This window comes from Stenotrophomonas sp. (assembly GCF_050737075.1).
Classification (GTDB): Bacteria; Pseudomonadota; Gammaproteobacteria; order Xanthomonadales; family Xanthomonadaceae; genus Stenotrophomonas.
Window position 1 is genome coordinate 1 of sequence record NZ_JBOHXV010000025.1, and the last position, 53245, is coordinate 53245.

General features: G+C 65.2%; 37 protein-coding genes. 12 read left to right on the forward strand and 25 right to left on the reverse strand.

Annotated features, from left to right (window positions below; translation table 11 throughout):
* Positions 1-103: 103 nt before the first annotated feature.
* From ACREPD_RS08390 to ACREPD_RS08400, 3 genes are all read right to left on the reverse strand, one after another.
* Positions 104-1930, reverse strand: coding sequence for a hypothetical protein (locus tag ACREPD_RS08390; protein ID WP_431598889.1), 1827 nt, complete (start codon positions 1928-1930; stop codon positions 104-106).
* Positions 1931-1948: 18 nt separating this feature from the next.
* Positions 1949-3238: a hypothetical protein gene (locus tag ACREPD_RS08395; protein WP_431598890.1), complete on the reverse strand. Its 1290-nt coding sequence runs from the start codon at positions 3236-3238 to the stop codon at positions 1949-1951.
* A 204-nt stretch (positions 3239-3442) separates the two neighbouring features.
* Positions 3443-3739, reverse strand: coding sequence for a topoisomerase DNA-binding C4 zinc finger domain-containing protein (locus ACREPD_RS08400; protein WP_431598891.1), 297 nt, complete (start codon positions 3737-3739; stop codon positions 3443-3445).
* Between the two features lie 266 nt (positions 3740-4005).
* Between ACREPD_RS08400 and ACREPD_RS08405 the strand changes: the two genes are divergently transcribed.
* Positions 4006-5169, forward strand: a complete 1164-nt coding sequence (locus ACREPD_RS08405) for an AlbA family DNA-binding domain-containing protein (RefSeq protein ID WP_431598892.1) — start codon at positions 4006-4008, stop codon at positions 5167-5169.
* Positions 5170-6121: 952 nt separating this feature from the next.
* Here the strand turns inward: ACREPD_RS08405 and ACREPD_RS08410 are convergent.
* On the reverse strand, positions 6122-9106 hold the full coding sequence (locus ACREPD_RS08410; protein WP_431598893.1) for a TonB-dependent receptor domain-containing protein: 2985 nt from the start codon (positions 9104-9106) through the stop codon (positions 6122-6124).
* A 359-nt stretch (positions 9107-9465) separates the two neighbouring features.
* Positions 9466-9873: a DUF4124 domain-containing protein gene (locus tag ACREPD_RS08415; protein WP_431598894.1), complete on the reverse strand. Its 408-nt coding sequence runs from the start codon at positions 9871-9873 to the stop codon at positions 9466-9468.
* Between the two features lie 710 nt (positions 9874-10583).
* On the opposite strand from ACREPD_RS08415, the gene ACREPD_RS08420 reads away from it, so the two are divergent.
* Complete coding sequence (locus tag ACREPD_RS08420; RefSeq protein ID WP_431598895.1) at positions 10584-12260, forward strand: serine hydrolase domain-containing protein; 1677 nt, start codon at positions 10584-10586, stop codon at positions 12258-12260.
* A 17-nt stretch (positions 12261-12277) separates the two neighbouring features.
* Here ACREPD_RS08420 and ACREPD_RS08425 read toward each other — a convergent pair whose 3' ends face one another.
* Together ACREPD_RS08425 and ACREPD_RS08430 are read right to left on the reverse strand one after the other, a co-directional pair.
* The gene (locus tag ACREPD_RS08425) at positions 12278-13153 is read right to left on the reverse strand and encodes a MipA/OmpV family protein (RefSeq protein WP_431598896.1); all 876 of its coding nucleotides are present in this window, start codon (positions 13151-13153) and stop codon (positions 12278-12280) included.
* Between the two features lie 99 nt (positions 13154-13252).
* On the reverse strand, positions 13253-13654 hold the full coding sequence (locus ACREPD_RS08430) for a hypothetical protein (RefSeq protein WP_431598897.1): 402 nt from the start codon (positions 13652-13654) through the stop codon (positions 13253-13255).
* A 244-nt stretch (positions 13655-13898) separates the two neighbouring features.
* Between ACREPD_RS08430 and ACREPD_RS08435 the strand changes: the two genes are divergently transcribed.
* A complete protein-coding gene (locus ACREPD_RS08435) occupies positions 13899-14273 on the forward strand; it encodes a hypothetical protein (protein WP_421566944.1) in 375 nt (124 codons plus the stop codon).
* Here ACREPD_RS08435 and ACREPD_RS08440 read toward each other — a convergent pair whose 3' ends face one another.
* The 4 genes from ACREPD_RS08440 to ACREPD_RS08455 form a co-directional block, all read right to left on the reverse strand.
* Positions 14274-15332 carry a fimbrial protein gene (locus ACREPD_RS08440; protein WP_431598898.1) on the reverse strand — a complete coding sequence of 353 codons (1059 nt, stop codon included), beginning with the start codon at positions 15330-15332 and terminating at the stop codon, positions 14274-14276.
* Complete coding sequence (locus ACREPD_RS08445) at positions 15323-17887, reverse strand: fimbria/pilus outer membrane usher protein (RefSeq protein WP_431598899.1); 2565 nt, start codon at positions 17885-17887, stop codon at positions 15323-15325. The genes ACREPD_RS08440 and ACREPD_RS08445 overlap by 10 nt, the downstream gene beginning before the upstream one ends.
* A 66-nt stretch (positions 17888-17953) precedes the next feature.
* Positions 17954-18727, reverse strand: coding sequence for a fimbrial biogenesis chaperone (locus ACREPD_RS08450; RefSeq protein ID WP_431598900.1), 774 nt, complete (start codon positions 18725-18727; stop codon positions 17954-17956).
* Positions 18728-18827: 100 nt separating this feature from the next.
* Positions 18828-19370 (reverse strand): fimbrial protein, encoded by a 543-nt coding sequence (locus tag ACREPD_RS08455; RefSeq protein ID WP_431598901.1) that lies wholly within the window; start codon positions 19368-19370, stop codon positions 18828-18830.
* Between the two features lie 750 nt (positions 19371-20120).
* Here ACREPD_RS08455 and ACREPD_RS08460 point away from each other — a divergent pair.
* Both ACREPD_RS08460 and ACREPD_RS08465 read left to right on the forward strand, forming a co-directional pair.
* A complete protein-coding gene (locus ACREPD_RS08460; RefSeq protein WP_431598902.1) occupies positions 20121-20759 on the forward strand; it encodes a response regulator in 639 nt (212 codons plus the stop codon).
* Between the two features lie 8 nt (positions 20760-20767).
* On the forward strand, positions 20768-25045 hold the full coding sequence (locus tag ACREPD_RS08465) for an ATP-binding protein (RefSeq protein WP_431598903.1): 4278 nt from the start codon (positions 20768-20770) through the stop codon (positions 25043-25045).
* On the opposite strand, the gene ACREPD_RS08470 is transcribed toward ACREPD_RS08465, so the two are convergent.
* Together ACREPD_RS08470 and ACREPD_RS08475 are read right to left on the reverse strand one after the other, a co-directional pair.
* Complete coding sequence (locus ACREPD_RS08470; protein ID WP_431598904.1) at positions 25042-25401, reverse strand: hypothetical protein; 360 nt, start codon at positions 25399-25401, stop codon at positions 25042-25044. The genes ACREPD_RS08465 and ACREPD_RS08470 overlap by 4 nt on opposite strands.
* Before the next feature lie 136 nt (positions 25402-25537).
* On the reverse strand, positions 25538-26866 hold the full coding sequence (locus ACREPD_RS08475) for an amidohydrolase family protein (RefSeq protein ID WP_431598905.1): 1329 nt from the start codon (positions 26864-26866) through the stop codon (positions 25538-25540).
* 210 nt (positions 26867-27076) lie between these two features.
* Between ACREPD_RS08475 and ACREPD_RS08480 the strand changes: the two genes are divergently transcribed.
* Positions 27077-27673: an HdeD family acid-resistance protein gene (locus tag ACREPD_RS08480; RefSeq protein ID WP_431598906.1), complete on the forward strand. Its 597-nt coding sequence runs from the start codon at positions 27077-27079 to the stop codon at positions 27671-27673.
* On the opposite strand, the gene ACREPD_RS08485 is transcribed toward ACREPD_RS08480, so the two are convergent.
* The 6 genes from ACREPD_RS08485 to arcA form a co-directional block, all read right to left on the reverse strand.
* Positions 27670-29079, reverse strand: coding sequence for a MipA/OmpV family protein (locus ACREPD_RS08485; RefSeq protein ID WP_431598907.1), 1410 nt, complete (start codon positions 29077-29079; stop codon positions 27670-27672). The two genes, ACREPD_RS08480 and ACREPD_RS08485, sit on opposite strands and share 4 nt — an antisense overlap.
* Before the next feature lie 10 nt (positions 29080-29089).
* A complete protein-coding gene (locus tag ACREPD_RS08490; RefSeq protein ID WP_431598908.1) occupies positions 29090-30550 on the reverse strand; it encodes a DcaP family trimeric outer membrane transporter in 1461 nt (486 codons plus the stop codon).
* Positions 30551-30590: 40 nt separating this feature from the next.
* Positions 30591-32009, reverse strand: a complete 1419-nt coding sequence (locus ACREPD_RS08495) for an efflux transporter outer membrane subunit (protein ID WP_431598909.1) — start codon at positions 32007-32009, stop codon at positions 30591-30593.
* Complete coding sequence (locus tag ACREPD_RS08500; protein ID WP_431598910.1) at positions 32002-35166, reverse strand: multidrug efflux RND transporter permease subunit; 3165 nt, start codon at positions 35164-35166, stop codon at positions 32002-32004. The genes ACREPD_RS08495 and ACREPD_RS08500 overlap by 8 nt, the downstream gene beginning before the upstream one ends.
* Complete coding sequence (locus ACREPD_RS08505) at positions 35163-36323, reverse strand: efflux RND transporter periplasmic adaptor subunit (RefSeq protein WP_431598911.1); 1161 nt, start codon at positions 36321-36323, stop codon at positions 35163-35165. Before ACREPD_RS08505 ends, ACREPD_RS08500 begins: the two co-directional genes overlap by 4 nt.
* A 79-nt stretch (positions 36324-36402) precedes the next feature.
* Positions 36403-37653 (reverse strand): arginine deiminase, encoded by a 1251-nt coding sequence (gene arcA, locus ACREPD_RS08510; protein WP_431598912.1) that lies wholly within the window; start codon positions 37651-37653, stop codon positions 36403-36405.
* A 312-nt stretch (positions 37654-37965) separates the two neighbouring features.
* Between arcA and ACREPD_RS08515 the strand changes: the two genes are divergently transcribed.
* The 3 genes from ACREPD_RS08515 to ACREPD_RS08525 all read left to right on the forward strand — a co-directional run bounded on the left by ACREPD_RS08515 (position 37966) and on the right by ACREPD_RS08525 (position 39565).
* Entirely contained in the window at positions 37966-38427 is a 462-nt protein-coding gene (locus ACREPD_RS08515) for a glycine zipper 2TM domain-containing protein (RefSeq protein ID WP_431598913.1), read from the forward strand.
* Between the two features lie 78 nt (positions 38428-38505).
* On the forward strand, positions 38506-39000 hold the full coding sequence (locus ACREPD_RS08520; protein WP_431598914.1) for a DUF6491 family protein: 495 nt from the start codon (positions 38506-38508) through the stop codon (positions 38998-39000).
* Between the two features lie 13 nt (positions 39001-39013).
* Positions 39014-39565 (forward strand): TIGR00645 family protein, encoded by a 552-nt coding sequence (locus tag ACREPD_RS08525; protein ID WP_431598915.1) that lies wholly within the window; start codon positions 39014-39016, stop codon positions 39563-39565.
* Between the two features lie 7 nt (positions 39566-39572).
* Here the strand turns inward: ACREPD_RS08525 and ACREPD_RS08530 are convergent, their stop codons facing one another.
* Genes ACREPD_RS08530 through ACREPD_RS08540 form a run of 3 tightly spaced genes read right to left on the reverse strand, consistent with a single transcriptional unit; the run spans position 39573 to position 44179 of the window.
* Complete coding sequence (locus tag ACREPD_RS08530) at positions 39573-41270, reverse strand: alpha/beta hydrolase (RefSeq protein ID WP_431598916.1); 1698 nt, start codon at positions 41268-41270, stop codon at positions 39573-39575.
* Between the two features lie 23 nt (positions 41271-41293).
* Positions 41294-42721, reverse strand: a complete 1428-nt coding sequence (locus ACREPD_RS08535) for a basic amino acid/polyamine antiporter (RefSeq protein WP_431598917.1) — start codon at positions 42719-42721, stop codon at positions 41294-41296.
* Positions 42722-42754: 33 nt separating this feature from the next.
* A complete protein-coding gene (locus ACREPD_RS08540; protein WP_431598918.1) occupies positions 42755-44179 on the reverse strand; it encodes a basic amino acid/polyamine antiporter in 1425 nt (474 codons plus the stop codon).
* 272 nt (positions 44180-44451) lie between these two features.
* On the opposite strand from ACREPD_RS08540, the gene ACREPD_RS08545 reads away from it, so the two are divergent.
* Both ACREPD_RS08545 and ACREPD_RS08550 read left to right on the forward strand, forming a co-directional pair.
* Entirely contained in the window at positions 44452-44880 is a 429-nt protein-coding gene (locus ACREPD_RS08545) for a PAS domain-containing protein (RefSeq protein WP_431598919.1), read from the forward strand.
* A complete protein-coding gene (locus tag ACREPD_RS08550) occupies positions 44877-46418 on the forward strand; it encodes a flavodoxin domain-containing protein (protein WP_431598920.1) in 1542 nt (513 codons plus the stop codon). The genes ACREPD_RS08545 and ACREPD_RS08550 overlap by 4 nt, the downstream gene beginning before the upstream one ends.
* Before the next feature lie 3 nt (positions 46419-46421).
* On the opposite strand, the gene ACREPD_RS08555 is transcribed toward ACREPD_RS08550, so the two are convergent.
* From ACREPD_RS08555 to fusA, 3 genes are all read right to left on the reverse strand, one after another.
* Positions 46422-47207 carry a helix-turn-helix domain-containing protein gene (locus ACREPD_RS08555; RefSeq protein WP_431598921.1) on the reverse strand — a complete coding sequence of 262 codons (786 nt, stop codon included), beginning with the start codon at positions 47205-47207 and terminating at the stop codon, positions 46422-46424.
* Positions 47208-47227: 20 nt separating this feature from the next.
* Positions 47228-48148: a M14 family metallopeptidase gene (locus ACREPD_RS08560; protein ID WP_431598922.1), complete on the reverse strand. Its 921-nt coding sequence runs from the start codon at positions 48146-48148 to the stop codon at positions 47228-47230.
* Between the two features lie 136 nt (positions 48149-48284).
* Positions 48285-50321: an elongation factor G gene (gene fusA, locus ACREPD_RS08565; RefSeq protein ID WP_431598923.1), complete on the reverse strand. Its 2037-nt coding sequence runs from the start codon at positions 50319-50321 to the stop codon at positions 48285-48287.
* A 585-nt stretch (positions 50322-50906) separates the two neighbouring features.
* Between fusA and ACREPD_RS08570 the strand changes: the two genes are divergently transcribed.
* Positions 50907-53108: a TonB-dependent siderophore receptor gene (locus ACREPD_RS08570; protein WP_431598924.1), complete on the forward strand. Its 2202-nt coding sequence runs from the start codon at positions 50907-50909 to the stop codon at positions 53106-53108.
* Positions 53109-53245: the final 137 nt, after the last annotated feature.

Here is a 53245-nt window from a genome sequence, read left to right on the forward strand (position 1 = left end):
CGACGTGGTGCTAGATCTATCGCTCAATGTGCAAGAGCGCATCCTGTAGAAGCGTCGCAAAACTTCAACCGCCACAGTACGTTAGCTCACTTTTGGCTGTTTTTTACAAGAATCCCTGCCGACCCTCATTAGTGTCTGACGCATACATTCCGATGCTCGCCCGAAGCACGTCCGAAGGCAGGCAGTCTCGCAGCTTCTTGTTGTTATCCGGGTCCCATCCGCGCATGCGAAAAAGTTCTTCGCGCAGACCGGAATCAATATGACGTCGCGTGAGTAGCACAGCACTGAGCCATAGTGAGTCCGAGCGAGGCTCTGAAAGCAGCACCTTGATCAATGCCTGCTCGTCAACCGATAACTGAGGCCACATATTGGAAACTTCCGCGAGAACCCGAGCCGGAACGGCCGTGCCTGGCACATCGAGGAGATCTCGGATCAAGCCCGTGCGCGACGCGCCGGGGGGCAGGAACTCCACGATGAGCTCAGCGACCGTGATCTCATACGCAGTTGGCGATCTAACGCCGTTGATCCGCTTCACAAGTCCAACCCATTCCGCGCAGATCGCCGCCATGTCTGCGTGGCTCAAATGTGGCGCAGAGCGAGACACGATTCCGTGCAGCCGCGCGTCACTGAACTTGATAGTGCCGGGCAGGTGCTTAAGGACAGTAGGCAGGAGACGACCCAGCAGCCCCCATGCCTCGAACTTATGCGTCTTATCGAGAACCAAGCACCACGAAATCAAGACTACCGATGAGTAGGGATTTGACCAAGCACGAACCAACGTGGACGTAACCCGGTCAAGCCGATCTTGAGAGACTTTCGCCCAGCTGTCGCGCAGTGCAGTAAGCGCTTCACTCAGCACCTGCGGATGGCGCTCAGAAGCGATTCGTGTGAGCACCAGATCATCATGATCCCGATGCTCGCGGATCCATGACGAAATGGCTCTGGCTCGTATAGATGCCTCATCGTAGCTAAGGAGGCGATGCATGTAATCAAGCGTCATCTCTTTCGGGTTCTGATCGAAGAACTTCGCTCCCTCCCACGCAACTTCCGCGGAGCATCGAACAGAATCATCTTCCATGAACGCTCGCACCATTGCGGCGTCAGTCGCATCGAAGATTGACGATAGCGACGAAGGAACACTCAGCATTCCACTACCGTCGACCTTGGACAGTGTCGCCTCGCCGCAAGTCCATGACACGTCACTGAGGGACACGAACGATGCTTGGCGTATCCAGGTCTGCACGTCGTCGAGCTTTGCGCCCACCTCATCCATGCGGCTGACCAAGAAGGAGAAGCAGACGTCGCGAGTCGAGATGAAGATTGATCCGAGACCTCGCTCTGCTATGCGGAATAACGCCTCCAAGCCGTCTCCCTTCACATGCTCAGCGAGCCAGGCGAGGTTCTTGGCAGCCGCTTTCGCCGTGTGCGGGGAGAGACACAGTAGCGACTTTTCAATCAGCGCCAGGAGGTCTTGTCGATCAAAGGTGGACGAAAAATCGACAAGTGACTCAGATGCAGCGCGAAACACCGGGTGCACAAAGGAGATCTGTTGGTCGGGAGAGACTTCCACGATGCCTCTTCGCTCGAGATTCCTGACAGAAGCGCGATGCGTCTCGGCAAGTTCAGGCACAGGCGCGTAGCTGGCTAAGCCGGAGGGCGCGGGCACGCTTTCATCCAGCCTCCAGTTCGATTCCTTGCCGCTGACCTCCACATAGCCAGGCAGGTCAGTCCTACCATGGTTCGTCAGAAACGCGAGCTCATCCATTGCCAAGGAAATTCCTGGCGCCGTTCCAATCGCCAGCACTTGAAGCAGGCTCGCTGATGTCTCGGCGGCTAACGCTCGTCCCAAATCGGATGCATCTTCCTTCGCGAGCCTCAGTGCTTTCTCCAGTGTTGGCGCCTCACCCAGGCGGTCGGAGTTGAGCGCCAAGTAACTCAGGAATCCGGGTTACAGCGTAATCTCGCCTCCGCCAAACGCATCTAGAACTGACTGATAGAGCACGCTCGACACTTTTCCGCGACTGCCGAGGTCCCGCCATAGCTTCGTCGCAAGCTCAGCAGAATGTGCATCCAGATCGACCCAGGCATGACTGCGCAATCGAGCGCCCGAGAGTGAGCTCGTGTTGAACACACCAAATATTCGGTCCTTCGCTTGCACGACGATGAGCAGCTTTGTAGCGTTTGCTCGCAACACTAAGTCCTTGAGTTGTGCAAGCTCCTGAGCGGAATTCGGAACAGGATGTGTGCCTCCGAAAGGGTCGTCGAGGATGGCAACGCGCCAAGCTCTCGCACCATCGAGAAGGAACCGAGAAGCTTCGAGCACGCTGAAGCATTCCTTGGCTTCATAACCCTTCACTTGGAGCTTTGAAGCCAACTCACGCGCCGTGAACGTCTTTCCAGTCCGAGGAGATCCTGAGAGCAAGAGCACGTGCGACGCTAAGAGACCCGCCAACATCTGGTCTTCCAAACCACGCGATACATAGTCACTGGGCCGCATCGTGGATGGCGCGTGGCGCTCGATCACATCACAGATGGAGGCCAGCACATCGATGCGATCTCCTTTGGCGCCCTGAACTCGCGCTCTCATCTCTCCGATCGCATGCGCAGCAGATCCAGTAGGTACGCCCAACTCAGCCAGCGTGTTCATTATCCGCGTTTGCACGTCCTCCGACGTTTGCTGCTCTAGGATCAAGACCCGGCCCAGCGCTGAGCGAAGAGCGGCCTGATCAATTTCAGCGGCCGTCTTGATCAGGTGCGCATGACGCGTTTGCCAGAGCGTCGTGCCGTCCTCGGCGAGAGTTCCGAGCGCGCGCGAGTAATCTCTCCGGAATGCCTCGGCACTAGGTGCCGAAACGCTCCGCTGCAGGATATCCTCCGGCATTCGCTTGATCAGAAATGACGACACGGCATCCACACAGCGGCCGGAAATAACGAAGAGCGCAAACCGCCGTTCGTCTTGAATGAGCCGATCCAGAAGTGTGCCCTCCCCTTTCCGATCAGGGAAGTGAGCAAGATGGCTGGCGAGCTTAGCCAGATCTAATGCGCTCTCGCTCCCCTTGACCTGCACTTCGACCGTTGCGGCAGCGCCAAGGCAAGCGAACTCCAGCTGACCGTCCTCGCCACCTGCAGGTTCCGCGAACATCTGAACCCTGTCGAGGCTTCTGGAGCGAAGCGCGATGTCAATGCAAACCAAGTCTTGGAACTCAAATTTCTCAGGGGCGATGATGGCGATGTTCATCGCCAGATTGTAGCCGGCGAATAGCCATAAATGCGCTGTTGCTGTGCCCTAAATCTCACATTTCCGCGCGAATTCAGCGCGAAATGAAAGGTCGGATGGTCAGCGCGTGGGTCGTGGCGGACCGCAAGGATCTGACTGGGCAAAGCCGCGCCCTGACATTGACCGGACTACCGGTCAATAGCGCTTGATCCTCTCCGGCACCCTTCACGCGAGGTCAGTGCAGCGGAGGAGGTTGTCCTTGGCTTTGCAGCCTTCGCGAAACCTCGAGCAGCCAAGGAATGGACCGTGGCGGCTGTTCTTTTTCTGGATACATCCCTTCTTGCAGACCGGGCAGCGATCCCCGATGTGCACGGGCACCGTGATTCGCTGCGCATGACTTCTCTGTGGCTCGGCTTGGCGCGTGCCCGCTTGCTTGCGCGTAAAGTCGCATCCTGGGAAGCGGCTGCACCCGGAAAATGCGCCGCGCTGACGCCAAAGCGCCGTTTCCAGCTTGGTGCCCAAAGCGACAATCTCGAGGATTTCGGCAAGTAAGGCTCCCAGCTCGAGAACATCGGCGCCACTTGGGGTATTGTTGCCTTGACGTCGAGCTACGGAATCGATGCGGCGACTGCGGATGAGATCACCGCGATGTTCGCGGAGTACAGCTTGTCCAAGGGCGCAGAGGCCTTTTTCCGACCACTTGCGGCCGCGTTGGAGCGCGCAAGAAATGCGAGCCTCGCCGCGGCGTTGCCCCCCATACTGTTAACGAGCACTGAAAGGACCCCGAGATGCTGGCCGACGCGCTGCTGGAAGAGTTGCGGAGCAGAGGAGAAGGTCCTGACTTGGACTACAAGGCCGAGCGCTATGCATTCGCCAAAGCCACTGCGGAGCAGAAGTCCGAGCTGCTTAAGGATATCCTGGCCCTGGCCAACACACATCACAGCGGCAACGCCTACCTGCTGATGGGATTCAGGGAGAACCCGCCGTATCCGGCGGAAGTGATCGACCTTCCTGCCGACGGCGCCATCGACGATTCCAGGCTCCAGCAGTTCGTGAATGAGAAGCTGGAGACCAAGCTGGTTTTCAGGTACGAGGAGCAGTTGTTCGACGGCAAGCACATCGCCGTCATCACCGTCCCCAATCAGCCCAGGCCGTTCTACCTCACCAAGAGGTTCGGCAACGTGGAAGCCAACACGGTCTATGTCCGCCGCGGGAGCTCGACAGGCATCGCCACTCCTCGCGAGATCTACCGGATGGGGGTGGCCGATCATTCCAGGGGCGAGGCCCTGCTTGACCTAGCCGTGCTGGATGAGAAGAACCAGCCGCTGGCCGACCACTTCGAGCGGACATTCTTGACGTTCGAGGAATTGCCCGACTACAAGCGCTATCAACCGCCCGCCTACCTAGCCGCTCCGAACTACAACCTCGAGAACCGGAACTACTGGCGCGAGGGGGCGGAGTACTTCCAAGCCAAGAACCGTCTCATCCGAATCCGGCTGGAGTTGGGCAATCGCTCCAACTTCGCCTTGAGCGCCATCAAGCTCGAGGTCACCTGGACCAGCAACGGCGGCCAGAGCTACAGGATGCTGACCGAGTCGGAGGTTCCCGACCCGCCGGCGGACGAATGGCACCTCGGGCCTGTCCCCAGGGGGGACGGGACAACCGAGGTGGACGAGGAGGGTATGCAACCCGTGTTCAATTGCCACCTAGGCAACGTCCGCCCCGGCGAGATCCGCCGGATCGCTGAGGATCTAATCCTCTTGCCCGCAGGACCCGGCAGCTACACCATGAAAGTGCGAGTTCTGGCCAACGAGCTGGATACGCCGCAGGTCATCGAACGTGTAATTGAGGTGCGGGGAGAATCCAACCACCTGAGCTTCGACGAGCTCCAAGAGTTGCTGGATGACGACCAAGACGGACGCGAAACGGTTTCAGAAAATGAGGACGGCTGACGCCGCTTCGTATTGGACTCGGCGACGGCCATCAGGATTTTCGGCGCGAGGCCCAAGCTGGCGCCGACGACGCGTCCGATCGAGAACCAGCACGATCCCGTCTTTTTGCTAGCAGCACAGCCGACCTTCCGGACGAAGCAGCGCAACCAACGCATCAGCTCTTTCTCGTCAGTGGCGAACACGCATTCGAACACACCCTGGATCAAGTGGTGTGCTTAGTCTGCTCCGTTCTTACGGACGCCTAAAAGAAGGCCAATTCAGGCCATGAATAGTGCTTCTTGCGCCTGAGCTAGCGACCTACTTGGGGCGAGCGATATCCCTCCCTACCACCGATAAATCCTCCTAGTCCCCTGCCCCGCCGATGCCGATATGCGGCCAAAACCGGTCACTCGCGACCGCCACCAATCGCCCGCCAGTTCCATACGCAGTCCTAATCGGAGAAAATCCAATCATATGCCTTTCTACATGTTCCGAGTTCGAGTCCCCGGCCTCCGACTTGCACTAAGATCATGTCTCTGCAGCACAGATCATCTTAGAAATGCCTTACAAAGCCGGACTGCCTCGTTGCAAGTCAGTGTTCTCTGTAAGTATTTTTCAGGGACATCAATTTGGAGCACTGACAGTGTGCTACCACGCGTCCGCGCTGTCGGATCACTTCCGTGCATCTGCGGGACCAGTACTCAATAAGTACAGAGATCCAAGGCAGAAGCCGTGAAGCCCTCGCCCAAGCCCTGCCTGGCTCCGGTGATGAGCAGCGCAGTACCCAGAGCCACAAACGCTACATAACCAGCAAAGCTTACCGCCGTCTCCAGCTCCAGCAACACCGCGTCCCCACGTCGCTTCTTTGCCCCCCGTTCCACCCATAGGCCGTTCTTCTCGTGATCTTTTCTGGCACATCAACGAAACAAGCCCGGCGTGAGCCGGGCTTGTTCGTGTTGCCGTTATGGATGGATCAGAACTTGTAGGACGCGCCCATGTAGAAATACCGGCCGACGTTGTCGTACATCGAGTGCCCCACCTCGGCACCGAAGTAGTTGCGCGGAGGATCCTTGTCGAAGGCGTTGTCGATTCCCAAGTACACGTCGATCTTGTCACCCGGGAACTGATATCCCAGCTGGAAGTTGTGGTAGGTGTACGAGCCATTTCGAATCGGGCTGGCCGAACCAGGGTTGCTGGAATAGCTGCTCGGGGTAACGCGCAGGTTGCCGTCGATGTAGTTCAGGTCCCACGAGGCACGCCACTGGCCCAGCGAGTACTTGCTCTGCAGGGTCGCCCGCCAGCGCGGATCGGTCACGTAGGTGACGTACTCGTTGTACTCGTCCGGGAAGTCCTGGAAGGTCCACTCGCGTGACTGGATCAGACGGCTACCGACCAACCGGACCACTGCATCTCCCTCAAGCATCTTCCAGCGATAGTCCATTTCCACGTCAACGCCGATGCGGCGGGAGCGTGCCAGGTTCTCGTTCAGCGCGGTCCAGCGAACGATCGAGTGCTCAGGGAACAGGCGGCCCTGTGCATCGGTGAAGCCGCCGGCCGGTGCACGCACGACCTGGTCGCAGAACGAGTTGCCTACCCCGCCGGGGGAATCCACGCAGCGACTGGCGTTGGTCTGTGCCGTCACAGCGCCGATGGCGTCCTCCAGATTGATGTTCCAGTAGTCCACCGACATGCCGAAGCCCGGCAGGAACCCTGGTTGCCACACGAAACCGTAGGTGAAGCTGCGCGCGTGCTCCGGCTTCAGATCCGGATTGCCGCCGCTGACGCCCGGGCGATTGGCACTGTAGGTATCGATCCAGCCCACCGGCACGCCCAGCGCGGAACAGTTGGCCTGCCGCAGTGCCGGGTCCTTTGCAGTCGACGGACGGTTGGTGTTGGTCACCAGGTAGTTGCAGGGATCGGCGATGGTGGCGAAGTTCTCGCTTTGCGGGTTGTACAGCTCGCCGATACTCGGTGCACGTACGGCCTGCGACAGCGTGCCGCGCACGCGCAGCGAGGGGATCACGGTCCAGTCCAGACCCACTTTCCAGGTGGTGGTTTCGCCGATGCTGCTGTAGTCCGAGTAACGGCCTGCGGCGTCCATTGTCAGCGAGTAGATGCCCGGGATGTCGGCCAGCAGTGGGACGCTGGTTTCGACGAAGACTTCCTTCACGTCGTACTGCCCCATCCTGTTGGGGATGGCGTTGAGGAAGGTCAAACCTTGGGCGGCCAGCGGGTCGGTGATCTCACGGCTCTTTTCCTTGCGGTATTCCACGCCGCCAGCGATGCCAACGTCGCCAGCCGGTAGGCGGAACAGCGAAGAATTGGCCACGGAGGCACTGAACACAGTCTGCTGGATACGTGAGAAGTTGAACGAATCCACGTTCATCCAGTCCCGCGCGGCCTGCGTCACCGCGCCATTGCCGAGCACGCTGAACGGCACGCAGCCTTCCCGCGCGAAGCTCGAATACACCCGACCGGTGTGCGGATTGACGGCGTCCGGGTTTAGCGTGGTACGGCAGGCGACATTGCCGGTGGCCGGGTCGATGACCGCGTCCAAGCCCGCCTGCCAGCGTTCGTTGATGCGGTTATTGAGGTTCCAGCGTTTGACCTCGGTCTGGCCCCAGTTGCCATAGGCGTCGTAGGTCCAGTTCTCGCTCAGGTTCCCTTCAATGCCGAACACGAAACGCTGGGTGTTGCGTTCAACATGCTCGCCGCGCTGGCCTGCGTCGACGTTGAAGCGGTTCAGTGTCAGCTGGGACACGCCGTTGGCCGCCATCAGAGCGCGCAGCTCAGGGCTGACAAAGGCATTGTCGCGCTGGACGCGGATGGTGGTATCGAACGACGGCTGGGCCAGGAAGTCGGACACCGTTTCGGTGTACTTGCCTTCGAAGTACAGGCGGTGATTGTCGTTCAGGTCGAAGTTGACCACCGTGTTGACGCTCTTGCGGTCGAAGCCCGGCTGCAGATCGGCAACGGAGTTCAGGTCGGCGAAATCGCAGTCGGTGCACGAGGTGTTGCTGACCACGATGCCGTCATACCGCTGCTTGCGGAACGACCCATCCGGGTTGAACTGGTAACGGTTGCCCCAGGTCGACGGATTGCGGAAGTCGAACGTGCCCAGCGTGAAGGTGCCGCCGAAGGAGATGGAGTGATTGCCACCCGGACCGCTCAGAATGGTCTGCGGATTGCGCTCGCTCGGCGCCTCGCTTGGGTCAAACGCGGGATTGGGGACTGACACAAGGAATTCGTTGCCGATCGCGCGATCGCTGCGGCGGAAACGGTCCTGCTTGCTGTACTCCAGCGCTATGGCAGCGTTGCCGCGACCATTGGCGAAATCGGTGCCGGTGGAGAAGCTGACAAACGAACGTCCAAAGCCACCTTCGTCTGACATGCCGGTCTGGGCGCGCAGCTCCGCACCGTCGAAGGACTTCTTCATGATGAAGTTGACCACGCCGGCAACCGCGTCGGCGCCGTACACAGCGGATGCGCCGCCGGTGATGACCTCGACGCGCTCGATCCATTCGACCGGAATCGTGTTCACGTCAACGGAGGTGGAGCCGGAGGTCGCGCCAACGTGGCGGCGGCCGTTGACCAACACCAACGTTCGCGAGGTGCCCATGCCACGCAGGTCCATCAGGCCAACGCCTGCGGTACCGATGAAGCGCGTGGAGTTGCCCAGCGTGTACGTCGGGGACAGGGCCGGCAGGCGCGACATCAGATCACCGATGTTGGTCGCGCCGGTAGCGCGGATCTCTTCGGCGGTGATGGCGGTCGTCGGCGACGGGGTGACGAAGCCGGTACGCGCGATGCGCGAGCCGGTCACGGTGACTCTGTCCAGGTCGGTCGTGGCGCTGCCGGCTTCCTGTGCCATGACGGGTACAGCGCTGATCGCCATCAGGCCCGCCGATATCGCGGACGCGAGCAGATGACGCAGAGGCGCAGAACGTTGATTCATCATTTTTATCTCCACTGATTGATGTCCATGTCGCTCTTCCATGAATGCTCTCCCGCTATAACGAGCGTTCAATTCACTCAACCGAACGTAACAGAGCGTTAACGGAATTTACCCGTGTAATTCACGTCAAATTACGATCTGAGACATGCTGCCGCGCAGCATCTCATTTGATTACAATCATTTACGCGTGCTGGATTTGTTTCCATCAGTGGTAGCTAGATGGATGGCTTGGCTGAAAATGTGTCGAATGCGACATCGCATGGTGCTGCGCGGCATCTTCAGCGCATGCACAGCCCCCGATGTCGCGGCCTTGCGCGTTGAGCGCGACAACAACGTAGGCGCCGCGCACTCCTGGAAACGGCCTACTTGCAGGCGTCGTAAACGAGGTCGTCCATGCGCCGGGACGTTTCAAAGGTGCGATGCAGGCCCGCGGCGTCGAATACCGCTTTACGCTGCGCCTTGGCCAGTTCGCAGCGCCCAGGATCTTTGTGCTGGCTGATAGCCGCGCCGTTGGTGCCGCTCCGGCGTGCAGGCGCGTAGGTGCTCATTTGCCGCCGCTGGTCGAGATCGCGCTGGATGGCGTCAAGCCGGGCTTGACGGTCTGGGTTGGGCGCATCTGGCGGCGCATTCCACGTCTTCACCGGGGCACCGTTGGCGCACGGGACCGATTGATAGACGGCCTTCCCGCCCTCAATGCACTTGTGCACCTGCTGGGCAGATGCAGGTCCGGCGCACAGCAGCGCCAGAACGAAAACTGCTCTTACGTCCATGTAACCCCCTGTGGCTGGGTGGAGAATACCTGCTGCGCTTCGAGGCAAAGAGCACCCTCCCCTTGTCCGCACGTGCACCGCAAGCTGTACCGGGCAATCCAAGGCGATGACGCCACGGCCCATCTTGACGCCCCTGGCGCGGAATCAATCCGAGCGCGGCCTGGGACGAACGAAGACAAGGACGAGTGCGACAAGTGCCGCGGCAAGGAACACGCATCCGATGCCTTCGGCAATGGCCACGTCAGTGTCCGAGTACCCAACGCCATGGCTTCCGCTGGCACTCGACGCGCTCACAAGGAAGCCGAATAGACCTACAAGCGGCGCCGAAACGACGTACGCCAAAACGAGAAGTAGTAGACGACGTCGCGATAGGAACAACCAGATGTCCCTATTCCTTCGCCACAGGACCATGCACTTGATGGGGATATAGAGAAATGAGCACGCACTGTAGATCCACACAACAAGCAAGGCCAAGCCCAGTATGGGTACGATTTCCATGTAGCTCAGGGTGCCTGCCAGCGTTCTGGGAAGAGTATGGGGAGCTCCTGGCTCGTCATCCATAAGACCGGCCCTATTTCGCGCGCCCCCTACCCCATCGATTCCGCACTGGCTGCACGGCAACCTGAAAGTGACTTCTGGGCCACGCTGACCCTCGCTGCGCAATGCTAGCTTGCTGGATACACCATCGCTTGGTACGCCAAAGGACTTGCATGCAAACCACGCGTTCCGTCTTGTTGACAGTCGCCATAGCGATGGCATGCGCCACCCAATCCACGCCTGCGCGGGCCGCTGACGCATTGCCTGTCGATCGGCACGCGCAGGTGGATGCGTTATTCGCACCCTGGAGCAGCAGCACTACGCCTGGCTGCGCGGTCGGCATCTCCCGCAACGGCACGCTGGACTACGCGCGTGGCTATGGCATGTCGAACCTGGAGTACGACACTGCGATCTCGCCGGAGTCGATCTTCTACGCGGCGTCCATCTCCAAGCAGTTCACTGCCTTCTCGATTGGCCTGCTGGCGCAGGATGGCAAACTGTCACTCGACGACGATATCCGCAAATACGTGCCGGAGATCCCCGATTTCGGCAAGACCATCACCATCGCACATCTGGTCCACCACACCAACGGCCTGCGGGAGCAAGGCCAGCTGCTGAACCTGGCCGGTTGGCGCAGCGATGATCTGTACACCCAGGCAGACATGCTCTGGGCGTTGAGCCGGCAACGCGAAACGAACTTCGAACCTGGAACGGAGGTCGTGTACGGCAACTCCGCCTACACGCTGCTGGCGGAGATTGTGCGGCGCGTATCCGGCAAGTCGCTGCGCGCCTTCGCCGACGAGCGCATCTTCAAGCCACTGGGCATGGCCCACACCCATTACCAGGACGACCACACCGAGATTGTGCGGGGCCGCGCATCGGCCTACAGCCCCCGCGAAGGCGGCGGCTGGCGGATCAGCGTCCCCAACATCGACTATCACGGCTCGACCGGTGTATTCACCACCGTTGGCGACCTGCTCAAGTGGGAGCAGAATTTGTTGGATCCACGCGTGGGCGGACCAGCGCTGTCGAGCTGGATGCGAACCTCTGGAAAGTTGAATGATGGCACCGAGACCGGGTACGGCGGCGGCTTGCGCCTGGCCGGCTACCGCGGCTTGACCATGCTGAGCCACGATGGCGTGGACGGTGGCTACCGCACCGAGGCCACCCTCTTCCCGGACCAGCGGCTGGCGATCGTGGCGTTGTGCAACGCTGCAACCACCTCGCCCACCGAGCTCACGCGCAAGGTGGCCGACATCTATCTCGGCGATCGCATGACCGAACCGGCGCTGTTGCCGGCAGTGGCCGTGCCGGATGCCGAACAGGCAGCTCTGGCCGGCGTCTACTGGAGTCCGTTGACGGACGAAGTAGTACGAACGGAGTGGAAGGACGGTGCGCTACGCCAGATCGGCGGGGGCGCTGCCTTGGTGCCGGTCGGCAGCGCAGTGTTCCGGCCGGGATCGCAGCCGCACGTGTGGCGATTCATTCCGCCCGCCGCCGGCGCACCTGACGACGCCCAACCCGAACTGCGCATCAAGGATTCCTGGCCCACCGAGCGTGTGTTCGTCCGCGTCGTGGCGCCCATGCCTACGGCGGCTTCGTTGGCCTCGTTCGCCGGGCAATACCGCAGCGTCGAAACAGATACGACCTACACGCTTCGCCTCGTAGGTGACACGCTGATGCTGTCCTGGCCTCGCCAGAACGAGCTCGCCCTCGAATCCGTCGGCGGCGAGCGCTTCGTAGGTTCGCGTGGCACGGTTACGCTCGTGCGCATGGCGTCCGGCGAGGTAGTTGGGTTGACGATCAGCAACCGGCGTTTGCGCCGGCTGCAAGCAGATCGGGTCATGTAGAGGGCGCAGCCACCCACTTAGAAGAGGTAGTTGGCAAAGACCGTGTAAGTCATCTGACTGCTCTTCTGGGTCACCGGGCTGTCGCTGGCATCGCCCTGCAGCCAGGACGCCGTGGCCGCGCCGCCGATGTTCCAGTGCGGCGTGGGCCGGTAGGCGCCTGCAAGGGAGAAGCGCACGTTGTTCAGGCCCGAGCCCGCGCGATACACCGGCAAGCCCGAGTCCACGCTCTGTTGCTGGGTGACGCCAAAGTAAGCGCGGCTGTACTGGCTGGTCACCCACGACAGTCCTGGCCCGGCCGTGAAGACCCAGCGGGCGTCGGGCTGGTAGCGCCCGGTGAGGTCCAGCGTGGCCACGGCACCGCGGGAGTTTCCGCCGATATCCGAGGTCACGCTGCCGCGCAGCGACACCCAGTCATGGGTGTAGATCCCGAACACCTCGGCGTGGGTGGTACGGTCTATATCGCCAAGTCCGTACAGGTGCTCGTCGTCCGATTCGTCGCGAGGTTCAATGAAGTCATAGGTGACAGCGACACCCGCCCGCCAGGTCTCATTGCCGACGAAATATGCACCGAGCGACAGCAGCGCGCCCGCGTCCGGGTTGACGCCGATGAAGAAGCTGCCCCTGCTTGCGCCAATGGCGGGGAATGCTTCGGTCTTGCGACTGTCGCTGCCGGGGAAGCTCGGCATGCTTGCCACGCCGGCGCCCAGCGTGAAGCGCCAGGCGTCACGCGACGTGTCGGTTGTGTCTTCCGGATTGCGCAAGGCATACAGGGATCCGGATGCGCCATAGGTGTCGTCAGCCCACGCAGCGTTGGAAGGCAGCGAGAGAATGCCCCCCAGCACCAGCACAGTTGACGCAGAAACACGTGTCAATGGTGTGCGCAGTACCTTCATTGTGAGCCCCCAGTGAATCCATGGGCCTGCCAGCAGACTGCGGCCGCGGATGATTCGTTCATGATCTTCGTCGAGCGAGCGGCCGCCGGCGTTCCGGACCTACCGCTCCGCCTCTCCGTCCAATACCCGCTCCACAAACGCCACCGCGTTCCGGAAGACCTCGTCGAAGTCAGCCGCCTCGACCACGTCGGGCTGGATCCATTGCCGGTCCTTCAGTGCGATGAGCAGTACGAAGGCGGGCTTCCCCTGCGGCTGCCAGGCGGTGATGTGGTAGTCCTGCTTCCGGTAGGCCGCATCGAGGGTGGCGCTGGCGACGGGGGTTCGGGGGGGCTGCCGCGGATCGCCGCGCGCGGTGTCGGTGCCCGCGGGCTCTGCAGGCGGGTTCGGCGCATGGCTGCCGAAGCGGGTCACTCGGGTCGTTGGCAGGCGGCAGTACTTGCCGATGGCCACGTCGGAGATCCCGCACAGGCTGCTCTGCCCCTCGCCGATCACCGGCCCCATGGCCAGGACACCACGCCTTGAAATCAGTCTCGCCATCGTCGTTCGCCCGCAGAGTGTGTCCACGGAACAAAGTCTGGCCGGACGCCCTGCCATACGCATCAGTAAAGGCGCGTGCCTGGGCTGCGTAGTATTACTTACCGCCCGCCTGCACTCCGCAGGCTCCGGTCGGGTCCATCCACGCCGCCTTCATGGACCCGGGGCAACTCTGTGGCAGCCTGACATCCGTACCGGAAGGACGTCCACCATGCTGCCTCCGTTCATTCGGCGTATCGCCATCCAGCTGTTCGACAACGGCGTGCTGCGCCTGATCTTCGAGAACACGCGCAACATGGCCGTCTCCACCCTGATCACCGCCGCAGGGCTGGAAGTGGTGCGCGCGGGGCCGGGCGACCTGGACCTGGTCAACCCCACCATCGTCGGCTATGTGGTCACGGCCATCGGTGCCTGCCTGCTGCTGCTCAACCTGATGGACGGCCTGTGGCGGCTCAGCCGGATGAAGTCCCACCTGATCCTGCAGATACTGGTCTGCGGCGCCTACGCGTTCATCTTCTGGCGCGTGGTTTACCTCGTCCTGTACTTCAAGGCCGGCGGCGGGATGAGCATGAACCCCGGCGGCTGATCAGAGGTAGTTGAGGGTGAAGGTCATGGCGCCGTCTGCGCTGCCCGGCATAACCGCTGTGTCTGTCTGGATGTAGCGGGCACCGAAATCGATGGAATAATCACCCTGCGCGCCGGCATACCCCGCCAGCGGCGTCGCCGTTCCCAGAGGGAATGCATTGCCCGCCTTGTCCAGCAGTTGAATGCCGATACCGCGCGCACCCGCCTCGGCGCCGAGCGCGACCACCGATTGCGCTGCGTCCACGATGGGCGTCACGGCATCGATCTGATAGGTGATGCGGCTGAGCGCGCCCAGATCCGTCGGCCCCGGGCACCCTGACAAGGCGATCTTGAACGGAACCGTCCGCGTCGAAGATCCCTTGCCCTTGAACTCCGTTGACGTATGGGTCCCCAGCGGCACGGTGACGTTCGGTGTCGTGCAGGCGAGCGCATCGACCCGCACGGTCCCTATCGAGTACGTGGCACTCTGTGCCCTGTCCACCGCGCTGTTGATATAGGGAAACGCTTTCGCCACCTGCATGGCGCTGACGAACCCCGACGCGACCTGCCCTGTCTTGACGAGCATGACCTTGAGCTGGGCCCCGTTCGCCGGGTAGATCGTTGAATTGCATGTTCTGGCGCCATTGACACCCAGTGGCGACCATTCGGTCTGCCATCCGCAGCCATTGGCATACACCATGTAGCCGATCACGATGCCGACGCCGGGCAGCGACGTTTCAAAGACCCTGTACGTCACGCCGCCGTCGACAAGCGTACCTCCCGTTGGTGTGGGCACCATCGATTCAACGCGGATCCCCACTTTATCTGTCGAGAGTGCCCCCTTGCAGTTGAACAGCTCCGAATCCGCCGGTGACAGCGCCCACCCGGTCAGCTGTGTCCCCACAGGCGCATCGCGAGGAACCGTGATGCTGGCCGGCAGCGGCAGCGATATGGCGCGATCGCCGCCGGTGCATATGACGGCGGCGAGCGCAGATGGCGCGATGCTCGCAAGCATGAGTGCGAAGAACACTGTTGCAACGCGGCGGCCATGACGCCTACCACGGAGTTTGATTACTGACATTCGCTTTTCACCATGGTCATCGCATCATTTTTCCCAACGGCATCAGGAAGCGTGTAGTTGAGCTGGCACGTGGATTCCGCGCCCTGCCCCCAACGGACGGTCAACGTTCCACGGGTGGATTTCAGCCTGCGCACCACAATGCGGCCGGCCTGGGCTACCGTTCCCACATTGCCGCCCTCTGCATCGAGAACCTCGGCGCCGAACGGCAGCGGCGAACCCGTGAGGCTCTGAGCCTGGATCAATGCGGATCGGCCCCCGCTCTCGGTTTCGATCCTGGCCAGCACGACGGCACCGTCGGTGGGCACCACGCGTGCCTCGGTGCCCTTGAGCTCCACACTCAGCGGCAATCCCTTGGGATCGATCTCGATGCTGTTGCTGGCAAAGGGAATGAGATTGGACACCACTGCGCGCCCACGCGAATCGAGCAACAAGCCGTTGCCATTGGCAACCCGTGCACCGCCCGCGCCCGCTGCTTCGATGATCGCAATGGTGTCGCCGCCCGTCGGGGAGAAGGCAAGGCCCCCGGAATAAGCCACCACCATGCCGGACGCACCTGCACTCAGCTGGCGGTTGGAGCCGTTGCTGCCCACGCTTGCGGAGAGCGTGGCCTTGGGGAGCACGTAGGCCGCATTGCCGCTCAGCCGGGTCGTGGACCTGCCATCGCCGGTAGTCCTGGTCGCGCTCAACCCGTACGTCAGGGCCTCGTCCACGGCCGCCACCCCGGTCAGTGCCTGGCGGACGCTCGTGGCACCGGCGGGGCCGCTCTGCACGCTGGTCGTGGTGTAGGGAGCGTGTGCGCTGCTGCTCAGGGGCAGGCTAAGAGTCAGCAGCATCGCGTTGTCCCAACGTCCGGTGGCGGGCAGAAACTGCCGCGAGGCCGACACTCCGTAGTTGAGACGCTTATAACTATTGCTGTATCCCGCCTGGTACTGCACCTCCGACTGGGACTGCCCCCAATACCCCTGGGCAGAGCCGGACGCATAGATCGCGCCAAAGCCTGCGGGAAGGCGCTGATTGAGAGCCAGCTGAAACGTGTCGCGGCGAACGCCCGGTTCCCCGGTGGTTCCCATGTGCGCCCCCGCGTGCAACCGCATCGCGGTGGGAAGGTCGAGATAACCGCTGCTCGAATAGCGATAGGCAGCCAGGGTCAGGCTGGTATCGGTAGGTGCGAACAACGTGCTGTACGCCAAGCGATAGCTTTGTCCGGCACGCTGGGGCTCGTCGCGAACGCGCGTAACGGCATGGGTCACATCGGCGCTGAATGCACCGATGCGCGTGTTCAGCGCAATACCTGCGGCCCCTGCCGTGTAGCCGTCCGCCAAGATCGCGCCCCCATACCCGGTCACAAGGTTGGAAAAGCCGTGCTGAAGGGTGAACTGGGAAACCAACGGTTCGGCGGCAACGCTCGCATCGCGGTACTGGCCAATGCCGGCGCTGTAGCGGGTCACTCCCGGCCGCAGTGCATTCACTGCCCTGGCGAAAGGAACGGTGCTGATACGCACGCGCCCATCGGCTTCGGTCACGACAACCTCCAGCTCGCCGCCGTAGCCCGTCGGATAAAGATCGTCGATCTCGAATGCCCCCGGTGCCACCGTGGTTTCATAGAGAACGTTGCCGTGCTGGCGGATCTGAACCAGCGCGTTGCTTTCGGCGATACCGCGAATGGTGGGTGCGTAACCACGCTGGGATTCCGGACGCATGCGATCGTCGCTGCTCAGCACCGCGCCACGCAGGCCGACGCTGTCGAAGACCATGCCATCGGTGAAGGTATCCCCGAGCACCAGCCTGCTCTTCCACGACGGGATTGCCCGTGACAGGTTGGTTTGGATGCCCTGGTACTCCGCCCCCGTCTTGTCCGCGGTCAACGAACCCGTACTGCGAAGACGCCATGCGCCGACGTTGACGCCGCCATCCAGCCCCACGTAGCCACGGGTGACGGACTGACCTGCACCGTTGGATTGGTAGGCGTTCGCGTTGTATTGGAGCCGTGCGGACGTGATGCCCTCGTCCCAGTACTGGGGATCGACGTAGCCACGCGCGGACCGGCGCATGAACGCCTGCGGCACGGTGACCAGCAGCCGCTGCTCGCCGTTGTCGAACGTGGCGAAGGCACCGGGGACCAGGTCGGACAGGGGCACACAGGGCGACGCACTGCCGCCCGAGGGGATAACGACACCCGTCGGGATCTTGCCCAGGTCCACGCCGACCAGCTCCAGCAGCGCTCGATCAAAACATGCGACGACAGCAGCGTTTCTTTCACTTCGGGCGCGGAGTTCCACGTCCGCGCGGCCGGACCAGTTCCCATTCGTCACCACATCGGCCAGATAGGTGCCGGCGGGTGCCTGGTTGCCCTTGTTGAAGCGGGCAAGGTCGATCGCAGTATCGTCGGACTCCCGGATGAAGGCCGTGTTGAATTCCACCTCCGCCGGCGCATCACTGTCATTGTCCGGCAGGCCTTCGGCCTGCGCGCAGACGCTGGCGTACATGGACAGAACCACCGCGCCTGTTGTCCTGAACCAGCAGGCGCCTGGTGGTGACTTCGGCAACTTTTTCATTCTTCAAGCCTTCCAGCCATCAAGAGAGCGCGTGGGGACGGTCTCGTCCTGGCGTACGGAGGTAACTCAGTCGGTACCTGCCGACGACGAAGCGTGGAGCGCGGCTTCGCTTTTAGTCGCGCCGCCGTAGTCATTGATCGTTTCGTAGTGGACGCTGGACGGCGGCGCAGAAGGCGTCGCCCCCGTCAGCGAGAAGCGCTTCGTCTCACCCGGCCCGATCATGCCGCCCTCCTTGGCCTGCACCGTGCCGCCGTCGCCCACCAGGCTCAGCGCTGAGACGGTGACGTGGAAGGCGGAGGCGTTACGCCCCTCGACCGCGACCTGCTTGCCGTCACGCACAAGACGCCATTCAACCTGCTGCGCAGCAAGTTCCGGGGTACCGCTCAGCCCCGTGGGACGGAAGAAGAGCTTGATGCGGGACCGGAATGCCATCTGCAGCTTGTTGTGCTCCGCATCCGCGCCGGTCGCCTTCGGCGGAACCTCCAGCACGTTGAGCCAGAACACGGACTCCCGATCCTTCGGCAGCGGCTCACCGGTGTAGAAGATGCGCAGTGTCTGCGCCTTGCCGGGGTCGATACGTGCCACCGGTGGCGTCACAGTAAAGGGGGCATTGGAATCCGAGGGCGACGCCTTCGGGTTGCCGGCATCGATCCAGCTCTGGGTCAGTGCAGGCGCCCTGCCCGCATTGTTGAGCTTTATCGTGGTCTCGCGGTCCTCGGCCTTGTAGACGACCCGGGTATTGGCGATCACCACGGAGGCATTCGCGGGGAGCATCGTCGCCAGCCCGAGCGTCAGCGCGAGCGTGTGGAGAAGCAGTCGTGGTTTACAGTTCATATGCATGGATCAGCAGGATTCCTTCCCGATCCCTGGGCATGGCGCGACCGCAGGCGACTGGCGCATTCACAGCGTCTCGTCGCCCTTGGTCGATCGGGGAATGGGCTTACTCGTAAACGATCGTGTAGGCCACGTGGCTATTGGCCGCACCGGCGCTGACAGTGTCGGCGACGGACACATACTTGGCGATGTAGTTGATCGATGCCGCACCGCCAACGAGCGCGACGACCGGGGAGCTCTGGTCCGCGTCCGTTGCACCCATCATGATCTTCGTGTTGTTGTCGAAGATGCCGATCTCCACATCGACCGCGCCGCCCGCTTCGAGCGCGAGGTTGCCGGTGGCCGCGTTGGTCAGGGCGCCGGGCTCGAAGTAGGTGTGAACGTTGCCGGTACCCGGCGTGCAGTTCGTCAGCTTGATCGTGAACGGCGTCGCGCCCGCGGTCGAGCCAGTACTCGCAAGCGTGCCGATCGACACGGTGGGAAGCGCGACTTCGAAGTCCGAGACACCACCACCATTACCATCGATATCGCACGTCTGCGACGTGACGGCGCCGGTGAAGGTAATGGTGCCGTCGAAGGCGGATGCGGTCTGGGCAGCGAACGCGCCAACGGTGAGCAGTACGAAAGTGCCGAGGATGTGTTTCTTCATTGAGGGCCTGCCTGGTTTCTGTGGGTAGTGGTAGTGGCGCGTGGAATGACGCGGACCGATGAATATGTGATCCGAGTCTCCGCAACCGAAACAAGGCTATCAATCGTTAGTCACACAGGCCATGCAATACCTACGATACGTGTGCGCACTGCGCCCTCGGCACGACCATGTTCAGCGCCTGGTTAGAACAACAGGAATTGCATTGCACAGGAACGGCACGCTCAGCAGACTGGGGCTGCGCATTTCTCCATGCGCCATGCGTCTGACATGCGTCACCGAGAAAACAATGATCGGATCACCGCGGCCGACTCCCTGCCACGGTGGTTCTCCCCGGTCTACCCCGGACAGGGGGAGAAACTTGAATCGCCGGCCTTGTCGGCGATTTTTTTGGCCGCCAACCCACACCACAGATGAATGCATGCGTATCGGCGTTGCGCCGGGCGTTCATTATCGTAGTTATTGTATGTTTCATATGCTGCGACATTGCGCATCATCTGCGAGCGCGCTGGATGGGTCGCCGGGAACCTGCAGGTGCCCGCCGAATGCCGGTGGCGACCAAACGGAGAAACGACAGGATACCGGCCAGAATGGCGCATTCCTGCGTACCGGTGCGTGACTCTGATTGCAGCAGTAACATGAGATTCGCGATGACGGACCGTCAGTAGGGCCGACTGACGTTCGGGCTTCCGTGCGAGCCCGAATCGTGACGCTTCCTATTTCCAATGTTGCATCGACCGGGAGTTAATCGCTGTGAGCCTGCGAATCATCATCGCCGATGATCACACCCTGATACGGCTTGGGACCCGGCGCGTCATCGAGCTCAGCGGCGTCGGCACGATCGTTGCCGAAGCCAGTAGCGCCGAAGAACTCCTGAACATGCTGAAGGAGCATCCCTGCGACGTCCTGGTCACCGACCTTGCCATGCCGGATGGGCAGCAGGCCGACGGCCTGTCCATGATCACCGTGGTGCGCAGGCGACATCCCGACATTCCGATCCTGCTGCTCACGGCCGCCACCAACCTGGGTCTGCTGCGTGCGGCCCGCTCGGTGGGCGTGCTGGGCCTGTTGGACAAGGGCTCGACGGCCAGCGAGCTGAGCACGGCGATCCAGGCGGTATACCGCGGCCTGCCCTACATCGGGTCCGGCATCAAGGATCGCTTTGCCAGCAGTTCCGGCGTCACTGAAACCGGCCTGGTCAACCGCATGCCCTCGCCCCGGGAGGTGGAAGTACTCAGGCTGCTTGCCTCCGGCCTGACCTTCACGGAGATCGCCGCGAAGCTCCATCGCAGCATCACCACCATCAGCCGCCAGAAGAGCAATGCCAAGCGGAAGCTGGGCATCAGCAATGAGGTCGAACTGTTCGAGCGACTTCGAAGCGAGAAGCTCTAGGGCGCATCATGACCTCCATGCTGCCGGGTTGGCGAACACTCTGCGCCTGTGCGCTGGTGCTGTTCGCTTTCATTCTGCCCGCGCATCCGGCACCGGTGACCGCGTCGCGCGCGGCCATCGCGTGGCGGGAGCGGCACCCCGTGGTCAGGGTCGGGGTCTACGCTGGCGATCACCTCCCGTTTGAAGCATGGATCGCCGGCGAGCCGCAGGGACTTGGGGTGGACTACGCACGCCTGCTCGCGAATCGCGCCGGACTCAAGATCGCGTTCATCCCGTTTGACGACTGGAACCTGCCGGCCGCCACCCGGGCGGCGGAGTTTCCCGTCCTGGTCGCTCAGCGTCAGCAGCCGGGAGGGAGTGGGGATTATCAGTTCCTGCAGCCGTACGCGATCGGACGCCTGTACATGGTGGCGCGGCAGGGGGACCTGCGAATCCGCAGTGAGAAGGACCTGGCGCACGCACGCATCGTCGTGGAGCGCCCGCTTCATCAGACCGCCGCAGATCTGGCCAGGCGCTTTCCCGACGCCGTCAGCCTGCTTGCCGATGATGGCCGGCAGGCCCTGAACATGCTGAGTCGCGGCGAGGCCGACGTCTATGTCGGGACCACCGCCGCGCGGACCCAGACGCTGCTGCGGCAACGCAGGACCAACAATCTGGTCATGCTTGAACCGCTCTCGCTGCCGTCCTTCCCGATCGGCATGGCGGTCTCCAATCAGGAACCCGCGCTGGTCGAACTGCTGAAGCAGGCAGAGAGCGGCATCAAACCAGAAGAGCTGTCCAGCCTGCGTGCCCGGTGGGGACTCTACGACGGCGTTGAGTCATCCGTGCCCACGGCCGTGGTGAGCCCCAGGGAGCGCGCCATCCTGGCGCACCTTCCGCCGCTCCGGCTGGGCTATGAAAGCGATCGGCCGCCCTTCAGCTTCACCAACTCGGCAGGCGAGTTCGACGGGTTGGCTGCGGACTACGTGAACCTCCTGAAGGTGTCGCTGGGCATCCGGGTGCAACTGGTGCCGGCTCGCGATTGGGGGCACCTGCAGCAGATGGTGCTTGCCCGTGAGGTGGATATGATCGCCGCCGCCGCACCCGGGGATTTTTCGCCGGAGACCATGCTGATCAGCCGCCCCTACGAGCGCTTCCCGACCGTCATCGTGGCCCGCGTGAGCGGACCGGGCATCGCCGGCACGGAAGACCTCAAGGGCCTGCGCGTGGCCACACGCACCGAGGCGTCGTTGCTGGAGGCGTTGCGGCTGGCGTTGCCACGCACCACGCTGGTGAAGGTGCAGACCAACGAGGAAGGGCTGGCGAGGCTGGAGGCCGGCAGTGTCGAAGCCTACATCGGCACCCAGCCGGCGATCGACCCGCTCATCCGGGGTCGATACGCGGGAAAGCTGCGCGTTGTCGGCCCTGCCGAGCTGGACAAGGAGCTGAGCATTGGCATGGATCCGAAGTACGCGACCCTCATGCCGCTGATCGACCGCACCCTGGCCAACATCGGCGATGCAGAACGCCAGAAGATCCGTCGGCGTTGGTTGACCCTCGATTACCAGTACGGACTCCCCTGGCGCTGGGCGGCAGCGGTAGCACTTGCCGCGCTGGCCGTTGTGGGCCTGCTGGGATTCGCCTACTGGCGGACGCGCCGCGAGGTGCGGGCCCGCAGCGCCGCCGAAGCCGAGCTTGAGGGCCAGTTGCGCTTCCAGAGCGCACTGCAGGACGCCCTTCCCTATCCACTCTTCGTGAAAGACGAGCTGGGCCGCTACGTCTCCGTGAACCCCGCGTATGAGCAGCGCTTCGGGGTGCGCGCGGCAGACCTGATCGGTCGGACCAAGTTTGAGGTCGGCCATCACTCCGCGGACGACCTCGACATGCTCGACCCGATCGAGGAAGACGCGATGCAGGCCACCGAGGCCATCGCTGCCGAACTGAACATCGTGTCACCCATAACCGGTCAGCTCCACCACGAGCTGCTCTGGCTGAAGCGCCTGGAGCTCAGGCCGGGGCGGCCGGGCCTGATCGGCGCTGCCGTCGACATCACCAAGATCAAGGTCGCCGAATCGAAGGCGCGGCTGTACGAACAGCGGCTGGCCGAGATCACCCGCACGCTGCCTGCCGTCGTGTTCCAGCTGCGGGCGCCTCCCTCGGGCCGCCGCATCTTCACCTACGTCGCCGGCGACACCCTGTCCACCATCGGGCTGACGCCCGAACAGATCACCGGTGATGAGATGCTTGCGTTCGCGCAGGTGCATCCCGACGACCGCGCATTGACCGAGGCGATGCTGCAGGAAGGCATCCGGACGATGACCCCCGTGCCGGAATTTGAATTGCGGATGTACACCAACCAGGGGCTGAAATGGATACGCACCGCGGGCGGCCAACCGCGTCGTACGGACGATGGAAGCGTGGAATGGAGCGGGTACTGGATTGACGTCACCCGCGCGCACCAGCAGGCCGAAGTGCTGCAGCAGGCCAAGCTGCAAGCCGAGGCGGCGGTCGCGGCGCGAAGTGCGTTCCTCGCCATGATGAGCCATGAAATCCGCACGCCGATGGCCGAGATCATCGGTCTCGTGGAGCTCGCCACCGACGATGCGCAGGACCAGGAGCAGGCCGAGAAACTTGCGCTCGTGCAGGATTCGGCGAACGGGCTGCTGCAGATTCTGGATGACATCCTGGACTTCTCCCGGATCGAGTCGGGGCTGGTCGAGCTGGACGTGCAGGACTTCGACCTGCGGGCGGTGATGGATGTAGTCATCGGCCTGTTCTCCACCCGCGCCAGAACCAAGGGGTTGGCATTTTCCTGCGTGCTGGATGGGCGGCTGGCCGACACCTACAGCGGCGATGCAATGCGGATCCGCCAGATTGTCACGAACCTGATCAGCAACGCGCTCAAGTTCACCCAGACGGGCGGCGTGGAGCTGCATGTGGAGCGGCGCCGGCACGACGGCAACCAGGATCACCTGTCGTTCTCCGTACGCGATACGGGCATCGGGATCGCCGCCGGGCAGCTTGGCAATCTCTTCAGTCCCTTCGTCCAGGCCGATGTCTCTACGTCCCGACGCCACGGCGGGACCGGGCTGGGACTGACCATCTGCCGCCGGCTGGCGACGTTGATGGGCGGGCAGATCAGCCTAGAGAGTGAAGCGGGAACCGGCACGGTGGCAACGCTGTCCATCGCGCTGCCGGTGGTTCATGCCTCCACCGGCGATTCAGCGTTTGCCGGCAAGAAGGCCCTGGTGTGCAGCGAAAGTGAGCGCTCGCGGCGCGAGGTGGTGCAGGCGCTGACGGCCCTGGGCTTCGAGGTCGGCACCGCGAAGCGCGCCAGCACTGAAACGGCGTGGGTTCCGGACCTTCTGGTCGTGGATGCTACGGATGACCCGGTCGAGTTGCCACCCGGCGTGCCTGTCCTGCACCTGGTCTGGGGAGCAGAAGCGCGCGATCCCCCCGGTGTCGACCCGCGCCTTGTGCTGCACACCCAGCCACTGCGGGTGCGCGCCACCACCAATGCCTGCCGTGCGGCATTCGGCATGGACGCACTCCTGCCCGCCGTGCGACGCGTGACTGCGGCTGCTCACACCCGCCAACGTGCGCGCATCCTGGTTGCGGAGGACCAGTCCATCAACCGGCTGGTCATCGGTCAGCAGCTCGACCGGCTGGGCTACGCATTCACCTTGGTCGCAAGTGGCGAAGAAGCGCTGCAGGAGCTGTGTGATGCCACCTACGACCTGCTGCTGACCGACTGCCAGATGCCGAAGATGGACGGGTATGAGCTGGCCAGGCGGGTGCGCGGAATGGAGCGTACGACCGGCCGCCATCTCCCCATTATTGCCCTGTCGGCCGCGGCGCTCCCGGAACAGGTTGAGCGCTGCCGCGAGGCGGGCATGGACGATTTCATCGCGAAGCCCGTTCGCATCGCCGCACTCGACGAGAAGATCATGCTGACGCTGTCGCGGATGTCGGCAGTAGAGGCAGCGCCTCCTGCGCCGGCTGCCGCGCTATCCAGCGGGCCACGTGCGGAGCATCTCCTGACCCTGTTTGGCAGCATGGACGCGGCCAGGATGCATCTCACGGAATGGTTCGCCGAAGTGGACCGCGACATGCAGCGGCTGAACCAGTTGGCGTCCCGCGGCGATACCGAGGGACAGCGCGAACTGCTGCACAGCATGGAGGGCGTGCTGCTGATGCTCACCGGTCGGCCGTCCGAGATGGCCAACGACAAGGTGGATATCGCCGTTCGACGCCAGGCCGTGCTGGACGGCGTGGCCGCGCTGAAAAACCTGCTGCTGGGGAATTAGCCGCGCTTGCGCCGGGCCCGCGTCTGAACGCGTACGGGGTTTCCTGCGGCCTGGCCGCCCTGCGCTGTGGACGTGGCGGCTTCCAGCACTGCAACGCCAAGCCCCGTGGTCGCCACCACGCCGCCCCGGAACGGGTTGCCGTCCGCATCGCAGCTTCTGCTGACCACAATCATTCCATGCAGCAGCATTCTGGCGAAACAGTCCTGGACCTCGTCCGAAGAGAATCCCGCCACGCGCAGTTCGCTCGGCAGCACGCCGGGCGTCACCTCACGGAAGCGGCGCATCAGCGCCAGTGCAGGCGTGCTCCCGTCAAGGCAATACGGTTCCGACGGATCCGCATCTTGGTCGAACGACATGGGGGCCACCGATTGAAGAGGAAGCTGCCAGGATTTAAGCAGACGAGGTGAGCGCCGTCTGTACAAACCTTGGTATTCGCACTCCACCATTCGGTGCCGTGGCGCACTGACTTCAACGGCTACCGTTGCAGGTCGCTCAACGCTCGTCCTTGAAGATCTTTCCGTCCTTCATGATCACGTTGAAGTTGGCTTCCGGGTTGGCTATGACGTTGATGTCGGCCAGCGGGTCCCCATTGACCAGCAGCAGGTCGGCCAGCGCCCCCTCCTCCACCACGCCCACGCGCCCGGCATAGGGGCTGCGCTTTCCCGACAGCGCCAACAGCTGGGCGTTGGTGCCGGTGGCCATGACCAGCGCGTCGGCGGGGGTGTACCAGCGTGTCAGGCTGGCCAGGATGCGGTTCTGCTGGGAGGCCAGCGCGCTGGAGAACAGCACGTCGGTGCCGAAGGCGGTCTTCAGCCGGTACTTGATGGCCAGGCGGTAGGTCTGGTCGGTACCGGCGAACACTTCCTGCGCCTTCTCCCACTGCTCGGAACCCTTCGGGAAGGCGTTGGCCAACTCCGGCGGGAACGGCTGGGTGCTGAGCCAGGTGCCGGTGTCACGGATCAGGCGCGCGGTGGCGTCGTCCATCAGGCTGCCGTGCTCGATGCACTTGACCCCGGCACGGATGGAGCGCTGGATCGATTCCGGCGTGTAGGCATGCACGGTCACATACGTGCCCCAGTCGGTGGCCGCGTTCACCGCCGCCTGAAGTTCCGGCGTGGAGAAGCTCACCACGTCCAGCGGGCTGTGCGGCGAGGAGACGCCACCACCGGCAGTGAGCTTGATCTGGCTGGCCCCACGCATCAGCTGCTCACGCACGCGCACGCGCAGCTCGTCGGGGGTATCGGCAATGGCGCTGTCGCCGATCACGTCGTGGCGGGAACCGGGCGCGCCCACCGTGCGCGGCAGATCGGCCGCCTCACGGAAATCGCCATGCCCGCTGGTGACGGTGATCATCGCGCCGGACGGCCAGATGCGCGGGCCCTCGACGTGGCCGGAGTCGATGGCGGCCTTCAGGCCCCACACCGCGCCACCCACGTCGCGCACGGTGGTGAAGCCACGCATCAGGGTCTTGCGCGATTCCCCACCGGCGACGATGTTGATGTAACCCGTGTCGGCCGTCATCAAGGTCTGGATCGGAATGCCGACGAACATGCTGTGCCAGTGCATGTCGATCAGCCCGGGCATGAGGGTGCGGCCGCGGCCGTCGATCCGCCGCGCGCCGGGGGCATCAATAGCGCCGGCGGAAATGCGCGCAATGGTGTTGCCCTGCACCAGCACGTTGCTGGGCGCGGACAGCCGGCCATGCGTGCCGTCGAAGATGCGCACGTTGGTGAACAGCGTGGGGGGTGGCGGCGCGCTCGCGGGAGCAGCGCTCGCCGCGTCACCGCCCATCTCGTCCTGCATCACGGAATGCGCGCCCACTGAAGCTGCCAGACCCATGGAAACCACGGCAGTCAGGAGTCGAACCGTCAGTCGCTGCAACATGGCACTACGCCCCCATAGCGGTTGTTGCGCTGGTATAGGAGCGAGCGCGTGATTGCCATGTGTTTGCGGGAATTACTGGTGCCGGATTCACCGCTGCATAACGACGCCGGGTGGGTAATTGGAGGGTCTCTCCAGGAGTGGCCTGTCATGACCGTGTTCTCCCGATTTGGCAACGATCGCGACTCCATCGGCGTGGCAATGAAGTCCAGTTGGCCCCGCCTGCTGATCGTCGGCATCCTGCTGCTGGCCGTGGGGGCATTCGGCATCTATGCCTCGTCGCTGATGCTGCGCACCATGACGGCGCTGGTCGCCGGGGTGCTGGTGATCGCCGGTGCGATCCAGCTGACCGAAGCCTTCCTGGTGCGCGGGCTGCCCAGCTTCGCCATGACCATCCTGCTGGGCACGGCACAGGTCATCGGCGGCATCGCCATCTATACCCATCCCGGCTGGGCGGGGTATGCGGTGGCCGCCACGGTGGCGGCGGTACTGGTGGTGCAGGCGATCGCGCAGATCAGCCTGGCGTTCCGCTTCAAGCCAGGCGGCAAACGCTGGATCTCGCTGGCCTCCGGCGTGGTGGCACTGGGCGCGGCGGCGATCAGCGTCAGCGGCGTGGCCTGGGCCGGCCGTGCGTCGGCGTCGTGGGGCGTGGGCCTGGCGCTGCTGGCGATGGGCGCGGCCTACATCGCCATCGCCCTGTTGTTTCGCCAGGATCGCGATGCCGCAACACCCCCAGCCGCGCGCTAGAGCGCGCCTTCCAGGTAGGCGTAGATGTAGTTGGAACCCCCATCTACGGTGCCCAGCATCTGGGCCGAACCGAAGATGCCTGAACGGTGCGAGACGCCGAAGCCGAAGTAGAGTTCGTGCCAGCGTTCGCTGCCGAAGATGTCGCCCACACTCACATCGATGCTGGGGTCCAGGTAGTTGAGCAGCTTGGAGGTGTTGCGCTCGCGACGCGCCTGCGACTCCGCTTCGGCATACGGCACGCGTTCGGCGTAGGACACGCCGAAGCCGAAGCCGATCCGGGTCTTGACCCGGTGCGACCAGGGGAAGCCGTAGTAGAAGCCCTTCATATAGGCATCGATCTGCCAGGCGTCGGGCTGGTGGCCCTTTTCGTCGTGGCGCAGCACACCCACGTAGCCGACCAGGTCCAGCGGCCAGCCGTTGAGGCCCGACACGAACGGGCGGCCGATGTGCACGCCCCAGATGTCGGTGGGATCATCGTCATTCAAGCTGACGCAGCTGAAGGTCATGATCTTGACCAGGTGGCAGCCTTCGGCCGAATCGCGCCCGTAGAACACCTTCACGTAGGTCGGTGTGTCTTCCTTGTCCCAGCGCACCTGGCCATTGCCGAAGTCGTAGGCGGCGCCCACCATGCCACCCCACTGCATGTCGCTGTCCACCAGCGGGCTGTTGCGGATCGCACTGGAATAGCGCTTGGCGAATACGCCGCCGACCAGGCTCCAGTTCTGCAGGATGCGATAGCGTCCATACAGGCCGGCGGTGACATCCACGCCGCTACCTGCCGAATACGCGCTGCGTTCCGGCGTGACTTCATCGTCCTCGACGCCGAAGTAGTAGTCGTTGAGCTTGGCGCTGCGCCAGCCCACGGTCAGGACCGGCTGGAGGGCCCAGCGGTCGCCACGCCAGGTGTAGCCGTAGGCGGCACGGACTTCGGTGCCGTCCGAATTGCCCGAGACGTCCTGGCGGACGGTGAGATCCAGCGCGTGGTTGTCGTGCTTGAAGTAGTAGCGCGCGCCCACATCGGCTTCGCTGTTGCGCGTTTCCATGCCCTGCAGGATGTCCGGTGTCTCGTCTTCGGGATAGCCCTCCAACCGCCGTTCCACGAACAGCTCCAGGCCCTGGTTCTCGAGTGGCGTGAAGCGCACGCCCGCCGCGTTCGAGCGCAGGAAGAAGCGGTCGCCCTCGTACAGATACAGCGGCATCAGATCGATGCGGTCGTCGCCGCCCTTGTAGGGCGATGATTCGATGCGGCTGAGGAAGCCGAGCCCTGCACTGCCCGGCTCCTCCAAGATGTTGCCCAGCATCGCATCCTGCGCGGCCACGGGCGCTGCCGCAGCCAGTGCCACGCACAGCAGTGCGGGCCGCAGCCGGCGCGGTACGGAATGGCGTTGTCTCGAGCGTGTGGCCATGACCCCCTCCCTACTTCACGAAGTCGTACTTGAGGGCCGTCTGCAGGCGGAAGACATCGCCGCTGGCGCCACTCTGCTCCTGCAGTTTTCCGTACAGCAGTTCCGCACCCCAGCTCCAGCTCGGCGCCGGCTGCCAGATGATATTGGCGGCGGCGTAGTCGCTGCGGCGGAACACCGACGGGTCAAGCAGCGTGTCGCGCTCCAGGTACAACCGGCTGTAGGTCAGGGTCGAGCGCCAGCGCTGCGTCCAGTGGTGGGTATAGCCCAGCCAGCCGCCGTACTGCTGCAGCACCTGCAGGTCGCCCTGCGGATCGACCACGCCGTCGACATTCAGGCCGCCAAGGTCGCCGATGAAGGCGCCGATGCCCTGCCCGCCGACGGCACCGAACACCATGTAGTCGCCGTTGTCGCCCCAGCCCCAGGTGCCGCTGAGGGCCAAGCCGCCTGCGGTGGCGCTGTCACTGCCTTCGTTGCTGTCTTTTGCCGAATCGTAGGTCAGGTAACGCAGCAGGCCCGACGCCTGCAGGCTGCCCCAGTCCGCCTCGTGCCGGGCCGCCAGCACCAGGTTGGGCGCGGCGGTGCGCGAGCGCTGGGTGACGCCGGAGAACTGCAGTTCCGGTGCGCGATGCTCCGCGGCGAGGATCAGCTGGTTGCCGTTGCCCAGCGGGAAGTACTGGCGCACGCTCGCCAACCGGGCGAACGGCGATGCGGGCGGGCCGGCGAAGTCCAGGGTATCCGGGCCGGAATCCAGGTCCATGAAGGCTGACCAGCCAAAGCCCACGTAGGTATTGCCGAGCTGTCCCCAGGCGTGGCGCAGGCGGTAGCCATAACTGCCGCCGGAGCCGAAGAAATCGTTCTGGATGAGGAACCGCAGCTGCCCGGCATCGGTATTGCGGCGCCCTTCGAAGGTGAGCCGGGTCTGCCGGGCGTGCATGTTGAAGCGGGTGCTGTCACGCCCGCCATCGACGGGAATCGACGAGGGAACGAATTCGTCGGTGACGCCAGCATCGCCGCTGTCGAACATCGCATCCAGCTTGGCGTAGCCGCCCAGCCGCAGCCAGGTCTCGGTGCCGGGAATCACGAAGAAACCTTCCAGGTCATCGCCCGGCGGCACTTCGTTGTCCGCGCGGGCGGTGGCCTGGTCGTCCTCGTCGAAGGTGTCGCGCGCCGGCAGCGGCGAAGGCTTGACCTTCATGGCGTCGGGCGAGGCCACCTCGACCAGCTGGGTGGGCCGCCCCACCCCGCCGGGTGTGGACGCCACCGCGGTTGCCGGTTGCGCCGCGTTGGGGGGTGCCTGCTGCGCGGTGCTGGCCTGCCCGGATTCGAGGGCCTGGATGCGCGCGGTGAGCATGTCCACGGTCTGGCGCAGGCGCTGGATTTCCGCGTCCTGGGTGGCGTCGCGGGTCTGAGCGGCGACGGCGCCTGGCAGCAGCACGGCGGCCAGGCAGAGGGATCGGGTGGGAATGCGCATGGAAGGCGGCCCTCGCTGGGAAGTCGAAAACACGAATGGATCAGTCGACGGGAATCACCCGCTCGCCCTGCCCGCCGCCCAGTGCGGCGTACAGGTTCACGGCGTCCTGCAACGCGGCTGCGCGCAGCTGCAGCAGGTTCTGTTCGGCGGCGAAGTGGTTGCGCTCGGCATCGAGCACTTCCAGGTAGGGGGTGAGGCCCACGTCGTAGCGGTCGTGCGCGGTGACGACCAGCGCCTGCTGCACCTCCACCGCGCGGATCTGGGCCTGGATCTGCAGGTCGTTCTGTTCGGCGGCGACCAGCCCGCTGGCGACTTCGCGGAAGGCGTTCTGCACGGTGGACTGGTAGGCCACTTCGCGCTCGTCGCGGCCGGCATTGGCGCCGTCCACGCGCGCGCGGCGCGCGCCCCAGTCGAGCAGCGGCAGCACCGCGCCGGCACCGAACGACCACACCCGGTTGCTGTCCGAGACCAACCCGGACAGGTCGCTGGAGGCATAGCCCCCTGCACCGGTCAGGGCGATGATGGGGAAGTACAGGGCCCGCGCGACGCCGATGTTGGCGTTGGCCGCCCTCAGCTGGTGTTCGGCCAGGCGCACGTCCGGGCGCGCCTCGAGCAGCGCCGACGGCAGACCGGGATCGAGCTGGGTGAGCTGTGCGCCCGGGTCGAGCGGCAGTCCCGCCGGCAGCGTCGGCGGCAGCGGCGTGCCAACCAGGAACTGCAGCAGTTGCAACGCCTGCCCCTGGGTGCGGCGCAGCTGCGCCAGCTGCAGCTCGGTCTGGGTGACCAGCGCGTAGGACTGATTGAAATCGATGGACGAGGTCAGCCCGGCGTCCATGCGCAGCTGCGCCAGCTCCAGCGTTTCCTTGCGGCTGGCCAGCGAACGCTCGGCCAGCACAATGCCCTCATCACTCGCCCGCACCGCGTAGTAGGTCGCCGCCACGTTGGACACCAGCGAGAGCTCGGCCGTGTTGCGCGCCTCGACAGTGGCCAGGTACTGGCGCCGCGCGACTTCGTTGAGGTTGGCCACGCGGCCCCAGAAATCCAGCTCGAACGACGGAATGCCTACCTGCACGGCGTAGCTGTCCACCGTCACCCGCGGCGCGCCGTCGGCCGAGCTGAGCGGCGTGCGCAGCCGTTGCCCGGAGGCACTGGCATCCAGCCCGGGCAGGCGCTGGCTGCGCTGGATGCGGAACTGCGCACGGGCCTGTTCAATGCGCGCGGCTGCGCCAGCCAGGTCGCGGTTGTAGAGCAACGCCTGGCCGATCAGGTCACGCAATGCCGGGTCGTGGAAGAAGTTCTGCCACGCGATCGTCGGCGCGGCCGCGCCCGCGGCGGAGCCCGGCGGAAACTGCGCCGGCATCGGTGCGTCCGGGCGCACATAGTCGGGCGCCAGGTTGCAGCCGCACAGCTGGCAGGCCACCAGCACCGCACCCGCGCGCCAGGGCATGCGCCTAGGCATCGGCGCCCTCCTTCGCTGCAGGCGGCGCAGGCGGCGCGTCCGCCGGATCGACGGTGCGGGCGCGCGCGCGGCGGCGCAGCAGGAAGTAGAACAGCGGGGTAAAGAAGATGCCGAACAGGGTGGCGCTGAGCATGCTGCCGAGCACGCCGGTACCCACCGCCTGGCGGCTGGCGGCGCCGGCCCCGGTGGCGATCACCAGCGGCACCATGCCCACGATGAAGGTCAGGCTGGTCATCAGGATCGGGCGAAGCCGCTGCCTCGCCGCCTGCAGGACCGCGTCCTTGACCGGCACCCCGCGCGCCTCCTCGTCCAGCCCGAACTGCACGATCATGATCGCGTTCTTCGCGGCAAGACCAATGATGGTCACCAGGCCCACCGTGAAGTAGACATCCGCAGACATGCCCCGCGCCCCGGTGAAGACCACGGCGCCGAGGATGCCCAGCGGCACCACCAGCAGCACGATCACCGGGGTCACCCAGCTCTCGTACAGTGCCGCCAGCAGCAGGAAGGCGACGATGAAGGCCAGGCCCAGCAGCATGCCGACCTGGCCGGAGGCCTCGCGCTCCTCGCGCGCGGTGCCGGTCCACTCATGCCGCATGCCTGGCGGCAGCACGTCGTCGGCGATGCGTTCCATCTCCTGCAGGGCCGCGCCGCTGGACACCCCGGGCGCGCCCTGCCCCGACACCGTGGCCGACAGGAACCCGTTGTAGCGCTCCACCTGCTGCTCGCCGACCGTCCAGCGGGTGGTGGCAAACGCGGAGAACGGCACGGACTGGCCGTTGTTGCCAATCACCCGCAGGTCGGACACGTCCTCGGCACGCATGCGCTGCTCGGCGTCGCCCTGAATGAACACCCGCAGCACGTTGCCCTGGCGCACGAAGTCGTTGACGTAGGCCGAGCCGAACATGATGCCCAGCGCCTGGTTGACCTGCGACAGCTGCACGCCCAGTGCGCGCGCCTGGGTGCGGTCGATGTCCACGAACAGCTGCGGGGCGCGCGGCATGCCTTCGGGGCGCACACCGGTGAGCCGGTCACTCGCCGCCGCCCGCGCGGTGATACCCATGGCGGCTGCACTCAGCCCGGGGCCACCGATGCCGCTGCGGTCTTCGATCTTCATGCTGAAGCCCGACGCATTGCCCAGCGACTGGATCGCAGGAGGATTCAACGCGAACACCTGCGCCTGCGGGATGCGGGTGAATGCCGCGCTCATGCGCGCCGCCAGCGACATGGCGCTGCGCTCATTGCCGCTGCGCTCGGCCCAGGGATGCAGGTCGACGAAGGACATGCCGACCGCCTGGCCCTGGCCGAAGAAGCTGAAGCCGATCACCGTGGCGACATTGCGAACCTCCGGCTGCTGGCGCAGGATCGCCTCGGCCTGCTCCGCCGCCGCGCGGGTGCGGTCCATGGTCGCGCCGGGTGCGGCGTTGTAGGCCACGAAGATGTAGCCCTGGTCCTCGGTCGGCAGGAACCCGCCGGGCAGGCGCGCGTACAGTACACCGGTGATCAGCGTCACCCCCACGAACACCACGATCCACAGCCAGGGCCGCAGCAGCATGCTGCCGACCCACCCGGTGTAGCGGCGGGTGCTGCTGTCCAGGCCCGTGTTGATGGCGCTGAACAGGCGGCGGCCGGGGCCGCCCTTGCCCACCTGCTCCGTGGCCGGCCGCAGCATCGCGCCGCAGATCGCCGGTGCCAGGGTCAACGAGAGGATGGTGGAGACCACCAGCGACACGCTCAGGGTGACCGCGAACTGGCGGTAGATGCCGCCGGCGGAGCCGGGGAAGAAGCCCATCGGAATGAACACCGCCAGCAGCACCAGCGTGGTGGCGATGATCGCGCCGGTGAGCTGCCCCATCGCCTTGGCGGTGGCCTCGCGCGGCGGCAGGTCTTCCTCGCGCATGATCCGCTCGACGCTCTCGACGATCACGATGGCATCATCGTTGAGGATGCCGATGGCCACCACCATGGCGAACAGCGACAGCAGGTTGATGGACACGCCAAACGCGAGCAACCCGAGGCACGCGCCGAGCAGCGACACCGGCACCACGATGGTGGGCACGAACACCGCACGCCAGCTCTGCAGGAACAGCAGCACCACGATGGAGACCAGCACCAGCGACTGCACCATGGTGACGGCCACGCCGTTGACCGATTCGGTGATGAAGGGCGTAGTGTCGAACGGGGTAGTCCAGTGCATGCCGTCCGGGAAGCTGGCTTCCAGGTCTTTCATGCGCTGGCGCACCGCTGTGGCGGTGGAGAGCGCGTTCGCACCGGTCGCCAGCGAGACCGCCAGGCCGGCGGTCTCCTGCCCGTTCAAGCGCAGGTTGAAGGCGTAGTTGTCGTTGCCCAGTTCCACCCGCGCCACATCGCCCAGCCGCACCGTCGCCGCCCCGGGAGTGGCGCGGATGATGACCTGGCGGAACTGCTCGGGCGTGCTGAAGCGCCCGCGCATCACGATCTGCGCGGTGGTCTCGGTCGACGGCGTGGTCGGCTGCAGGCCCAGGCCGCCGCCGGCGGTCTGCGCGTTCTGCTCGCGCACCGCCGCCATCACCTCGCCCGGCGAGATGCCGTAGCTGACCAGCTTCTCCCGGTCCAGCCAGATCCGCATCGCGTAGCTGGAACCGAACAGCGTCACATCGCCCACGCCATGCACACGACGCAGCTCGTCGGCGATATTGCTGTTGGCGTAGTCGCCCAGTTCCAGTGCCGAATAGCGGCCCTTGTCGGACTGCAGCGAAATCAGCATCAGGAAGCCGTTGCTGGCCTGGGTGACCCGGACGCCCATCTGCCGCACTTCATCGGGCAGCCGCGGCTCCACCCGGGCCAGGCGGTCCTGCACCTGCGAACGGGCGATATCCAGGTCGGTGCCGCTGCGGAAGGTCACCCGGATCTGCGCGGTGCCGTTGGCGCGGCTGGTGGAGGTCATGAACAGGAAGTCGTCCACGCCACTCAGTTCGTTCTCGATCACCGAGGTGACGGTGCGGTCCAGCGTCTGCGCATCGGCACCGACGAAGGTGGCCGAAATGCTCAACGACGGCGGCGCCACGTCCGGGTACTGCTCCACCGGCAAGCTGATCAACGCGATGCCACCGAACAGGATGGCGAACAGCGCGATCACCCACGCCAGCACCGGCCGGTAGACGAAATAGCCACTCATGGGGCTTTGGCCTTCGCCTTGGCATCGGGAGCGTTCTGGATCGCCACTGGCTGGCCCGGCTGGATCTTGTGCCAGCCATCGACGATGACCTTGTCGCCCGGGGTGAGCCCGGACTGCACCACCCAGCGTCCGCCGGCCTGACCGGCCAGGGTGACGGCGCGGCGCACGGCGACGTTTTCATCGTTGACCAGCATGACGGACGCTTCATCCTCGCCCACCTGGATGGCGCGCTCGGGCAGGCTGGTGCCGTTGCGGATGCTGCCCATGGCCAGGATGCCGCGCACGAACTGGCCGGGCAGCAACCGGCCATTGGGGTTGGCGAAGCGTGCGCGCAGCGTGCGGCTGCCGGTGGCCGGGTCGATGGCGGTTTCGCTGAAGTCCACCACACCGGCTTCAGGCAGGCGTTCGCCGCCCTCCAGCAGGATGGTCACCTGCACATGCTTGTTGTCGCCCACGTCGATGCGACCGTCGGCGACGCCGCGCTCCAACTCGTTCATGGCGATGTTGGAGGGGTTGAAGATGACGAACGCCGGGTCGACCTGGTCGATCCTTGTCAGCAGCGTTGCGGCGGCGGCGCTGACCAGCGCGCCTTCGCTGACCTGCGCACGCCCGGTGCGGCCCTTGATCGGCGCCCGCACGATGGCATGGTCAAGCTGCAGGGTGGCGCGGTCCACCGCCGCCTGCGCCTCCATCAACGCCGCGTCGGCCTGGCGGAACGAGGCCTGTGCCGATTCGTATTCCTGCACGCTCACCGCCTTGCGCTGCACCAGCGTGGACAGCCGTGCCCGCATGGACGATGTCTGTGCCCGTGCGGCCTTGGCCGAGGCGAGGGAGGCACGCGCCTGCTGCAGGCGTGCCTGCAGATCGCGCGGATCGATCTGGAACAGCGGTGCGTTGGCCTGCACTTCGGTGCCGTCCACGTACAGCTGGCGCTCCACGATGCCGTCGGCACGCGCGCGCACTTCGGCCGAGCGGCTGGCCTCTACCCTGCCTGGCAATTCCACCAGGTTGGGCACGACCTGCGCCTTGACCACTTCCACCGCCACCAGCGTCGGGGGCCGCCCGCCGCCGTCCGGCCCACTGCCGCGCCCGCAGCCCGCCGCCAGCGCAACCGCCACCAGCAGCCATGCACGCGCCATCCACCCAATGGATTGCATCCCTCTGGCCTCCGCGGTGTCGTACGGCGGCACGGCACGGGGCCGGCCGCAGTACGAGGAAGTGTCGGTAACGCCGTGCCTAGAAAGACACCGGGTCGCGGATCAACGGACACGTCATGCAGTGGCCGCCGCCTCGACCACGCCCCAGCTCGGCCCCGACGATGCTGATCACTTCGATCCCCTGCTTGCGCAGATCGGTATTGGTCTGCGTGCTGCGGTCGTAGGCGACCACAACGCCCGGCGCCATCGCCACCAGGTTGTTGCCGCTGTCCCACTGCGAGCGCTCGGCCGCATAGCGGTCCCCGCCCGATTCGACGATGCGCAGCTGCTTGAAGCCCAGCGCCTCGGCGACCACGTCGTTGAAGTGCTTCTTCTCGAACACGATCTCGAAGCCGGGCGCCTTGTCGCTGGGGTGCAGCGATACGGTGTGGATCTGGTCGACGATACCGGGGAACACCGTCACCACGTCGCGGTCGGCGAAGGTGAACACCGTATCCAGGTGCATTGCCGAGCGCAGCTTGGGCATCACCGCCACGATCACGCGCTTGGCCGCGCCATTCTTGAACAACGACTGGGCCAGCTGGGTGATGGCCGTGCGCGAGGTGCGCTCGCTCATGCCCACCAGCACCACGCCGTTGCCGGGCACCAGCACATCGCCGCCTTCCAGCGTGGCATTGCCGTAGTCCTGGGTGGGGTCACCGAACCAGATCGGGAACTTGGCCGTCGCGAAATCGGGATGGAATTTGTAGATGGACGTGGTGAGGATGGTTTCCTCGTGCCGCGCCGGCCAGTACAGCGGATTGAGCGTCACGCCCTGATAGATCCAGCACGTGGTGTCGCGGGTGTACAGCGTGTTCGGCAGCGGCGGCAGCAGGTAGCCGACGATGTCGGGCTGGGCACGCGCGGCCTGCAGCGTGGGGCCGGCAAAGTCATCGGGCAGGTCGAATACGCTCAGGCCACCGATCAGCGTTTCTGCCAGCTGGCGCGCCGGCAGCGCCTGCAGGTAGGCACGCACCTCGGACATGAATTCCACGCCTACTTCGTTGGCGTTGATCTGGTGGTCGAGGATCCAGTTGCGGGCATCGTCGATCTCCAACGTCTCGGTCAACAGGTCATGCATTTCCACCACGTCGACGCCCCGGGCGCGCATCTTGGACATGAAATCGAAGTGGTCGCGCTTGGCGTTGTCGACCCAGATCACGTCATCGAACAGCAGGTCGTCCTTGTTGCGCGGGGTCAGCCGGCTGTGCGCCATGCCGGGTGCGCACACCATTACCTTCTTGAGGACGCCCACTTCCGAATGAACGCCATAGACAGTTGAACTGGACATTGCAGACTCTCCGTTTCACAAGGATAAACAGGGAAAGCACAGCCTCCGCCTGTCGTCGCGGGGGCCACCGGATGTGTCGTCGATGTGTGCAGAACTATTCCCAAAAAGGTAATGCGCACGTGAACGTCGGAATCTGGATAGTCGCCGGAAACGCCTGAAAACCCGGCATGTGTTGCGCCTGCTGGCATCGCCCAGGTTTTCACATCGCCGTTACTGGTCGCGTAGTTAATCGCTGCCTCATGGAGCAGGTTTTCTCGGCCAGGATGGCGGGCCAGTCCGTACTACCTCGCATTCATTCGATGGAGAAATACGATGAAACTTCGACATGCAGGCACCGCAACGGCGCTGCTGGCGTCTGCCCTGTTGTTGGGCGGCTGCGCCACCCACACCACCCCCAGCACGTTCAACCGCTCCGAGGTAGGCCGCGCCCAGGACGTGCAGACGGGCACCGTGCAGTCCATCCGCGCGGTGCAGATCCAGAATGACTCGCGTGGCGTGGCCACCCTGGTCGGCGCCGGCATCGGTGGCGTCGCCGGCAGTTCCATCGGCGGCGGCAGCCGGGCCAACACCATCGGCGCGATCGCCGGTGCGGCGGCCGGTGGCGCGGCAGGCAACGCCTTGGCACGCGGCGCCCGCAATGGCGTGGAGATCACCGTGCAGCTGGAAAACGGACGAACCGTCGCGGTGGTCCAGGACGGCAACCCGTCCGACTACCGGGTGGGCGACCGCGTAAGGGTTTCCAGTGATGGTACGACTACCCGCGTCAGCCGCTGACCCGGGCATACCCCTGATGACCACGCCCGTCCCGTGCGGACGGGCATGTCACCGCGCTGTGCAGCCGAAGGAACCGTCATGCGCTCCCTGCTGATGACCCTGCTCGCCGTCGCCACCCTGGCCGGGTGCGCGACCACGCCTTCCATGACCACCCAGGAACGCTTCAACCTCTACGTACAGCACGCAGGCCCGCCGGTGCAGTCCTTCCAGCTCGCCCGCTTCGTGCGCCAGACCCAGTGGACGCCGCTGGGCGACCGTGCGCTGGCGGTGTGGACCACCCAGAGCCGCGGGCATCTGTTGGAGCTGCGTGGGCGCTGCTCAGGCCTGGCCATTGCACACACGGTGGAGATCACCAATTCGTTCGGCACGGTCAATGCGCGCTGGGACAGCGTGGTTCCGCGCACCATGAGCGTGGCTATGCCGCAGTCCTGCCGCATCATCCGGATCCGTCCGCTCGACGGCACCGCGATCCGCGATGCACGCCGCGAAATGCGCAATACGATCTACGGCAACCGCCCCGCCGACCTGGTGGAGGATACCGGGCCGGATGTGTCCGATCGGTTCGAAGACTGAGGGCTGAGCCGCCATGCCGCTGGAACGCCTACGCGGCCTTTTCCGCCGCAACGTATCGCGCAGTCTGTTCGATGCGCGATGGATCATGGCGCCTTTCTACTTCGGGCTGGTGGTGGCGCTGCTGCTGCTGTTGTTCGTGTTCCTGCGCCAGCTGGCGACCTACGTGATGCACATTGCCGATCTGGGGCCCTCCGACGCGGTGTTGCTGGCGCTGTCGCTGATCGACATGTCGCTGGTGGCCAACCTGCTGTTGATCGTCACGCTGGCCGGTTACGAAAACTTCGTGACCCGGATCGATTCCGGCCAGGAACGCCGCCCAGCCTGGATGGGCACGGTCGACTTCGGCGCGATGAAGACCAAGCTGATGGGATCGATCATTGCGATCTCGGCCATCGCGCTGCTGCGCATCTTCATGAAGCTGGAGGAAGGGCTGGTGGTCGAACCGGAGGTGTTGCGCTGGATGTCGGTGATCCACGGCATGCTGCTGCTGTCGGCGCTCATCCTGGCGGTCATCGAACGCCTGTCCCAGCAGACCCGGACGCCGCGGCCGCCTCGCGAGCCCTGAGCGCCGCTCAGCCGCCCGCCGCGCTGCGCCGCCGTTCGATCTCCTGCCGGCGCAGCGGGTCCAGCAGGTCCTGCAGGCGCCTTGTGTCGACCGCGCTCCAGTCCTGCGTGCCCAGCACCGCCTGCCACCCGGCCACATAGTGCGCGGGTGCGAAGACATGCCCGTAGCCCATCGGGGTGCGGTCGGCCAGCAGCATGTCCAGCGCCAGCTGCAGCATGCTCACCAGCGGGTACCAGCGCACGGCCGGGGAGACATCCGGCGCGCGTGGCTCGGCCATCCAGTCGGGCTGCCGCCAGGCGTCGTAGGGGGTGAAGAACGTGATCGGGTCACTGGCGTACTGCAGGTAGACCACCCGCATCCGCCCCCACGGCGCATCCTCGGGTACGGGCGTGCCGGTCTGGTTCATGAAACGCACCGCGCGGCTGTCACGGAACACCGGTAGCCATTCGGGTGAGCCGGCGTTGCGCTGGTCGGTGGTCTGCCGCCACGTGCGCGTGGCGAACGGTGGCCCGCTCCACAGTGCGCCGTCGATCGGGGTGTCGATCATGTCGAACAGGTTGACCGAGCGTTCGGAGTTCATCGCTCCAAGGCTCAAGCCGTGCACGTAAAGTTTTGGCCGCGTCGCCACCGGCAGCGTGCGCCAGTACGCGTACACCTCGGCGAACAGCAGGCGCGAGGTTTCCTCGCCGTACTCCGGCTCCACCAGCAGCGACAGCGGGCTGGACAGGTACGAGTGCTGCACCGCCACGCTGGCGACGTCGCCGTGCAGCAGGTATTCGAGGCTGTCCACTGCAGCCGGATCCACCCAGCCGGTACCGGTGGGGGTGATCACCACCAGGCTGGAGCGCTCGAAGCCCCCCTGCCGCTGCAGTTCGCGCAGCGCGAGGCGCGCACGCGCGCGTGCATCGCCGGCCGCCGGCAGGCCTGCGTAGACGCGAATCGGCTGCAGCGCCGGCCGGCCAGTGAACGCCGCGATCTGCGCCGCGTCCGGCCCGGCGCTCACATAGTCACGCCCTGCCCTGCCCATCTGCTCCCAGACCACCAGCGACCCGGGGCCGCCGGTGCTGCCGGGCCTGGTGGGCGCCTGTGCCTCGGGCGGTATGAGCGCATCGGCCTTGCGGAACGATGCATCGGCCGCATGCAGCGCCCCTCGCAGCAGCACGCCGTTGGCAATGTTGAAGAACAACACGGCGGCGACCACCAGGCCCAGCAGCCGCGCCACCGGTGCCGGCATGATCCGCCGCGACAGCGCGCCCACGCGACGCGCCACCCAGGCGAACGCGCGCCCAACCATCAGCAGCAGCACGAATACCAGGAAGGCAATGGTCAGCAGGCGCAGCGAGAAGCCCTCGTCCATCGGCGGCAGCCCCATCACGGCGCGCACGGAGTCCTGCCAGGGCCGTACCCACCACGCGGTCAGCGCGCATGCCAGCAGGCTCACCCACGGCAGCCAGCGCAGCACCCGCTGCAGGCGCCCTCTGCCCAGCTCGGGCAGCTGCAGCCGGCGCCACAGCGCAGCCAACCCCACGCCAATCAGGTACCCCACCGCGAAGCACACCCCGGAAAGCAGCCCCTGTGCGACGTAGCCGCGCGGCACCAGGCTCGGCGTGAGCGAAGCGATGAAGCACAGCGAGCCGATCACCTGTCCGGTCCGGCACAGCGGGCCGCGATACGGCGCGGTCAGGCGCGCCAGCAGGGAACGCAACGGTGAGGCCCCAAGCACCGCGCTCACAGGCGCAGCCATCCGCTGGCGAGCCCGACCACGGCGGTCACCGCCATCGCGCACAGCAGCAGCAGCACCGCCCATTCCAGCGGGCGGAAGGCGATGCCGCGGTGGCGCTGCCACGCCCAGAACAGGAGTGAGCCGGGCACGTACAGCAGGCTGGACAGCAGCAGGTAGCGGCTGCCGCCGGCCATCAGCATGGCAATGGCGTAGAGCGTGGCGATGCCGGCGATCCAGCGCATCCGCGCGTGTGCCGCCGCATCGGGCCCACCTTCCGCGCCGAACGACAACTTGAGCTGGTAGGCCGCCACCAGCAGGTACGGCACCAGCGTCATCGCACTGGTCATCTTCAACGCCAGCGTAAAGGCGTAGTCGGCAAACCAGCTCACCAGCAGGAACGCCTGGATGACGCCGTTGGTCAGCCACAGGGCGGCGTCCGGCACCCCGGCGCGATTCTCGCGGGCCAGTGCGCGCGGCATGGCGTCGTTGAGCGCGGCCGAATGCAGTACCTCGGCCGCCAGCAGCGACCAGGACAGGTAGTTGCCCAGCACCGAGATCAGCAGGCCGATACTGATGAACAGCCCGCCCCAGCGGCCTGCAATCGCCTCCATCACCCCGGCCATGGACGGGGTCGCCAACGCAGCCAGGTCCGGGCGCAGCAATACGCCGTACGACAGGATGGTGACCATCACCAGCAGGCAGAGCACGCCCAGGAAGCCGGCAACGGTGGCGATGCCCACGTCCTCGCGCCGGCGCGCGTGCCGCGAGTACACACTGGCACCCTCGATGCCGACGAACACGAACACCGTCAGCAGCAGCGTGCCGCGGGTCTGGTCCCACAAGGTGCCGATACCGGGCGGTTCGCCGCCCCACAGGTTCAGCGCGAACACGTCGGCGCGGAAGCCGATGAACAGGAACACGATGAACACCGCCAGCGGCACCAGCTTCGCCACGGTCGCGATGGTGTTGATCAGCGCGGCCTCCTTGATGCCGCGCAGGATCAGGAAGTGGAAGCCCCACAGCAGGACCGACGCGGAGACGATCGCCACCACCGTGGTGCCGTCGCCCAGGGCAGGAAAATACTGCCCCAGCGTGGCCTTGATGAGGATCAGGCAGGCCACGTCGGCCAGGCAGCAGCCCAGCCAGTAACCGACCGCCGAAAGCAGGCCGGCGTAGTCGCCGAAGCCGGCGCGCGCGTAGGCGTAGATGCCGGTGTCGAGCTCCGGCTTCAGTCGGGACAGCGACTGGAACACGAACGCCAGCATCAGCATGCCGGTGCCGGCGATGGCCCATGCCAGCAGCGCACCGTTCACGCCGGTATTGGCAGCAAACGCCGCGGGCAGCGCGAAGATGCCCGACCCGATCATGGAGCCGACCACCAGCGCGGTCAGTTCCAGCAGCGACAGCTTGCGGCTTCCCACGGCGGGGCTCATCGCGGCTCGATCCTTATTCGGGCGGGAAACGCATCAGATCTGGATGTACCCCGTCGCGATCCAGTACACGCCGACCACCGCGGCGACCACCGCCACGACCAGGATGATCCAGTCCGATGCCTTGGTGAAGATCTTCTCGCCCTGCTCATGGCGCGCCCAGAAGTACAGCAGGCTGCCGGGCGCGTACAGCACCGCCGAGAGCACGATGAACTTGATGCCACCGGCATACAGCAGGAACGTGGTGTAGATGGTGGCCAGCACCGCCAGGGTAAGATCGCGCCCGCGCTCGTTGGGCCGCTCGTTGTAGGTCTCGCCGCGCCGCGTGAGCTGCAGGCCGTAGGCGGCCACCAGCAGGAACGGAATCAGCGACATGGCGCTGGTCAGGTTGAGCATCAGCGAGAACGCATCGCGCGACCAGTAGGTGCTGATCACGATCAGCTGGATGATGATGTTGGTCGCCCACAGCGCCGCCGACGGCACCCCGTTGGCGTTTTCCCGCGCGAAGATCGCCGGCATGTCCTTGGTGCGTGCCGCCGCCGACAGCACCTCGGCGCAGATCAGCGACCAGGCCAGGTACGCGCCCAGCACCGACACCATCAACCCGACGCTGACGAACACCGCGCCCCAATGGCCTACGACGGCCTCAAGCACGGTGGCCATGGACGGCTGGCGCATGCCGGCGATGTCGGCGCGCTCCAGCACCGCAAACGGAAGCAGCGTCACCAGCACCATCAGCGTGGTCACCACCAGGAAGCCGGTGATGGTGGCCGCGCCCACGTCCTTGCGTTCTTTGGCGTAGCGCGAGTACACGCTGGCACCTTCGATACCCAGGAACACGAAGACCGTGACCAGCATGGTCGCGCGAACCTGCTCGAAGATGCCGCCCTCCAGGCCACCGCCGTAGAAGTTGAACTGGAACACGTCCATCTTCATCGCAAAGGCCATGATGACCAGGAACACCACGATGGGAATGACCTTGGCGATGGTGACGATCTTGTTGATCGCAGCGGCCTGCTGCACGCCGCGCAGGATCATGAAGTGGAACAGCCAGATACCGGCCGATGCCACCAGGATCGCCACCACGGTATTGCCGTCGCCGAAGATCGGGAAGAATGCCCCGAGCGTGGACTTGATCAGCACCCAGTACGAGACGTTGCCGATACAGCTGCCGATCCAGTAACCGAATGCGGAGAGGAACCCCGGGTAGTTGCCGAACCCTTCCTTGGCGTAGGCGAACACGCCCGCGTCCAGGTTGGGTTTGCGTTCGGCCAGCATCTGGAAGACACGGGCCAGCGTGTACATGCCCAGGCCGGCGATGGTCCAGGCGACGACCGCGCCCAGGGGCCCGGTAGCGCTGGCGAAGGTGCGGGGAAGGGAAAATATGCCTGCGCCGATCATGCCGCCTACCACCATGGCGGTCAGTTGCGTGCGCGTCATCTTCACGACGTTCGAGGACATGGCCAGCGTCCGCATGCAGGTTGGGCATTCAGGATGGCGAATAAATCGTAACGTCGACGTGAGATGCGGCTCAGTATTTCCCGCACATTCCCAACCGCGCGACGCGACTATCCGATATCCGTCGAAATGGGCTGTTCATCCTGCCCCGGACGCTCACCGCCCCCTGCGACCACCGGTCGCACACCTACCCGGGCGCGTCTTGACCAATGTCAGGGCCGGCGATGCCGCGTCCGTCGATTCTGTCCAGGAACCGACACCCACAGGAACCTGCGATGTCCTACCAGCCCGACACCACCCAGCTGTTGAACGCCCTCCAGAACGTCATGGTGATCTCCACCACCGACCTGCAGGGCAACATCACCTATGCCAACGACCTGTTCTGCAGCCTCACCGGCTTCCAGCGCGAGGAGCTGATCGGCCAGCCGCACAGCATCGTGCGCCACCCGGACGTGCCCAAGGCGGTCTACAAGGACATGTGGGACACCATCAAGGCCGGAAAGACCTGGACCGGCATCGTGCCCAACCTGGGCAAGGGCGGCGTGCTGTACGTGGTGGACACCACCGTGCAGCCGCTGTACGACGCGGCGGGCCAGATCAATGCCTACATCAGTATCCGCCGCGTGGTGAACGACCTGATGGCCAACTTCGATGCGGTCGAGTACAGCAAGGAGAAGTTCGACGCGTTCTACGAGGTCGCGTGAACGCCGCCGCCCCCATCCAACGCGTGCTGGTGGGCTACGGCTCCGAATCCGGCAACGCCCGCGCCCTGGCCCATTGCCTGGGCGCGTTCCCGGCCCTGCAGGCGCACGCGCCGCAGGTGCTGCCCTTCAACGACATCGATGTGGGCAGCCTTGGGCCCGGCGATGTACTGCTGGCCCTGTCCAGTTCCTTCGGCGATGGCGAGCCGCCCGCGAATGCCGAGCGTTTCGCGGAGGCCCTGCGCCAGGCCCCTGCCCTGACCGGCCTGCGCTATGCCGTGTTCGGGTTGGGCGACACCGGCTACCCGCGCTTCTGTGGCTTTACCAAGGCACTGGACACCCTGCTGGTGGAGCGCCACGCCCACCCGATCATGCACCGGGTGGACGCCGATGCCAGCTACGAGCAGTTCTTCCAACGCTGGATGCCGGTGCTCGGCGAGGTGCTCAACGGCCAGCCCGATGCCGGGCGCGACCTGCACCTGCAGGTCACCGCCTACGGCGAGGACAACGCGTTCAACGCGCCGGTCATTGCACGCCAGCGGCTGAGCAGCAGCACGCCGGCCGCCTGGCACGTTGAGCTGGACCTGCGCGGCAGCGGCATTGCGTACCGCGCGGGCGACACGTTGCATGTGATCGCGCCCAACGATCCGGCCCTGCTCGCCGCGCTGGCCGAGTGGTACGCCGACCCGCAGGCCATCGAACTGCTGCGGCACAAGGAACTGCGCCAGCTCGGCAAGACGCTGCTGCGCGAGCTGGCCCGACTGGGCGGCAGCGACGTACTGAAGGGGCTGTTCAAGATCAGCCAACGCCCCGCGTTGGACGCCTATCTGCACGGCAGCGACCTGCTGGACGTGCTCGATGACCATGCCACGCCGGACAGCGTGCCGCTGGCCCGCCTGGTCGACCTGCTCTCGCCCTGCCTGCCCCGCGCCTACTCCATCGCTTCGGCAGCAGGCGATACGGTGGCGCTCTGCATCCGCGAGGTGGCCTATGTGCATCGCGGACGTGATCGTCGCGGAACCGCCACGGCTCACCTGTTGAGCGACGCCAACACGGTTCGCGTGTACTGCCGTTCCAATCCCGGTTTTCATCTGCCCGCCGATGCGGCGGCGCCCCTGCTGCTGATCGGCACCGGCACCGGCATCGCGCCCTTGATGGGACTGGTACGTGAACTGCAGGCCTCCGGCAGCCAACGCGAGGTGCATCTGCTGTTCGGCGAGAAGCATCGCGAACATGATTTTCTGTACGGCCAGACCCTGCAGGCGTGGCAGGCGTCGGGCCAGCTCGCGAGCCTGCGCACCGCGTTCTCCCGCGACGGGGCCGCCAAATACTACGTCCAGCATGCAGTGGCCGACCACGCAGACGCCTATGCCGACCTCCTGGCACGCGGCGCTCACCTCTATCTATGCGGCAGCAGGCAGCACCTGGACACCGCCATCCCACCGGCAATCAACGCGATTGCCGCGGACATGGACGTGGATGCCCTGCCCGCATGGGCGCGCCTGCGTGCAGAAGGTCGCCTGCACTGCGAGCTGTATTGAACCTCAGCCGGCCGCGTCGGCGGCGCTGGCCTCCCCGGCGCTGGCCAATGCGGCCAGGCGTTCGGGCTGCAGCAGGGTGATGTCACGCTGGTTCACGGCGATACCCTGCTCGTCGCTGAGCCGGCGCAGCACGCGGCTGACGGTCTCCGGCGCCATCCGCAGGTAGTTGGCGATATCTACCCGCGACATGGTCAGCTTGAACCGCGTCGCCGAGAAGCCTCGCCGGGCATAGCGCTCGGAAAGATCCAGCAGGAACGCCGCAATGCGCGCCTCGGTGCGATGGTTGGCCGCCAGCGTGGTCACCTTGCCGATCTCGGCGCTGAGCAGGCTGAACAACTGCGCCTGCAGGCCCGGCATGCGCGTGGCCAGCACGCTCATCTTCGGGAACGAGAACCGGCACAGATGCACCGTATCCAGCGCCACGGCGTTGCAGGGATAGCGTCCGCCGTGAATCGCGTTGAGCCCGATTACCTCCCCGGGAAGACTGAACCCGAGGATCTGTTCATTGCCCTGGCTGTCCAGGATGAAGGTCTTGACCATGCCCGCGCGCACCGCCGCGATGGCATCGAACGGGTCCCCCGTGCGGAACAGGTACTCGCCCGCGCGGAAGGGGCCGACGTGGTCGACCAGCACGTGCAGTTCGGCCAGTGCGCTCTTGTCGTACCCCTGCGAGGTGCAGGCGTCGGAGAACGCACAGGTGCTGCAGAAATGCAGCGCGTCGCCGTCGTCCGCCGCAGCGGGATTGGGCGTGGCGCGCGGCGCGGTCACGGCAGGAGGCAGCGTCGGCATGAACGTCGGTGGCCGCCGGCTCAGCCGTGGGCCAGCGCGAAATCCAGGCCGGCACGCACCGCCGCCACCTGGGCCGCGTTGCACTGCGCCGCGGTGGTGCGCGGGCTGTCGGGGTACACCTCGGTGGTGGTGGCAAAGCGCGCGTGGGTGAAGCCGGCGCAGGCGCCGATCGAACGCGATTCGCCCCACACCACGCCCGGCGACTGCAGCGGCAGGCCGACCAGGTTGCCGTGCGCATCGGCCGGAGCAATGTGGGTGATCGGCGCTACTGCGTCGATCAGCGCCTTCTGGAAGACCGGTTCCGGGTTCTCGCTGTTGCCGATGACGTAGAAACCGTCGGGAATGGATTCCGGCACCCATGCTTTGCCGTCGCGCGAGGCCAGTGCGGGATCGAACTCGTTGGCGTCGCTGTCGGTGGTCTCATGCAGGTCAAGGTGCACCAGCAGTTGGTCATCGCGCGCCGCGATCCAGTTCATCAGCGACGCGGACTCGACGATCAGGCCACCGTCACGGAAGCTGCGGTTCGGATCGAAGGCATCGCGGTTCCAGCGCTGGATGCGCTCGTAGCCCCACGGGCATACGCACGGGGCGACGATCAGATTCAGGCGACCGGCATACTCGTGGGCGTGCTCGCGCAGGAACTGCAGCGCGCCGTGCACGCCACTGGTTTCGTAACCGTGCACGCCGCCGGTGACCAGCGCGGTCGGCAATGCCGGGTCCCAGTCGCGGCTCATGGCCAGCAACAGCGGATAGGTGTCGGTGATGGATTCGAGCTGGCCGTACTGGACCACGTCCAGTGCATCGGGCAAGGCGTTCAGTACAGCGACCACATCGGCGGCGTAATGGCGTTGCACCACCTGGCGCGAGCGCCAGGCCGCGCGTTCGGTGTCACCCCAGGGTTGGCCGGGGGTGCCGACAGGATAGAAATGTGCGGTGGTCATGGCGTGCTCCTAAAACAGATGCACGTATTGTAGATGACCGGTTGTTGCGTAGGTTTGCAGAAGATCCGTAGAGCCACCCCATGGGTGGCTGTGGTGGGGAGCCGGTAAACCGGCTCCCCTGCCTTTTCTATCTACATCAAGCGGCTTGTACCTCTTCGTAGCCGTTCAGGCGCATGTCGCTCGATGCGCGGCCCTGGGTCAGCGAGCGCAGCGAGGTGGTGTAGCCCGACAACTGCGCCAACGGCGCGTAGCCCACCACTTCGGCACGGCCGCCCTGGTCCTCGATGGACGCAATGCGGCCACTGCGGCGGTTGAGGTCGCCGACCACGTCGCCGACATTCACCGACGGCACGTGGATCTGCACTTCCATCACCGGCTCCAGCAGGCGCGTACCGGCCTGCAGCAACGCCGCCTTCACGGCCTCGCTGCCGGCGCGGTGGAAGGCCGTGTCCGACGAATCCTTGGCATGGGTCTGCCCGTCGACCAGCGTCACCTCGATACCGACCACCGGATGGCCCTTCGGGCCTTCCGACAGCGCGGCACGCACGCCCTTCTCCACCGCCGCCACAAAACCGCGCGGAATCACCCCGCCCACGGTGAGGTCGACGAAGTGCACCTCGCCGTCCTCGCGCGGCGCCACGTCGATCAGCACCCGGGCGAACTGGCCCTGGCCGCCGGTCTGCTTGACCACCTTGCCTTCCACGCCGCGCAATGCCTGGCGCAGGGTTTCCTGGTAGGCCACGCGCGGCGCGCCGGTGGTGACGTTGACGCTCCATTCCGTGCGCAGGCGCTCGACCATCACCTCCAGGTGCAACTCGCCCATGCCCCAGACCAGGGTTTCACCGCTGTCCGGATCGGTATCGACACGGAACGACGGATCTTCCTGGGCCAGGCTCGACAGGCCCTGGCTGATCCGGATCAGGTCGGCCGATTTTTCCGCCGTCAACCGCCACGCCAGCACCGCCTGCTGCGCCTGGATGGTGTCCAGCAGCAGCGGCCGCGAGGGCGCACTCAGCGTTTCACCGCTCACCGCGTCCTTCCAGCCCAGCACCGCCACGATGTCGCCCGCCACGGCCTGCTTGATGTCGTGGGTCTGGTCGGCCTGCACGCGCACCAGCCGGCTCACCCGGCGACCGTGCGCATGCTGCGAACTGGCCAACGCATCACCCACCCGCAACGTGCCCGAGTACACCCGCACGAAGCTCAACGCACCGTGGTTCTGGTGCGTGATCTTGAACAGCAGTGCCGCCAGCGGACCCGCCGGATCCGGCGGCAGGCTTACCTCGCCTTCCGGCGAACCGGCCAGTACCGCAGGTCGATCCTCCGGCGATGGCAGGTAGTCCACGACCGCATCCAGCAGCGTCTCGATGCCCTTGCTCTTGAACGCGGCACCGGCCAGCACCGGCACGCCCGCACCGGCCAGCGTTGCCCGACGCAGCGCGGCGCGCAGCGTGGTGGCGTCGATGTCGGCGCCGTCCAGCCACGCCTCGGCCAGCGCGTCGTCGTGATTGCCAACGGCTTCGACCAGCAGCAGCCGACGCGGCTCCCACTCGGCCCGCTCATCGTCGGTCCACGGCGAACGCGTCGGCGTACCGGCATCGTCCCAGCGCACCGCCGTGCGATCCACCAGGTCAACCCAGCCGCTGAACTGGCTTTCGGCGCCCAACGGAATGCCGAGCGCCCACGGCCGCGCCTGCAGCTTGTCCTCAAGTTGCGCCAGCACACGGTCGAAGGAGGCACCGATGCGGTCCATCTTGTTGACGAAGGCGATCATCGGCACGCCGTGACGGCGCGCCTGGTGCCACACCGTCTCGGACTGCGGCTGTACGCCATCGACGGCAGAGAACACCGCCACCGCACCGTCGAGCACACGCAGCGAGCGCTCGACTTCAATGGCGAAGTCGATATGGCCCGGGGTGTCGATCAGGGTCAGGTGATGGATGGCCTCGCCACGCGGCGCCCAATGCGCCTGCACGGCCGCCGCGCCGATGGTGATGCCGCGCTCGCGTTCGATCGCCGAGAAGTCGGTGGTCGCCGCGCCATCGTGGACTTCGCCGACGCGATGGATCTCGCCGGTTTTCCACAGCAGGCGTTCGGTAAGGGTGGTCTTGCCGGCGTCGATATGGGCAATGATGCCGAGGTTGCGCCGGAGGTTTTGGGTCTGGGTGTTCATAAGAGGGGTCTCGCTGCTGCCAACATCAGGGAGCCGCACGCCGCCGTTGGCTAACGGGCGTGCGGCCAGGTTTGGGGCTCGGCGATCTGGTGCATGGCACGTTCTCCTTCATGTGGTAGTGCAACGGTGGGTCGGGAAACCCGGAAACGAAAAGAGCGCCCGATGGGCGCTCTGTCTGGGGTCCTGCGGTGATCAGAAATCGATCAGCCGCCAGAGGAGCCGCGAGGCAGACGCGCCCGTCCCGCGAAAGTGCGGGTGCGAGTAAAAAACGTCAGGAGCGGCATCGAGTTCATGGCGGCGGTTGAAAGGATCTGCGGCGAATTCTAGACCTCTGATCCGCGCTTGCAAGCGGTTTTCCGCTGCATGGATGGAACACTGACGGCCATCGCCGCCAAACATTCTCACTGACAGCAACAAACCCCGCCTGTTCCAGTCTCGTATATGCGAATAGGTCGCAATTGCATCTTTTCCGGAAGTCCATAGAATAAGCAGCCAACGTCGCTTCGCGACAACAACGACGCTGGCAGTGGCCCGGGCCACATGCGTTTGGCCAGCGCCAGCGCTCCTTTGGTTCCGGATCCCCTCATGACCGCCTCCCCTGCTTTCTCCCGCCGGTTGCGTCCCAACCTGCTTGCCCTCGCCTGCTGCATCGCCAGCGCCACCGCCGCACCGGTCGCCCTCGCGCAGGACGCCACCGCCCTGGATGCCGTGCAGGTCAACGCCTACCGCGCCGCCAACAGCACCAGCGGCGCCACCAAGACCAGCACCAGCATCGCGGAAACGCCGCAGTCCGTCGCCGTGATCGAACGCGCCGAACTGGACGCGCGTGGCGTGCAGTCGCTCAACGACGCCATGCGCTATGTGGCGGGCGTGAGCCTGGAAAGCAGCGGTATCGACAACCGCGTGGATGACTTCCGCATCCGCGGTTTCGATGCGGGCAGCTGGGCCAACAACGTAACCCTGGATGGCATGCGCGCACCGCAGGGCAGCCAGTGGAACCGCAGCATGTTCGACAGCTGGAACCTCGAGCGGGTCGAAGTGCTCAAGGGCCCTTCCGCCGTCATGTACGGCCAGGTCGCACCCGGCGGCATGGTCAATCAGGTCAGCAAGACCCCCACCCCGGACCAGCAGCAGCTTCTGCGCGTCGGCGTGGATGCCAACGGCCAGTACAACGCCGCGTTCGACGTCGGCACCGGCACCGGTGACAACGCCCAACTGCTGCGGCTGGTCGGCCTGTATCGCGACGGCGACACCCAGATCAAGCACACCGCGCAGGAGCACTGGTTCCTGGCGCCCAGCTACACCTGGCAGATCACCGAGCGCACCCGCCTCACCCTGCTTGGCATGTACCAGAAGGACGACGGCGGCTCGACCTACCAGTTCCTGCCCATGGCCGGCACCCTCAACGCCACGCCCTACGGCCACATGAAGAACAGCACCTTCATCGGCCAGCCGGACTGGAACACCTTCGACCGTACCCTGTGGACCGCGGGCTGGATGTTCGAACATCAGTTCAACGACCATCTCACCCTGACCCAGAACGCACGCCGCACCCACGTTGATTCGCTCTACCGCGGCGTGGTGACCTTCGGCGCGCTCAACGCCGACGGCCGCACCCAGAACCGGCGTGGTGTGCAGGGCACCGGCGATTCCGACGGCGACACCTTCGACACCCGCCTGCAGGCGCGCTTCAGCACCGGCGCCGTCGACCACACCGTCCTGCTCGGCTGGGACTGGCAGCGGGCGGACTGGGAAGGCGTGCGCAGCGCGATGACCAACCCGCGCGCCATCGACATCTTCGACCCGGTCTACTACCCCTACCAGCCCACCGTCACCACCGAAACGCCCACCGCCGGCATCAACCGGCAGAGCGGCGTGTACCTGCAGGACCAGCTGGCCGCGGGCAACTGGCGGCTGACGTTGGGCGGTCGCTACGACTGGACCAAGGACGACACCCTGAGCGCCACCCGCAACATCGCCACCGGCATCTCCCAGCCGGGCGCGCACAACGTCATCAAGAACGAGGCGTTCACCGGCCGCGCGGGCGTGCTGTATGTATTCGAGAACGGCCTCACCCCGTACGTGAGCTACGCCGAATCCTTCCAGCCCTCGACCAAATCGCCGCTGGACAGCTTCACCCAGACCGCGTTCGACCCGGTCACCGGTTCGCAGTGGGAGGCCGGCCTGAAGTACCAGCCGGCCAGCGTGGATGGCCTCGTGACCCTGGCCGTCTACGACCTCCGCCAGGAGAACATGATCGTCGACGACCCGGTCGCCAGCCATCGCAACTGCGGCGCCACCGGCACCGCCACCTGCTCCATCCAGGGCGATGAGGGGCGCGTGCGCGGCATTGAACTGGAAGGCCGCATCACCCCGATCGATGGCCTGAGCCTGATCGGCGCCGCCTCGCGCATGGAGTCGGAAATGCTGCGTTCGCCCGCCTACAAGGGCAAGCAACTGGCCATGGTCCCCGACTACAGCGCCTCGTTCTGGGCGGACTACACCTTCCAGGCCGGCGCGTTGCGTGGCCTGAGCCTGGCCGCGGGCGCGCGCTACAACGGCGTCAGCTACGGCGACAGCGCCAACCTGTACCGCATTCCGTCCTACACCCTGTTCGACGCCGCCCTGCGCTACGACCTGGGTCAGCACGGCAACACCCGCGTGCAGCTGGCGCTCAACGCGAGCAACCTGGCGGACAAACGCTATGTATCCACGTGCACCGGTGTGTCGTCGTGCTACTACGGCAGTGGCCGTACCGTGACGGCCACCGCCACCTTCGGCTGGTAATCCGCGCGCACATCAGCCACGCATGGCGTGGCTCTACGGCGGCGGGAACCGCCGTTGATCTATCTCGGCCACCGACCCACCGTCAGAGGGTCGGCGGGGGTGGGTTTGCGGGACTGTAGAAAACATGGGTCCGGCGC

Coding starts and splice junctions, on each gene's coding strand:
- ACREPD_RS08395 (WP_431598890.1), bottom strand. CDS start 3,238: ATGAACATCGCCATCATCGCCCCTGAGAAATTTGAGTTCCAAGACTTG.
- ACREPD_RS08405 (WP_431598892.1), top strand. CDS start 4,006: ATGCTGGCCGACGCGCTGCTGGAAGAGTTGCGGAGCAGAGGAGAAGGT.
- ACREPD_RS08410 (WP_431598893.1), bottom strand. CDS start 9,106: ATGATGAATCAACGTTCTGCGCCTCTGCGTCATCTGCTCGCGTCCGCG.
- ACREPD_RS08415 (WP_431598894.1), bottom strand. CDS start 9,873: ATGGACGTAAGAGCAGTTTTCGTTCTGGCGCTGCTGTGCGCCGGACCT.
- ACREPD_RS08420 (WP_431598895.1), top strand. CDS start 10,584: ATGCAAACCACGCGTTCCGTCTTGTTGACAGTCGCCATAGCGATGGCA.
- ACREPD_RS08425 (WP_431598896.1), bottom strand. CDS start 13,153: ATGAAGGTACTGCGCACACCATTGACACGTGTTTCTGCGTCAACTGTG.
- ACREPD_RS08430 (WP_431598897.1), bottom strand. CDS start 13,654: ATGGGGCCGGTGATCGGCGAGGGGCAGAGCAGCCTGTGCGGGATCTCC.
- ACREPD_RS08435 (WP_421566944.1), top strand. CDS start 13,899: ATGCTGCCTCCGTTCATTCGGCGTATCGCCATCCAGCTGTTCGACAAC.
- ACREPD_RS08440 (WP_431598898.1), bottom strand. CDS start 15,332: ATGTCAGTAATCAAACTCCGTGGTAGGCGTCATGGCCGCCGCGTTGCA.
- ACREPD_RS08445 (WP_431598899.1), bottom strand. CDS start 17,887: ATGAAAAAGTTGCCGAAGTCACCACCAGGCGCCTGCTGGTTCAGGACA.
- ACREPD_RS08450 (WP_431598900.1), bottom strand. CDS start 18,727: ATGCATATGAACTGTAAACCACGACTGCTTCTCCACACGCTCGCGCTG.
- ACREPD_RS08455 (WP_431598901.1), bottom strand. CDS start 19,370: ATGAAGAAACACATCCTCGGCACTTTCGTACTGCTCACCGTTGGCGCG.
- ACREPD_RS08465 (WP_431598903.1), top strand. CDS start 20,768: ATGACCTCCATGCTGCCGGGTTGGCGAACACTCTGCGCCTGTGCGCTG.
- ACREPD_RS08470 (WP_431598904.1), bottom strand. CDS start 25,401: ATGTCGTTCGACCAAGATGCGGATCCGTCGGAACCGTATTGCCTTGAC.
- ACREPD_RS08480 (WP_431598906.1), top strand. CDS start 27,077: ATGACCGTGTTCTCCCGATTTGGCAACGATCGCGACTCCATCGGCGTG.
- ACREPD_RS08485 (WP_431598907.1), bottom strand. CDS start 29,079: ATGGCCACACGCTCGAGACAACGCCATTCCGTACCGCGCCGGCTGCGG.
- ACREPD_RS08490 (WP_431598908.1), bottom strand. CDS start 30,550: ATGCGCATTCCCACCCGATCCCTCTGCCTGGCCGCCGTGCTGCTGCCA.
- ACREPD_RS08495 (WP_431598909.1), bottom strand. CDS start 32,009: ATGCCTAGGCGCATGCCCTGGCGCGCGGGTGCGGTGCTGGTGGCCTGC.
- ACREPD_RS08500 (WP_431598910.1), bottom strand. CDS start 35,166: ATGAGTGGCTATTTCGTCTACCGGCCGGTGCTGGCGTGGGTGATCGCG.
- ACREPD_RS08505 (WP_431598911.1), bottom strand. CDS start 36,323: ATGCAATCCATTGGGTGGATGGCGCGTGCATGGCTGCTGGTGGCGGTT.
- arcA (WP_431598912.1), bottom strand. CDS start 37,653: ATGTCCAGTTCAACTGTCTATGGCGTTCATTCGGAAGTGGGCGTCCTC.
- ACREPD_RS08515 (WP_431598913.1), top strand. CDS start 37,966: ATGAAACTTCGACATGCAGGCACCGCAACGGCGCTGCTGGCGTCTGCC.
- ACREPD_RS08520 (WP_431598914.1), top strand. CDS start 38,506: ATGCGCTCCCTGCTGATGACCCTGCTCGCCGTCGCCACCCTGGCCGGG.
- ACREPD_RS08525 (WP_431598915.1), top strand. CDS start 39,014: ATGCCGCTGGAACGCCTACGCGGCCTTTTCCGCCGCAACGTATCGCGC.
- ACREPD_RS08535 (WP_431598917.1), bottom strand. CDS start 42,721: ATGAGCCCCGCCGTGGGAAGCCGCAAGCTGTCGCTGCTGGAACTGACC.
- ACREPD_RS08540 (WP_431598918.1), bottom strand. CDS start 44,179: ATGTCCTCGAACGTCGTGAAGATGACGCGCACGCAACTGACCGCCATG.
- ACREPD_RS08545 (WP_431598919.1), top strand. CDS start 44,452: ATGTCCTACCAGCCCGACACCACCCAGCTGTTGAACGCCCTCCAGAAC.
- ACREPD_RS08555 (WP_431598921.1), bottom strand. CDS start 47,207: ATGCCGACGCTGCCTCCTGCCGTGACCGCGCCGCGCGCCACGCCCAAT.
- ACREPD_RS08560 (WP_431598922.1), bottom strand. CDS start 48,148: ATGACCACCGCACATTTCTATCCTGTCGGCACCCCCGGCCAACCCTGG.
- fusA (WP_431598923.1), bottom strand. CDS start 50,321: ATGAACACCCAGACCCAAAACCTCCGGCGCAACCTCGGCATCATTGCC.
- ACREPD_RS08570 (WP_431598924.1), top strand. CDS start 50,907: ATGACCGCCTCCCCTGCTTTCTCCCGCCGGTTGCGTCCCAACCTGCTT.